Source organism: Streptomyces sp. NRRL S-350, from assembly GCF_000719705.1.
Lineage (GTDB): Bacteria > Actinomycetota > Actinomycetes > Streptomycetales > Streptomycetaceae > Kitasatospora.
The window spans coordinates 57,672-113,151 of sequence record NZ_JOHO01000023.1 but is presented as its reverse complement, the minus strand read 5'-3'; the positions used below and the strand labels follow the sequence as shown (position 1 = coordinate 113,151).

Annotated in this window: 56 protein-coding genes and 1 tRNA gene (2 of these 57 only partly in view); 39 read left to right on the top strand and 18 right to left on the bottom strand. The window is 73.8% G+C overall.

Translation table 11 applies throughout. The features are described from left to right. The 15 genes from IF30_RS49485 to IF30_RS0121785 all read left to right on the top strand — a co-directional run. Positions 1-77, top strand: the 3' end of a protein-coding gene (locus IF30_RS49485) for a hypothetical protein (protein ID WP_234322792.1). The gene continues 931 nt to the left of window position 1, outside the view; only the last 77 of its 1,008 coding nucleotides appear in the window; its start codon lies off the left edge, out of view; it ends in the stop codon at positions 75-77. After that, the gene (locus tag IF30_RS0121860) at positions 74-448 is read left to right on the top strand and encodes an RRQRL motif-containing zinc-binding protein (RefSeq protein WP_030241016.1); all 375 of its coding nucleotides are present in this window, start codon (positions 74-76) and stop codon (positions 446-448) included. Before IF30_RS49485 ends, IF30_RS0121860 begins: the two co-directional genes overlap by 4 nt. Positions 449-465: 17 nt before the next feature. Beyond that, positions 466-606 carry a hypothetical protein gene (locus IF30_RS48025; protein WP_158835339.1) on the top strand — a complete coding sequence of 47 codons (141 nt, stop codon included), beginning with the start codon at positions 466-468 and terminating at the stop codon, positions 604-606. A gap of 36 nt (positions 607-642) precedes the next feature. Then, positions 643-1,029: an RNase adapter RapZ gene (locus IF30_RS0121850; RefSeq protein WP_030241014.1), complete on the top strand. Its 387-nt coding sequence runs from the start codon at positions 643-645 to the stop codon at positions 1,027-1,029. A gap of 21 nt (positions 1,030-1,050) precedes the next feature. Then, on the top strand, positions 1,051-1,296 hold the full coding sequence (locus IF30_RS0121845; RefSeq protein WP_030241012.1) for a hypothetical protein: 246 nt from the start codon (positions 1,051-1,053) through the stop codon (positions 1,294-1,296). 91 nt (positions 1,297-1,387) lie between these two features. Continuing rightward, positions 1,388-3,076, top strand: coding sequence for a hypothetical protein (locus IF30_RS43790; RefSeq protein WP_051710777.1), 1,689 nt, complete (start codon positions 1,388-1,390; stop codon positions 3,074-3,076). A 97-nt stretch (positions 3,077-3,173) separates the two neighbouring features. Further along, positions 3,174-5,282: a hypothetical protein gene (locus IF30_RS0121835; protein WP_030241009.1), complete on the top strand. Its 2,109-nt coding sequence runs from the start codon at positions 3,174-3,176 to the stop codon at positions 5,280-5,282. Positions 5,283-5,515: 233 nt separating this feature from the next. Beyond that, positions 5,516-5,704: a hypothetical protein gene (locus IF30_RS0121825; RefSeq protein ID WP_030241008.1), complete on the top strand. Its 189-nt coding sequence runs from the start codon at positions 5,516-5,518 to the stop codon at positions 5,702-5,704. Between the two features lie 36 nt (positions 5,705-5,740). Continuing rightward, a complete protein-coding gene (locus tag IF30_RS0121820) occupies positions 5,741-6,172 on the top strand; it encodes a hypothetical protein (RefSeq protein ID WP_030241006.1) in 432 nt (143 codons plus the stop codon). Positions 6,173-6,174: 2 nt separating this feature from the next. Beyond that, a complete protein-coding gene (locus IF30_RS48020) occupies positions 6,175-6,318 on the top strand; it encodes a hypothetical protein (protein WP_158835336.1) in 144 nt (47 codons plus the stop codon). Continuing rightward, positions 6,315-7,076: a DNA methylase gene (locus IF30_RS0121810; RefSeq protein ID WP_324605647.1), complete on the top strand. Its 762-nt coding sequence runs from the start codon at positions 6,315-6,317 to the stop codon at positions 7,074-7,076. The genes IF30_RS48020 and IF30_RS0121810 overlap by 4 nt, the downstream gene beginning before the upstream one ends. A gap of 185 nt (positions 7,077-7,261) precedes the next feature. Next, positions 7,262-8,131, top strand: a complete 870-nt coding sequence (locus tag IF30_RS0121805; protein WP_030241003.1) for a bifunctional DNA primase/polymerase — start codon at positions 7,262-7,264, stop codon at positions 8,129-8,131. Between the two features lie 79 nt (positions 8,132-8,210). Further along, positions 8,211-9,476: a DUF3631 domain-containing protein gene (locus IF30_RS0121800; protein WP_030241001.1), complete on the top strand. Its 1,266-nt coding sequence runs from the start codon at positions 8,211-8,213 to the stop codon at positions 9,474-9,476. A 135-nt stretch (positions 9,477-9,611) separates the two neighbouring features. Next, on the top strand, positions 9,612-9,950 hold the full coding sequence (locus IF30_RS0121790) for a helix-turn-helix domain-containing protein (RefSeq protein ID WP_030240999.1): 339 nt from the start codon (positions 9,612-9,614) through the stop codon (positions 9,948-9,950). A gap of 62 nt (positions 9,951-10,012) precedes the next feature. Next, positions 10,013-11,575 (top strand): tyrosine-type recombinase/integrase, encoded by a 1,563-nt coding sequence (locus IF30_RS0121785; protein WP_051710774.1) that lies wholly within the window; start codon positions 10,013-10,015, stop codon positions 11,573-11,575. 15 nt (positions 11,576-11,590) lie between these two features. On the opposite strand, the gene IF30_RS0121780 is transcribed toward IF30_RS0121785, so the two are convergent. Together IF30_RS0121780 and IF30_RS0121775 are read right to left on the bottom strand one after the other, a co-directional pair. Further along, positions 11,591-11,664, bottom strand: a tRNA-Pro gene (locus tag IF30_RS0121780). A 100-nt stretch (positions 11,665-11,764) separates the two neighbouring features. Then, the gene (locus IF30_RS0121775; protein ID WP_030240993.1) at positions 11,765-12,709 is read right to left on the bottom strand and encodes a metallophosphoesterase; all 945 of its coding nucleotides are present in this window, start codon (positions 12,707-12,709) and stop codon (positions 11,765-11,767) included. 247 nt (positions 12,710-12,956) lie between these two features. On the opposite strand from IF30_RS0121775, the gene IF30_RS0121770 reads away from it, so the two are divergent. Further along, positions 12,957-13,409: a GatB/YqeY domain-containing protein gene (locus tag IF30_RS0121770; RefSeq protein ID WP_030240991.1), complete on the top strand. Its 453-nt coding sequence runs from the start codon at positions 12,957-12,959 to the stop codon at positions 13,407-13,409. A gap of 280 nt (positions 13,410-13,689) precedes the next feature. On the opposite strand, the gene IF30_RS0121765 is transcribed toward IF30_RS0121770, so the two are convergent. Then, the gene (locus IF30_RS0121765; protein WP_078891571.1) at positions 13,690-16,032 is read right to left on the bottom strand and encodes a transglycosylase domain-containing protein; all 2,343 of its coding nucleotides are present in this window, start codon (positions 16,030-16,032) and stop codon (positions 13,690-13,692) included. 424 nt (positions 16,033-16,456) lie between these two features. Here IF30_RS0121765 and IF30_RS0121760 point away from each other — a divergent pair, with 424 nt between their 5' ends. Further along, positions 16,457-16,780 (top strand): WhiB family transcriptional regulator, encoded by a 324-nt coding sequence (locus tag IF30_RS0121760; protein WP_030240986.1) that lies wholly within the window; start codon positions 16,457-16,459, stop codon positions 16,778-16,780. 177 nt (positions 16,781-16,957) lie between these two features. Here the strand turns inward: IF30_RS0121760 and IF30_RS0121755 are convergent, their stop codons facing one another. Beyond that, a complete protein-coding gene (locus IF30_RS0121755; protein WP_030240983.1) occupies positions 16,958-18,193 on the bottom strand; it encodes an ArsA family ATPase in 1,236 nt (411 codons plus the stop codon). Continuing rightward, positions 18,190-19,263: an ArsA-related P-loop ATPase gene (locus IF30_RS0121750; RefSeq protein WP_051710772.1), complete on the bottom strand. Its 1,074-nt coding sequence runs from the start codon at positions 19,261-19,263 to the stop codon at positions 18,190-18,192. Before IF30_RS0121750 ends, IF30_RS0121755 begins: the two co-directional genes overlap by 4 nt. A 212-nt stretch (positions 19,264-19,475) precedes the next feature. On the opposite strand from IF30_RS0121750, the gene IF30_RS48015 reads away from it, so the two are divergent. From IF30_RS48015 to IF30_RS0121725, 5 genes are all read left to right on the top strand, one after another. After that, complete coding sequence (locus IF30_RS48015; RefSeq protein WP_158835332.1) at positions 19,476-19,634, top strand: DUF4177 domain-containing protein; 159 nt, start codon at positions 19,476-19,478, stop codon at positions 19,632-19,634. After that, positions 19,631-20,098 (top strand): RidA family protein, encoded by a 468-nt coding sequence (locus tag IF30_RS0121740; RefSeq protein ID WP_030240978.1) that lies wholly within the window; start codon positions 19,631-19,633, stop codon positions 20,096-20,098. The genes IF30_RS48015 and IF30_RS0121740 overlap by 4 nt, the downstream gene beginning before the upstream one ends. A gap of 100 nt (positions 20,099-20,198) precedes the next feature. After that, on the top strand, positions 20,199-21,098 hold the full coding sequence (locus IF30_RS0121735) for an NUDIX hydrolase (protein WP_199807905.1): 900 nt from the start codon (positions 20,199-20,201) through the stop codon (positions 21,096-21,098). Positions 21,099-21,245: 147 nt separating this feature from the next. Beyond that, entirely contained in the window at positions 21,246-21,419 is a 174-nt protein-coding gene (locus tag IF30_RS48010) for a hypothetical protein (protein WP_158835329.1), read from the top strand. After that, on the top strand, positions 21,416-22,249 hold the full coding sequence (locus IF30_RS0121725) for an MBL fold metallo-hydrolase (protein ID WP_030240974.1): 834 nt from the start codon (positions 21,416-21,418) through the stop codon (positions 22,247-22,249). The genes IF30_RS48010 and IF30_RS0121725 overlap by 4 nt, the downstream gene beginning before the upstream one ends. A gap of 187 nt (positions 22,250-22,436) precedes the next feature. On the opposite strand, the gene IF30_RS0121720 is transcribed toward IF30_RS0121725, so the two are convergent. Together IF30_RS0121720 and IF30_RS0121715 are read right to left on the bottom strand one after the other, a co-directional pair. Beyond that, positions 22,437-23,111, bottom strand: a complete 675-nt coding sequence (locus IF30_RS0121720) for a Crp/Fnr family transcriptional regulator (RefSeq protein WP_030240972.1) — start codon at positions 23,109-23,111, stop codon at positions 22,437-22,439. Positions 23,112-23,263: 152 nt separating this feature from the next. Then, positions 23,264-24,310, bottom strand: a complete 1,047-nt coding sequence (locus tag IF30_RS0121715) for a winged helix-turn-helix domain-containing protein (RefSeq protein WP_063752729.1) — start codon at positions 24,308-24,310, stop codon at positions 23,264-23,266. Positions 24,311-24,422: 112 nt separating this feature from the next. On the opposite strand from IF30_RS0121715, the gene IF30_RS0121710 reads away from it, so the two are divergent. Continuing rightward, a complete protein-coding gene (locus IF30_RS0121710; RefSeq protein WP_030240968.1) occupies positions 24,423-25,247 on the top strand; it encodes an isocitrate lyase/PEP mutase family protein in 825 nt (274 codons plus the stop codon). Between the two features lie 135 nt (positions 25,248-25,382). On the opposite strand, the gene IF30_RS0121705 is transcribed toward IF30_RS0121710, so the two are convergent. After that, on the bottom strand, positions 25,383-26,018 hold the full coding sequence (locus IF30_RS0121705; protein WP_030240966.1) for an RraA family protein: 636 nt from the start codon (positions 26,016-26,018) through the stop codon (positions 25,383-25,385). Positions 26,019-26,181: 163 nt separating this feature from the next. Then, entirely contained in the window at positions 26,182-26,970 is a 789-nt protein-coding gene (locus tag IF30_RS0121700) for an alpha/beta fold hydrolase (RefSeq protein ID WP_030240964.1), read from the bottom strand. A gap of 190 nt (positions 26,971-27,160) precedes the next feature. On the opposite strand from IF30_RS0121700, the gene IF30_RS0121695 reads away from it, so the two are divergent. The 6 genes from IF30_RS0121695 (at position 27,161) to IF30_RS0121670 (ending at position 33,260) form a co-directional block, all read left to right on the top strand. Then, on the top strand, positions 27,161-28,753 hold the full coding sequence (locus tag IF30_RS0121695; protein WP_030240962.1) for an FUSC family protein: 1,593 nt from the start codon (positions 27,161-27,163) through the stop codon (positions 28,751-28,753). 41 nt (positions 28,754-28,794) lie between these two features. Beyond that, entirely contained in the window at positions 28,795-29,295 is a 501-nt protein-coding gene (locus tag IF30_RS46885; RefSeq protein ID WP_030240960.1) for a MarR family winged helix-turn-helix transcriptional regulator, read from the top strand. Between the two features lie 247 nt (positions 29,296-29,542). After that, the gene (gene nth / locus IF30_RS0121685) at positions 29,543-30,412 is read left to right on the top strand and encodes an endonuclease III (protein WP_063752727.1); all 870 of its coding nucleotides are present in this window, start codon (positions 29,543-29,545) and stop codon (positions 30,410-30,412) included. Then, positions 30,409-31,143 carry an NUDIX hydrolase gene (locus IF30_RS0121680; protein ID WP_051710768.1) on the top strand — a complete coding sequence of 245 codons (735 nt, stop codon included), beginning with the start codon at positions 30,409-30,411 and terminating at the stop codon, positions 31,141-31,143. The genes nth and IF30_RS0121680 overlap by 4 nt, the downstream gene beginning before the upstream one ends. Positions 31,144-31,189: 46 nt before the next feature. Further along, a complete protein-coding gene (locus IF30_RS0121675) occupies positions 31,190-32,374 on the top strand; it encodes a MarP family serine protease (protein WP_030240955.1) in 1,185 nt (394 codons plus the stop codon). A 187-nt stretch (positions 32,375-32,561) separates the two neighbouring features. Continuing rightward, a complete protein-coding gene (locus IF30_RS0121670) occupies positions 32,562-33,260 on the top strand; it encodes a metal-dependent hydrolase (RefSeq protein ID WP_030240954.1) in 699 nt (232 codons plus the stop codon). Between the two features lie 121 nt (positions 33,261-33,381). Here IF30_RS0121670 and IF30_RS46880 read toward each other — a convergent pair whose 3' ends face one another. From IF30_RS46880 to IF30_RS0121640, 6 genes are all read right to left on the bottom strand, one after another. After that, positions 33,382-33,591 carry a hypothetical protein gene (locus IF30_RS46880; RefSeq protein ID WP_158835326.1) on the bottom strand — a complete coding sequence of 70 codons (210 nt, stop codon included), beginning with the start codon at positions 33,589-33,591 and terminating at the stop codon, positions 33,382-33,384. 174 nt (positions 33,592-33,765) lie between these two features. Next, complete coding sequence (locus IF30_RS0121660) at positions 33,766-34,905, bottom strand: alpha/beta fold hydrolase (protein WP_234322791.1); 1,140 nt, start codon at positions 34,903-34,905, stop codon at positions 33,766-33,768. A gap of 247 nt (positions 34,906-35,152) precedes the next feature. After that, a complete protein-coding gene (locus tag IF30_RS0121655; RefSeq protein ID WP_030240951.1) occupies positions 35,153-35,629 on the bottom strand; it encodes a phage holin family protein in 477 nt (158 codons plus the stop codon). Between the two features lie 271 nt (positions 35,630-35,900). Further along, complete coding sequence (gene nhaA / locus IF30_RS0121650; RefSeq protein WP_234322790.1) at positions 35,901-37,403, bottom strand: Na+/H+ antiporter NhaA; 1,503 nt, start codon at positions 37,401-37,403, stop codon at positions 35,901-35,903. Between the two features lie 343 nt (positions 37,404-37,746). After that, positions 37,747-39,723: an acetate--CoA ligase gene (gene acs / locus IF30_RS0121645; protein WP_030240947.1), complete on the bottom strand. Its 1,977-nt coding sequence runs from the start codon at positions 39,721-39,723 to the stop codon at positions 37,747-37,749. A gap of 242 nt (positions 39,724-39,965) precedes the next feature. Beyond that, a complete protein-coding gene (locus tag IF30_RS0121640) occupies positions 39,966-42,425 on the bottom strand; it encodes a SulP family inorganic anion transporter (RefSeq protein WP_078891569.1) in 2,460 nt (819 codons plus the stop codon). Positions 42,426-42,896: 471 nt separating this feature from the next. On the opposite strand from IF30_RS0121640, the gene IF30_RS0121635 reads away from it, so the two are divergent. Next, on the top strand, positions 42,897-43,235 hold the full coding sequence (locus IF30_RS0121635) for a hypothetical protein (RefSeq protein WP_030240942.1): 339 nt from the start codon (positions 42,897-42,899) through the stop codon (positions 43,233-43,235). Positions 43,236-43,364: 129 nt separating this feature from the next. Here IF30_RS0121635 and IF30_RS0121630 read toward each other — a convergent pair whose 3' ends face one another. Further along, the gene (locus tag IF30_RS0121630; RefSeq protein ID WP_030240940.1) at positions 43,365-44,372 is read right to left on the bottom strand and encodes an ATP-binding protein; all 1,008 of its coding nucleotides are present in this window, start codon (positions 44,370-44,372) and stop codon (positions 43,365-43,367) included. Positions 44,373-44,593: 221 nt separating this feature from the next. Here IF30_RS0121630 and IF30_RS0121625 point away from each other — a divergent pair, with 221 nt between their 5' ends. Next, a complete protein-coding gene (locus IF30_RS0121625; protein ID WP_030240937.1) occupies positions 44,594-45,484 on the top strand; it encodes a hypothetical protein in 891 nt (296 codons plus the stop codon). A 456-nt stretch (positions 45,485-45,940) separates the two neighbouring features. Here the strand turns inward: IF30_RS0121625 and IF30_RS0121620 are convergent, their stop codons facing one another. Continuing rightward, positions 45,941-46,738: an HAD family hydrolase gene (locus IF30_RS0121620; RefSeq protein WP_030240935.1), complete on the bottom strand. Its 798-nt coding sequence runs from the start codon at positions 46,736-46,738 to the stop codon at positions 45,941-45,943. 828 nt (positions 46,739-47,566) lie between these two features. Here IF30_RS0121620 and ssd point away from each other — a divergent pair. The 8 genes from ssd (at position 47,567) to IF30_RS0121580 (ending at position 53,337) form a co-directional block, all read left to right on the top strand. Next, a complete protein-coding gene (gene ssd, locus IF30_RS0121615; protein ID WP_037900742.1) occupies positions 47,567-48,691 on the top strand; it encodes a septum site-determining protein Ssd in 1,125 nt (374 codons plus the stop codon). Further along, positions 48,691-50,094, top strand: a complete 1,404-nt coding sequence (locus IF30_RS0121610; protein ID WP_158835324.1) for a TadA family conjugal transfer-associated ATPase — start codon at positions 48,691-48,693, stop codon at positions 50,092-50,094. The genes ssd and IF30_RS0121610 overlap by 1 nt, the downstream gene beginning before the upstream one ends. Next, on the top strand, positions 50,091-50,243 hold the full coding sequence (locus IF30_RS48005; RefSeq protein ID WP_158835321.1) for a hypothetical protein: 153 nt from the start codon (positions 50,091-50,093) through the stop codon (positions 50,241-50,243). Before IF30_RS0121610 ends, IF30_RS48005 begins: the two co-directional genes overlap by 4 nt. A gap of 24 nt (positions 50,244-50,267) precedes the next feature. Further along, on the top strand, positions 50,268-51,314 hold the full coding sequence (locus IF30_RS0121600) for a type II secretion system F family protein (RefSeq protein WP_051710767.1): 1,047 nt from the start codon (positions 50,268-50,270) through the stop codon (positions 51,312-51,314). 20 nt (positions 51,315-51,334) lie between these two features. Then, positions 51,335-52,090 carry a type II secretion system F family protein gene (locus tag IF30_RS41770; protein ID WP_234322789.1) on the top strand — a complete coding sequence of 252 codons (756 nt, stop codon included), beginning with the start codon at positions 51,335-51,337 and terminating at the stop codon, positions 52,088-52,090. A gap of 41 nt (positions 52,091-52,131) precedes the next feature. Beyond that, positions 52,132-52,404, top strand: a complete 273-nt coding sequence (locus IF30_RS49480; protein WP_051710765.1) for a DUF4244 domain-containing protein — start codon at positions 52,132-52,134, stop codon at positions 52,402-52,404. A 100-nt stretch (positions 52,405-52,504) separates the two neighbouring features. Then, on the top strand, positions 52,505-52,849 hold the full coding sequence (locus IF30_RS0121585) for a TadE family type IV pilus minor pilin (RefSeq protein WP_037900739.1): 345 nt from the start codon (positions 52,505-52,507) through the stop codon (positions 52,847-52,849). Further along, positions 52,837-53,337: an Rv3654c family TadE-like protein gene (locus tag IF30_RS0121580; protein WP_051710763.1), complete on the top strand. Its 501-nt coding sequence runs from the start codon at positions 52,837-52,839 to the stop codon at positions 53,335-53,337. The genes IF30_RS0121585 and IF30_RS0121580 overlap by 13 nt, the downstream gene beginning before the upstream one ends. On the opposite strand, the gene IF30_RS0121575 is transcribed toward IF30_RS0121580, so the two are convergent. Continuing rightward, positions 53,332-55,480, bottom strand: the 3' portion of a protein-coding gene (locus IF30_RS0121575; RefSeq protein ID WP_051710761.1) for a DEAD/DEAH box helicase. It continues 299 nt past the right edge of the window; the window shows 2,149 of its 2,448 coding nt (coding positions 300-2,448); its start codon lies off the right edge, out of view — the gene reads right to left on this strand; it ends in the stop codon at positions 53,332-53,334. The genes IF30_RS0121580 and IF30_RS0121575 overlap by 6 nt on opposite strands.

Sequence of the window (55,480 nt, the reverse complement as noted above, 5' to 3'; positions counted from 1 at the left end):
CCCCGGCCTACGTCAACATCGTCTACAAGCGCCTCAACGAGCAGCAGGACGGCGACGCCGAGGCGGTGGCCGCATGAGCCGCCCCCGCCACTGGGACCCCGACGGCACCCGCCACGGCGGCACGCCCACCTACCCCTGGCGCATAGCGCCGCACGGCCTCTTCACCCGCCGTCAGCTCCGTGCCAAGGGGTTGCGCCCAGGCGGGCAGGACGTCGCCGCACAGATCATGTGGCGCTCCCGCTACGGCGGCACCCGCCCCGCCTACCTCTACCGCCTCACGCTGGCCAAGCCCATCCGCCCGATGACCCCCGCGAAGGCCGCCGCCCTCGCCAAGGCCAACGCTGCCCGTCGCACCTGCCCCGCCTGCGGCCAGGACGCCGGCTACGTCCTCCCCGCGCACCTCGGCACCTGCCTGACGTGCGCCGACACCACCGCCCTCGCGGCCTGAACCCGAAGGAGTCCGCCATGGACAGCTGCTACTTCTGCGGCGAGAGCACGCCGGACGTCGAGTGCGTCGCGGACCCGTTCTCGCTGGAGATCAACGGTGAGGAGTGGATCATCCCGCTCTGCAGCGAGTGCTACCAGCTGCGCTGCGACGAGATCTGATCCCCCATCCCATTCACCGCACACGGAGGCAGTGGCATGCCCCTGACCTGCATCGACGTCGTCTCGTTCGGCTACCTGCACGCCGCCCCGCCCGATGCGCACCTGACCCTCGACCTGCGTCGCCACTTCCGTGACCCGCACGTCGACCCGGCCCTGCGGCACCAGAGCGCCCGCGACCTGCCCGTCCGGCGGGCCGTGCTTGCCACTCCCGGCATTCGGGAGTTGATCACCGCCGCCGCGCTGCTGGCCGACGCCTACGACGCCGGTCCGAGCGGGGCCCCGCTGACCATCGCGGTCGGCTGTGCGGGCGGCAGGCACCGCGCCGCCACCGTCGCGAGCGTGCTCGCCGCCCGCCTCGGCAAGACCGGCATGACCGTCCACCTCACCCACCGCGACCTCGACAAGCCCGTGATCGACCGCTGACCACGAGAAAGGCAGCCGTACATGTCCGTTCCCACCGCCGTTCTCCACCCGGTGTCCGTCGAGCCCACGCACGCTTGGCTGATGACGCTGCAGCGCCCCGTCGGCAATGGCCTCGCCACGTTCACCTCGAACGGCACCTATACGGCGAAGCCGGGTGCCACCCGCGAGGACGCCTACCGGGACATCCGGGCCTGGCTCAACCAGCAGCGCCCGGAGATGGCCGACGCCTGCGTCCTGTTCTTCTCGCTGGAGCCGAACCGGCTCTGACCAGCCGAAACAACCCGGAACCGCCGCCTCGCCTGCAAGCTGTCGGCGGTTCCGGGCCCTCCGTCCTCCACAGAGAACCGGAGCGCTCATCATGTCCGAATCGGTCGCCTCGACGCTGGTCGAGGTCATGCCCGCACCCCAGAACCAGCCACCGCCCGAACCGAAGACCCCACCCCCGCCCGCCGCGCCGCCCTCGGGCGCAATGCCGGGTGTCCCGCTGGCGGTGGCCGTCGCCAACGCCCTCGGAACCGTCGGAGCCGGCGTTGCCTCCCTCGGCGGGCCCGCCGCCGTCGCCGTAGTCGGTGCCGCCGCAGGTGCCGCCGCCCTCGGGGGCCTGGCCCGCAAGGCCCGCACCCGCCACACCACCAGCCCCCGCCTCCCCGCCCACCGCGCGGGCGGCGCCCACCGCACGGCGGGCGGGGGTGGCCTCTTCACCCCGCCCGCCCGCGCCGCCACCCGCTCCGCCGGTCCCAACTACGGCTCGCAGCAGGGCCGTTCCGCGACCACCCCCGGCGCGGCGTCCCGCTCCGGCCCGAGCCCGGCCGGGCACCGGGCCGCTTCGGCCGTTTCCCCCCACCACACCGCAGCCCCGAAGGGAGCCGGCATGCCGCGAACGGCCGGAACCATGCCCCCCGCCGCTCACCACGGCACCCGCAGCCACACCGCCGGGTCCGGCAGCATCCCCGGGCAGGCCGGTCGACCCACCCCGGCCGGTCGGGGTGCCAGCCGGTACCGGCCGTCCGCCGCCGTCCACACCCTCGCCAAGGCAGCCTCCCGTCTGCCCGGCCTCCAGGACCGGGGCCCGGGCGGCCGGGTCGAGCAGCGGGCCGCGGCGCGCGACCAGCGTCTGGCCCGGGTCGCCGAGCGCACCGCCCGCCGCGTCGCCAAGGGCCAGGCCAAGGCCCTCCAAGCCGCCGGGATCGACCCGGCCACCGGCGCCGGGGCCCGCCCGAAGAGCCCCGCCGCCGGACGGGGTCAGATCACCCCGGTGCAGGCCAAGGCCCTGAAGCGCTCCGCCATGCGCCACCAGGCCCGGATGGGCGGCGCCGCGCTCGCGACCGGCCTCGTCGGCCTCGGCTCCACCCTGGTCGGCAACTGGCGCCACAAGGGCCGCGTGGCCGGCCACATGCGGAACGTCTGGCGGCGGATGGCCGAACGCGCCCGCGCCGTCCGCGACGCCCGGAACGCCGCGATCCTCGGCCGCGACGACCCCGCCGCCGACCCCGCCCCCGGAGTTGCGGGTGTGCCGGTCCCGGCCGAGACCGTCAACATCCCCGGCCGCCCCGCCCCGACCCCGGCCGCCACCGACGGCCCCGTCGAGTGGAGCCTCTTCGGCCGCCCGTGCCGCCCCGACACCACCCCCACCGTCGAACCGATCACCCTCGGCAAGCCCACCGTGAAGGAGAACCCCGTGACCACGCCCATCGACGGCACCGCCGCCACGTTCAGCCTCACCTCCGCCGCCGACGTCCTCCTCCAGGCCGCGACCACCTTCGACCCCGAGACCATGGTCGAGTTCGGGGCGTTCGCCGACGAGCTGCCCACCGCCTACGGCACCCTCCAGGAGGTTCTGCGGGTCCTCGCCGAGAAGGCGTCCGAGCAGCTGCCGCTGGACCCGGTCGTGGTCGAGGAGATCAGCCAGGGCTACCAGGCCATGGGCCGCGTCGTGCAGGCCCTGGAGGAGGTCGCGCCGACCTTCCGCCAGGCCCACGCCGAGGACCTGGAGCGCCATGAGAACCCGCGCAACGGCCTGGAGGCCGAGCGGAAGTGGAACGTCTGACCTGACCCTCCGTCGCCTCCCCAGCACCCACACCCCCAGCCGGGCCGTCCACACCCTGTGGACGGCCCGGCCCCCTTTCCGGCTGGAGACCGCCACCATGACCAAGAACACCAAGAACACCGTGCCGCGCCTGGACTGGAGCGCCGGGCACGGCCTGCTGACCGGCACCCTCAACGCCACCGCAGGCGCCCTGTCCACGACCGCGATCGGCCATGCCACCGGCATGCCCGCCGGATGGGCGCTCGCCGCCGGCGCCGCCGGAGCCCTCAGCACCATCGGCGCGGGCCTGCGCAAGCGCCTGACCGGGGCGACGCTCGCGTTCCGGGGCACGTGCTGGATGGCCGCCGGCGGCTGGTCGTCCTGGGCGCTCGCCCACGGCGGCCCGTGGCAGTGGCCCGAGCTGGGGTCGCTGGCCGTCGCCGGAATCGCCGCCGGCACCCTCGGCGCCGCGTTCGCCGCACACGAGGAGGTCGAGCAGGCCAAACGCGCGCACCTGCTGCTGATCGGCGGCCGCCGCCAGCTCGCCGCCGACTGGACCGACCGCATCCGCCGCGTCTGCTCGGTCGAGGTCACCGTCCTCGGCATCGAGCACTGGCCCTCCGGCGCCGGCTACACCCTCGAACTCGAACTCCCCGAGGGCGGCACCACCCGCCGCGCCATCGCCGACCGCGCCGAAGCCCTCGGCTCCGACCTCGACCTGCCCGACGGCTGCGGCCTGCAGGTCATGCCCGGCATCTCCCGGCGCCGCGTGCTCATCCAGGTCACCACCAAGGTCCTCACCGACCAACTCCTCTTCCCCGTCGAGGAGATCGAGGAGACCACCACCGTCAACAACCCCATCCCGGTCGCGCTGCTGTCCGACGGCGCCCGGGCCGAGATGGACCTGCGGCAGGCCTCCACGATCGTCACCGGCCCCACCGGCACCGGCAAGACCAACTGGCTCCACACCCTGATCGCCCGGCTGAACCAGACGAACGACGTGCTCGTGTGGGTGATCGACCTCAACGGCGGCTCCATCGGCCTGCCCTGGCTCAACGCCTGGCGCGACGCCCAGATCGGCCGCGAAGGCTCCCGCTGGGCGAACGCCGACATCCCTGTCCCGGGCGTGGACTGGGTCGCCTCCACCGTGGACGAGGCCAAGCGCATGCTCGCCGCCGCCGTGCGCATCGCCAAGTCCCGCAAGGTCGCCTACCAGGACGCGATGCGCGACGCCAACGACGACAAGCTCCCCGTCTCCCCCACCATCCCCGAGATCGTCATCATCACCGACGAGGGCGCCGAAGCCGCCGCCACCCGTGAGGCCCGCGCCGTCCTCGCCGGGATCTCCGAAGTCGTGCGCATCGCCCGCGCCATGGCGATCCGCGCGGTCCTGTCCGTCCTGCGCGTCACCCAGGACGTCATGCCCGACCCGCTCGTACGCAAGATGGCCTCCAACCGCCTCGCCACCGGCGCTCTCGAAGACTCCGAACTCGGGCACCTCTTCGGGTGGCGCGCACTGCGGGCCGAGGACTCGTTCTCCGGCCCGGGGTCGGTGCTGGTCGGCACCGAGGGCAAGCAGCCCGCCAAGGCCCGACAGCCGCGCATCACCCCCGACATGATCGAGGAGATCAGCGCGCTCACCTCCCACCGCCGCCCCGCCCTCGACGCCCCCTCCCTCGAAGCCGCGGGCGCCGACTACACCGACCGTTGGACCATGGACCGCTGCGGCCACCTCTGGGCCACCGCGCCCGTGACCGCCGGCGCCCCCGCCGCGACGAACGCCGCGTCCGGCCCCGCGCCCACCGCCCCGACCGCCGGCGCCGCTCCGGCCGGTGGATGGAAGGCCACCGCCGGATGGGACAAGCCCGTCGACCCGGACGACCTGGAGTCGATCTGGCTGCTGCCCGCCGCGCCCGAGCCCGGCCCCGCCCCAGCCGGCACCGACTGGGCCGACCCGTCCACCTGGTCCACCGGCCGCGAAGACAAGGCGCCGGAGCCCGGTGCCCGCGAGGCCGCGCTCATGCTCCTGATCAAGGCCGGGCCCGAGGGCACCGGCGCCAGCGCCATGGAGAAGATCCTCAAGCCCGAGTTCGGGACCACCCGGCCGACCATCGTCGGGTGGCTCAAGTCCTGGGCCGAGAGCGGCGAAGTGGCCCGCGTCGGCGAGGGCAGCAAGGCCCGTTACGTCCACCGCCAGTACCTGCCCGAGCCGCCCGCCGACGCCTGACGAACCGGCCTGTCTGTCGCCTGTCGCGCCCGCCGCGAAAGGGCGGTACGGCGCCGGCCGAAGACCTGTCATCCCCCCTCTGACCTGCGGGGCTACAGGCTACAGACAGGCGACAGGCAACAGGCGACAGACAGGCGCGCACTACAGGCACGCAACAGGCGCCACGGCCCGCCCGGACCCGCTTCGGGCGGGCCGCTCCGCACCCGCACAGCACCCATCGGAAGGGTCTCGCCGTGATCGTCTCGCTCAGCGTCACCGTCGTCTTCGCGATCCTCTCCGCCGTCCTCATCCGTGGACGGCGCGTCTCCCTGCCCACGGCCGTCGTGCTCTGGCTGAGCGGCTTCACGCTCGCCTCCACCGGCATGGCCGACCCCGTGAACAACTTCCTCGCCGCCGTCACCCGGATCGTCTCCGGCCACTGACCACCACCCCCGCAACAGCCCCGACAGGAGAGCACCGTGGACCACAACCCGTACCCGCAGCCCGCCCCGGTGCTCTACACCGCCGAGGGCCAACCCCTGTACGCCACCGCCCCCCTCACGAACGCGCCCGCCCTCTACCAGCCCGCCGCCCCGCAGCCCGCCCCCGTCTACGCCCACCCGCCGATCCCGCACCAGCCCACCGTCGTCATCCCGGCCTCCGCCCCGGCCGCGCCGCCCGCCCGCGACCCCTGGCCCGCCCGCCTCGCCGCCGGCGGCATCGGCCTCGGCGCCGCCGGACTCGGCATCGGCTACGCCCTCCAGGCCGTCGCCGCAGCCGGCAGCAGCCTCGGCGGACTCGCCGCCATCGGCGCCGGCGCCTACTGCCTCGCCAAAACCCGCGGCTCCGGCGGAGGAGGCGGGCAGGGCGCCGTGAACGTGAGCGTCAACGTCACCAACCGCAACCGCTGACCATGGAGATCCCCGTGTCCTACTGCGACGAGTGCGACGACTGGGGCTGCCCCGGTCACTACTGCGACGAATGCGGCGCCCTCGCCGAGTACGCCAATTCCCACCTCGCCCCGCTCGTCGCCGACCTGATCGGCGGTACCCGGTGAACGCGCCGGGCCTCTCCCTCGCCCTGCGCCCGGCGGCGGAGTGGCTGCCCGCGCGACCGTGGAACGGCATGACCGTGCTGGACGCCTACTGCAACATCGGCGGCGCCGGCATGGGGTTCTGGCTGGCCGGGTTCGACGTCGTCGGCGTCGACATCCTCGACCAGCCGAACTACCCCTTCCCGTTCCTGCAGGGCGACGCCGTCGAGACCATCGCCGCCCACGGCCACCGGTTCGACCTGATTTCCGCCGGGCCGCCCTGCCAGTTCGACTGCATGCTCACCGCCGGGACCAATGCCGCCCGCCGCGACCGGTACGCGGACCTGCTCGACCCCACCCGCGACGCGCTGGAGTCCACGGGCCGCCCGTACGTGATCGAGCAGCCGCCCGGTCGCGCCTCCCGCCGCATGCGGGTCGACCTCACGCTGTGCGGGGAGATGTTCGGCCTGCGGGTGCTCAGGCACCGCAACTTCGAGGCCGGCGGCGGGCTGCTGCTCGACCAGCAGCCGCACGTCCCGCACCGGGGTCTGACCATCGGCTACCGACACGGCCGCTATGTCAGCCCCGAACAGGGCCGGTACTTCCAGGTCTACGGCAGCGGCGGCGGCAAGGGCAGCGTGCCCGAGTGGCAGGACGCCATGGGCATCCACTGGACAACCGTGCGCCGCGAGATCGCCGAGGCCATCCCCCCGGCCTACACCGAACTGATCGGCCGACAGGCCGCCGCCCAGCTCAGCGCCACCGCCACCACGGCCGCGTAGGACCACCGCCGTGGCGACCGTCCTGGACTGGCGCGACGCCCACCACTACGACCGCACCGGCCCCCGCCCCTGCCACTGGTGCGGTCGCCCCACCCCGCTTCGCGACGAGCAGCGCAGACCCGCACACAAGGTCTGCGCCGAACAGCACGCCGCCGAGCAGCCCCCGCCGACGTCTGGAGACCGGCGTGAACCTCATCCTGCAACTCGCCCTCGAACTGGCCCGGCTGGGCCTTCCCGTCCTGCCGCTGCGGGCCGGGAAACGGCCGGTCGGCAACTGCCCGGCCTGTAAGGACAACGCCTGCGGCGGCCGGCCGAACATGAAGATCCCCGGGCCGTGCACCTGCCCGGCGCCCTGCCACGCGTGGGCCGCCGCCACCACCGACCCCGCCGTCCTGACCAGCCCGCCGTGGCTGCGAGCGTGGCGGGAGGCCGAAGCGGTGGCCTACCACCCGGGCGGCGCCGGCCTGACCGTGGTCGACCTCGACAACGCCGACGCCGTCACCTGGGCTCGCACCGCCCTGCCCCCGACGCTCACCGTGCCCAGCACCCGGGGCGAACACTTGGTCTACCGGGGCGCCATGGCCTCCGCCAACGGTGTCCGCCCCAGCGTGGACGTCAAGTCGACTATGGCGTACGCCCGTTGGCTCGGCTACGGCACCGGCACCATGGCTCCGCTGCCCGACGCCGTCCGCGCCCTGGTCGAGAAGGAAGAGACCACCCCGCCGCCGAGCCGGGCGCGGGTGGCCTCTTCGCCCCCGCCGACCTGGACCCGCACCGTGGGCAGCGGCTGCCGCCACACCGACCGCTACATCCACACCGGGCTGCAACGCGGCCTCGCCAAAATCGCGGACTGCCCGGAGAACGGCGCCGGATCGCAGGCCTTCGGCGTCGCCCGCTTCCTCGCCGCCCAGCACACCCGATGCCCCGGCCCCTGCGGCCTCGACACCATCGCCCGGCAGCTCATCGACGCCGCCGTCAACGTCGGCGTCCCGCACGACTACGCCACCCGCGCCGTCGACCGAGGCTTCACCGCCGCTGGCGCCCACGCCGCCTGACCTGCTCGAAGCGGGCCGCCCCTCTCACCAAAGACCGGCGGCCCGCTCCCATCCAGCCCATCGAACCGGAGAGGCCAGCATGACCGATCCCACCCCGCCCGTCACCACCACGACCGAGGACGGCGCCGCCCTGCTCGACGAGGTCGAGCGGCACCACCGCCGCTTCAACATCTTCCCCAGCGAACACGCCTATGTCGCCGTCACCCTGTGGGACGCCCACACCCACCTCATGGACTGCTTCGAGACCACCCCTCGCCTGGCGTTCCTTTCCCCGGAACCCGAGAGCGGCAAGACCCGCGCCCTGGAGATCGTCCAGACCCTCACCCCCAACCCGCTGGTCACCAACGACATCAGCCCCAGCGCCCTGTTCCGCTCCATCTCCGGCGGCGACGACGGACGGCCCACGATCCTGTGGGACGAGGTCGACACCGTCTTCGGGCCCAAGGCTGCCGGGAACGAGGACCTGCGCGGCCTCATCAACTCCGGCTACCGCCGCACCGGTGGCGTCACCCGCAGCGTCCGCGAGGGAGACAACCACAAGGTGGTCAAGTTCCCCGTTTACTCGGCGCTCGCCCTCGCCGGACTTGGCGACCTCCCCGACACGATCATGGGCCGGTCCGTCGTCATCCGCATGCGGCGCCGCGCCCCCAACGAGAAGGCCGAGTCGTTCCGCCAGCGGATCCACGAGCCCGAAGGGCATGTGCTGCGCGACCGCCTCGCCGCCTGGGCTGACACCGTTCGCGAGAAGGTCGAGGGCGCCTGGCCCGAAATGCCCGAGGGCGTCTCCGACCGCCCCGCCGACGTCTGGGAACCCCTGCTCGCCGTCGCCGACGCCGCCGGAGGGCACTGGCCCAAGCGGGCCCGTGCCGCCTGCGTCCACCTGGTCAAGAGCGCCAGGGCCGACGACAGCGGATCCCTCGGCATCCGCCTGCTGACCGACCTGCGGACCATCTTCGACGGGGCCGAACGCATGCTCAGCAGCACCCTCGTGGAAAAGCTCAACGACCTCGACGACGCCCCCTGGGCCGACCTCGACGGCCGCCCGTTCACCACCCGGACCCTGTCCCAGATGCTCGGCGGATACGTCACCGCCGCCGGCAAACCGATCCGCCCCCGCAACATCAAGACCGGCCCCCGGGTCGTCCTCAAGGGCTACTACGCCGAGGACCTCGCCGACGCGTGGCTGCGCTACTGCCCGCCCGTTCCCGAGGAATCCGCTACCGCCGCTACCGCCGCTACCGCGCAGGTCAGGGCCCTCTTCCCGGTAGCGGGAGAGGTAGCGGTAGCGGCTACCGACCCGACCCCCGCCACCGAAACCCAAGACGACCTCACCACCGTCGGCTAGCGCCACCTATCCGCTACCGCTACCACATCCGCTACCACCGCACCCCCTCTGACCAGGGCGGTAGCGGAGTAGCGGCGGTAGCGGCCCTCAGAGAAGAAGGGGCCGAGCCCCGCCAAGGTCATTCGGAGGTTCCGCATGCCCAAAGACCAGGGCGCACTTCCGCCGCTCTACCGTCCGGCCGACGTCGCCAAGGCGATCGGCATGTCCGAGTGGTGGGTGAAGGAGCAGGCTCGACGGGGGCGTATCCCCTTCACCAAGCCCGGGCGCGCCTACCGCTTCACGGCCGAGCAGTTCGCCGAGATCGTCCGCACGTACGAGGTGCGGCCGGCCGCTATGACCGTGCCGCAGACCCAGGTCGCGGCCGTCGCGGTCCTGAAGAAGTCTGACCGTGACTCGCAGCCGACCCGGCCCGCAGTCCGGCTCCGGGCGCGGATGCCGCGCAGGGCGGCGCTCCACCAGCAGGACGCTGCCTGACCACACCCGCACGCCCCGCCTGGCGACGTCGCCGGGCGGGGCCCTGCCACAGAGAGAGCACATTGGGATACGGCGAGAACCGGGGCGACTACTGGCGCGCCCGGTACAAGATCGCGCCCGGCAAGTACGGGACCGTCCTCGACGCCAACGGGAATGCGGTCCGCTTCAAGACCAAGCGCGCGGCCGAGAAAGCCGCCGGGGTCGCCGAGGAGGAGGTGGCCAAGCAGGCCGCTCAGCCGCCAGCCGCTCCGGAGCCGGAGCAGATGACGTTCGGGGAGTACGCAAGCGGCTGGTACGAGGACCAGGACCTTGCCGCGTCCACCATGCAGAACTACCGCCGCCACATCGAGGAGCACCTCCTCCCCGAGTTCGAGAACGCTCTGATCGGCGAGATCACCAAGGGCGAGATCGACGCCTGGGAGCGTAAGGAGCGCGAGCGCGGATACGCGGCCAGCAGCATCAAGACGTGGCGCGGAACCCTGCACCTGATCCTCGCGGACGCCGTGGACGAGGGGCTGCGGGACTCCAACCCGGCGACCCGCCGTCGCGGCCGGGGCAAGCGGGCCGGCCGTTCGCGAAACCGTGGCCCTGAGAAGGTCGTGACCGGCGCCCTCGGCGTCCTGCTGATCGCCGAGCGGGCGGCGCTGCTCTCGGGCCGCGAGGATGAGTTCGTCGCCGTCGTGCTCAAGGGGTACACCGGCATGCGGTGGGGCGAAATCGTGGGCCTGGAAACCGAGTTCGTCCGGTCGGCGGCGGTTCGGGTCGAGCACCAGCTGTACGAGCTGGACTCCGGGGAACTGCACCGGTGTCCGCCCAAGGACGACTCCTACCGCACGATCGACACGCCGGACTTCCTCTCCGTCCTGCTCGCCGGGCAGCTCGCGCGGGCGAGCCAGACGCCCTGCGAGTGCCACGGCCTGCGGTACCTCTTCAGCGGGCACGGTGCCGCCAACGGCGCGGCCCACCGGCCCGGCGCCAAGCTGGTCGATGTCGCGCGGGCGGCCGGCGTGTCCACCGGGACCGTGTCCAACGTGCTGAACCGCCCGGCGGCGGTGGCCGAGGGCACGCGGGTGCGGGTGGAGAAGGCCATGGCCGATCTCGGCTACGTCCGGTGGCAGGCGTCCGGGGAGAAGGCGGCGCACTGGCGCAGGAACGGGTTCGCCACGTGGCTGTTCCACCCGGCGGCCACCGGCTGGTACCCGAAGAAGGCTCCGGAGGACGCCCGCCCGGTGCCGGTGCTGGCTGACCCGTGGCCCGGTATCCCGGCCCGTGGCCGGGGCGCCACCGCCCGCGCTCAGGCCTGCTGGCTGCCGATCGCGCGTGGTCTCACGCCGCACGGGCTGCGGCACTCGCACAAGACGATGATGGACGAACTGCGGACGCCGCCGAAGCTCAAGGACGAGCGGATGGGGCACGAGGACGGTTCGGTCCAGGCCCGCTACTCCCACATCACGGCGGAGATGCGTCGGGACCTCATGGATGGGTTGACCCGGATGTGGCTCGCGTCACTCGAAGCCCGTCGGCGGATGTCACCCGGCTCGCCCGTGGCCGTTCTCGACGCCCTGCTGAGGAAGCCTCAGCGGAGCCAGTCAGGGCCGGCCTCCCTTGCGGGAGACCGGCCCTGAGCTGGTCTTACTGGGTCGGGGTGGCGGGATTTGAACCCACGGCCTCTTCGTCCCGAACGAAGCGCGCTACCAAGCTGCGCCACACCCCGGTCCTGCGGTTTGTTGCTCTGTCTCCGTCGCAACGAGTAGAACTCTACCGGACGCTCGCCGAGACACGAAATCCGGTTTCGGGCGGGCGTCCGGCGGGGGTCAGTGGGGGGTCGGGGTGAGGGTGAGGAGGGTGGCTTCGGGGGGGCAGGCGAAGCGGACGGGGGTGTAGCGGTTGGTGCCGCAGCCGGCGGAGACGTGGAGGTGGGAGCGGTGGCCGCCGGCGGTGTGGGTGGAGAGGCCCTTGACCCGGCGGGTGTCGATGTCGCAGTTGGTGACGAGTGCGCCGTAGAAGGGGATGCAGAGCTGTCCGCCGTGGGTGTGTCCGGCGAGGATGAGGGGGTAGCGGTCGGCGGTGAAGGCGTCGAGGACGCGCAGGTAGGGGGCGTGGACGACGGCGAGGGAGAGGTCGGCGTCGGGGGAGGGGCCGCCGGTCACCTCGCTGTAGCGGTCGCGGCGGATGTGGGGGTCGTCGAGGCCGGTGAATTCGACGTCGAGGCCGTTGACGGTGAGGCGGCCGCGGCTGTTGGTGAGGTTGAGCCAGCCGGCTGCGTCGAAGCCGTCGCGGAGCTTCTCCCACGGGTTGTGGACGGCGCCGGTGATGCCGCGGCGGGCGGTGCCGTCGGGGTTGTTCATGCCGTGGGCGCCGCTGCGCATGGCCTGGAGGTAGCGGGCGGGGTTCTTGCGGGCCGGGCCGTAGTAGTCGTTGGAGCCGAAGACGTAGACGCCGGGGAATTCCATGAGCGGCCCGAGTGCGTCGAGGGTGGCGGGGACGCCGAGGGGGTCGGAGAGGTTGTCGCCGGTGTTGACCACGAGGTCGGGGCGCAGGCCGGCCAGGCTCTTCAGCCAGCGCTGTTTCTTGCCCTGGCCGCTCACCATGTGGATGTCGGAGACCTGCAGGATCCGGAGGGGCCGGGCGCCGCGGGGGAGGACGGGGACCTCGACCCGGCGGAGGCGGAAGGCCCGGACCTCGTACCCGGCGGAGTAGGCGAGGCAGGCGGCGCCGGCGGCGGCGAAGCCGAGGGGAACGGAGTACAGCGGTCGCATCGGTCCATGCTCTCAGACGGTCGATCAGCTGGTGAACGTCCGGTGTCGGCGGGGGCGGGTGGCCGGGGCAGGGGTGGGGGTTGGTTGGGTGCTGTCGACGGGCGGATGGGCGGGCGGAGGAGCGGCCGGGGTGCTGCCAGGGGGGATCCGGCTCGGCACGGCATACTCGGTCGCCTGGACCGACCGCAGTGGATGCCCGGTGGAAACCTGGTTGAGACCGCCTACAGCCGAAGGATAGGAAGAGGAAATGACAAAGCTCAAGGAGCAGCTGCAGGAGGACCTCACGGCTGCCATCAGGGACCGGGACGAGCTGCGCGCGTCCACCATCCGGCTCACGCTTTCCGCCGTCACCAGCGAGGAGGTGGCGGGCAAGCAGAAGCGTGAGCTGTCCGACACCGACGTCCTGAAGGTGATCGGCCGCGAGGCGAAGAAGCGCCGGGAGGCGGCCGAGGCCTTCGACTCCGCGGGTCGTACCGACCAGGCGGCCCGGGAGCGGGCGGAGGGCGAGCTGCTCGCGACGTACCTGCCCAAGCAGCTCTCCGACGAGGAGCTGGCCGGGATCGTGGCGGCCGCGGTGGCCGAGAGCGGGGCGAGCGGCCCGCAGGCGATTGGCGCCGTGATGAAGCTGGTGAAGCCCCAGGTGGACGGACTGGCCGAGGGCGGCCGGGTTGCCGCCGCCGTGAAGGCCGCCCTGTCCTGAGCCGGGAGTGGCCCGCGGACACCCGCGGACACCCACGGCGGCTGCGGCCGGGCCGGAGCGGCCCGGTAGGGCCCGCTGACGGCCTTCCCGCCGCCGTCGGCCCGGCAGCACCCCCTGCACCCGGCACCTCCGCTGGCCAGGCACCTCCGCCGGCCCGGCACCCCCGGCACCCCCGGCGCCCCCGGCGCCCCCGCACCCCCCGCACCACGCCGAAGGGGCGTCCTCCGAACCGGAGGGCGCCCCTTCGTTCTGTTCCGCGGGCCGGGCCCGGGCGGCTGGGTCAGCCGTTGCCGTTGCCGCCGCCGTGCTTGCCGCCGTTCCCGGGGCCGCCGACGATGCCGGGCGGGAAGGTGAACCCGCCGCCGATCATTCCGCCGGCGTTGTTGTTCCCGCCGGGGTTGCCGGCCGGGGGCGGCGGGTTGCCGGCCGGCGGCTGGGGCTGGGCGTTCGGGTCGGCCGGCGGGGTGGCGCCGGCGGGGGGAGTGGCCGGCTGCGGGTCCGGGATGTTGGCGGTCTCGATCGGCTCCAGGGGCGTGCCCTTGAGCGCCTGGTTCATCGCCATCTGCCAGATCGGGCCGGGGCCGTCGGCGCCGAAGACCTCGTCGAAGTGCTTGCCGCCGATGTTGATGTTCTTCATCTTGACGCCGCCGGCGGGGCCGCCGAGCCAGACGGAGGTGGCCAGCGACGGGGTGTAGCCGCTGAACCAGGCGGCCTTCTTCTCGTCGGTGGTACCGGTCTTGCCGGCGATCTTGCGACCGTCGTCGAGGCCGAGCGCGGCCGCGGTGCCCTTCTCTGTCACGTTCAGCAGGACGGCGTTGAGCGAGTCTGCGGTCTGCTCGGAGAAGGCCTGGCTGCACTGGGACTGCGGGACGGGGATGTCCTTGCCGTCGACCGTGGAGATCTTGTTGATCGCGACGGGGGTGCAGTACTTGCCGCGTGCGGCGAAGGTCGCGTAGACGTTCGCCATGGTCAGCGGGGAGAGCTCCATGGTGCCCAGGACCATCGAGGGCACCTCCTTGAAGGGGTCGCCCTTCGCGGACTGGGTGATGCCCAGCTTGTTCGCCATCTGCTTCATCGCGCAGAGGCCGACCTGCTGCTCCATCTGCACGAAGTAGGTGTTGACCGACAGCGCCATGGCCTGCTTGAGCTGGTACGGACCGACCTCGCCGGCCGACTCGTTCTTCACCGTGGCCTTGCCCTCGCTGGGCGTCGGCACGTTCTTCCAGGTGCCCGAGCAGGTGGACATCTGCGGGTACTCGATCTTGTTCTCGGACGGGAACGCCTGGGTGTTCGACATGCCCGACTCGAGTGCGGCGGCGGCCAGGATCGGCTTGAAGGTCGAGCCGGTCTGGAAGCCGTTGCCGCCGCCCATCGCGGCGTCCACGTTGAGGTTGACGACGGTCTGGTTCTTGTTCGGGTCCAGGCCGTAGGGGCGGGTCTGGGCCATCGCCAGGATCTTGCCGGTGCCGGGTTCCATCATGGTCGCGGCCGCCGACACCGTGTCGGTCACGTTGACCTTCTTGGTGACGGCGTTCTGGGCCGCGGCCTGCTTGTCCGGGTCCAGCGTGGTGTAGATGTTCAGGCCGCCGGTGTCCCAGAGCTTCTTGCGTTCCTCGGCGCTCTTGCCGAAGGCCGGGTCCTGCTTGACCACGTGGCGGACGTAGTCGCAGAAGAAGCCCATGCCGGCCTGGGCGGTGATGCAGCCGTTCTGCGGGTCCTTGTACTTCAGGCCCAGCGGGGCGGCCTTGGCCTCCTTGGCCTGGTCCGCGGTGATGTGCTTGTTCTCGACCATCTTGTCGATCACGACGTTGCGGCGCTTGACCGTGTTCTCGGGGTAGCGCACCGGGTCGAAGGACGACGGGTTCTGCACCATGCCGGCCAGCGTGGCGGCCTCGGCGACGGTCAGGTCCTTGTTGCTCTTGCTGAAGTAGCGCTGGGAGGCCGCCTCGACCCCGTAGGCCTGGTGGCCGTAGAAGGTGATGTTGAGGTAGTTGGTGAGGATCTGGTCCTTGCTCAGGTCCTCCTCCAGCTTGATCGCGACCTTGAGCTCCTGGATCTTGCGGCCCAGGGTCTTGCGCTGGGCCTCCAGGACGGCCGCCTGGTCGTCGCCGGCCTTCTCGACGTTGACGTTCTTCACGTACTGCTGGGTCAGCGTGGAGGCGCCCTGGGAGGCGGTGCCGCTCTCGGCGTTCTTGCTGATCGCGCGCAGGACGCCCTTGAGGTCGACGGCACCGTGCTCGTAGAAGCGGGCGTCCTCGATGTCCACCTGGGCCTGTCGCATGAACGGCGACATCTGGTCGGCGGTGAGGACGGTGCGGTCGCGCTCGTAGACCTTGGCGATCAGGCCGCCCTTGGCGTCGAAGATCTGGGTGGCCTGGGTGAGCGGCGGCGTCTTGAAATCGTCGGGGATGTTCTCGAAGCTCTCCGCCGTGTCCTTGGCGGTCAGCCCGATGGCGCCGACCGCGGGCAGGGCGAGGCCTGCCAGCAGGACTCCGGAGAGCACGCTGACGCCCAGGAACTTCACGCCGTTGCCGACGTGCTCCAACGGTGATCCGCCGGTCCTGCCGCGCGGAGCTCCGGTGTTGCCTGGGGGCTGGGGGGCCTGGGGGCGCTTCGGTGCCATGAGGAGAACCCTACGTCCCGGAATCCCGCACATGGGGGCAGGTGTTCGCCTAGGCTTGTCACAAGCTTGCGACAGCTTCGGTGCGTCAACACCATTCACTCCAGTGGGTGGCGAGAGTTGCCCGAATTGCCCGTGGATGACCGGGTTTTGCGGGAGCGGGGGGCTGTCGTATCCGTGTGGATGGTTGCGCTGCGTGATGGTGCCTGTGGCGAGAGTGCATACTCCGTCGGTGGCAAGGTGTGCGACCTGCGATCACTCCAACGAGTGAGCTGACCGATACCCATAGTCCGATTGGGTCATTCGAGATTGAGCCCGAAGGGGCTGTTGCAAGCTGTCGTTCTTCCGTAACGTCCTCAACTGGCAACGGTGAACATGCCGTTGCCGCCGTGGGGGAGCCTCGAATACGGGAGAGGACGGCGCCGGGATGGGCTGGGTTGACGACTGGAGTGCGCAGGCCGCCTGCCGCACGAGTGATCCGGACGAACTGTTCGTCCAGGGGGCGGCGCAGAACCGCGCGAAGGCGGTGTGCAGCGGCTGCCCGGTCCGGACGGAGTGCCTCGCGGACGCCCTGGACAACCGGGTGGAGTTCGGGGTCTGGGGCGGGATGACGGAGCGCGAGCGCCGGGCGCTGCTGCGCCGCCGCCCGACGGTCATCTCGTGGCGGCGGCTGCTGGAGACGGCCCGCACCGAGTACGAGGAGTCCCTCGCGACCGGCGTGATACTGACGGACTACGCCCAGGCGGGCTGAGTCCGGTCGCACCGGCGTCCGGGTCGACCGGCACCGGGCGGGCGCGCCCCCACGCCGTCCCGTCCCGTCCGTGCCGAACCGTCCTGCCTGATGCCGCGACGCACGAGCGACGCCTCTTGCGCCGCCTCCTGTGCCGCCTCCGCGCCGTCCGTTGCGGCCCGGTGCGGCCGGTGCTGCCTACGCGGCCCCGCTGAGCCGGTCCCCGATGGCCCGCAGCCCGTCCAGGTCGTGCACGTCGCCCGGCAGCGCCGGGACCTCCGCGATCGGCACGTCCGGGTAGACCGAGACGAAGCGGTCGCGGGTGCGGCGCTCCCGCCCCATGATCTGCATCCGCTCGGCGTGCAGCCGCAGCAGCCCGGCGGCGAGCAGCTCCGCCTCGGGCGAGGAGTGCTCCGAGCCGTTCTCCTCCAGTGCCTCGGCCGCCGCCAGCGCCCGCTCCGCGGTGAGCTGCGGGGCGCCCGTGCCGTGCACCCGGTTGAGCACCAGCCCGGCCAGGGGCATCCGGTCGGCGGCGAGCCGGTCGACGAAGTACGCCGCCTCGCGCAGCGCGTCCCGCTCCGGCGCGGCCACCACCAGGAACGCCGTGCCGGGCGCCTTGAGCAGCTGGTACGTGCGGTCGGCCCGCTCGCGGAAGCCGCCGAACATGGAGTCCATCGCGCTGACGAAGGTCTGCACGTCGGTGAGCAGCTGGGCGCCGAAGATCTTGCCGAGGGTGCCGGTGAGCAGGCCCACCCCGGCGTTCAGGAAGCGCATCGCGCTGCGGCCGCCGACCTTGGCCGGGGCGGTCAGGATCCGGATCACCCGGCCGTCCAGGAAGGACCCGAGTCGGTTCGGAGCGTCCAGGAAGTCGAGTGCGGAGCGGGAGGGCGGGGTGTCCACGACGATCAGGTCCCACTCCTCGGCGGCGCGCAGCTGCCCGAGCTTCTCCATCGCCATGTACTCCTGCGTGCCCGCGAAGCCGGCCGACAGGGACTGGTAGAACGGGTTCTCCATGATCGCCTTGGCCCGTTCGGGTTCGGCGTGGGCCAGCACGACCTCGTCGAAGGTCCGCTTCATGTCCAGCATCATGGCCTGGAGCTCCCCGTCGCCGGTGACGTCCTTGACCACCCGGGGGGTGTTGTCGAGCTCGGTCAGGCCCATGGACTGGGCGAGCCGGCGGGCCGGATCGATCGTCAGGACCACGACCTTGCGGCCGCGTTCGGCGGCCCGCAGGCCGATCGCCGCAGCGGTGGTCGTCTTGCCGACGCCGCCGGAGCCGCAGCAGACGACGATCCTGGTCTTCGGGTCGTCGATCAGCTCGTCCACGGCGAGCCGCTTACCGGTGCTCCGTACGCCGCCGCTGCTCGGTCCCCTGCCGGTGCTCCGTACGCCGCCGCTGGCCGCCCCGCCAGTCCTCACGCCGTCCGTGGTCATGCCGCCCCCTGCCGCTTCAGTTCGCCCGCCAGTCGGTACAGCCCGCCGAGGTCCACGCCCTCGCCCAGCAGCGGCAGTTCGTACGTCGGCAGCCGCAGCTGCTGCAGGTCGGCGCGCTGCGCGCGCTCCAGCTCGACCCGCTCGGCGTGCTCCCTGGCCTGCTCAAGCAGCGGATCGAGCAGCGGCTCCACCGCGGCCCGGACCGTCTCCGGCTTGCGCGAGCGGCCCCCGAGCCCGGCTTCCCCGAGGGCGAGGGCGACCTCCTCGCGGTGGTTGCCGTCCACCGCGGTCACGGCCGCCGCGTCCAGCACCGGCGGTCGGACCATGTTGACGATCACCCCGCCCACCGGGAGCTTCGCCTGGCGCAGCTCCTCGATCCCGTCCACCGTCTCCTGCACCGGCATCTCCTCCAACAGGGTGACCAGGTGCACCGCGGTCTCCGGGGACTTCAGCACCCGCATCACGGCCTGTGCCTGGGTGTGTATCGGGCCGATCCGGGCCAGCCCGGCCACCTCGGCGTTGACGTTCAGGAACCTGGTGAGCCGTCCGGTCGGCGGGGCGTCCATCACCACCGCGTCGTAGCGGCGCCGCCCGTCCGGGTCCTTGCGCCGGGTCGCCTCGCAGGCCTTGCCGGTGAGCAGGACGTCCCGGACGCCGGGCGCGACGGTGGTGGCGAAGTCGACGAAGCCGACCTTCTGCAGCGCCTTGCCGGCCCGGCCGAGCTTGTAGAACATCTCCAGGTACTCCAGCAGCGCCTGCTCGGTGTCGATCGCCAGCGCGAAGACCTCGCCGGCGCCGGCCTCTCCGGCGGGCAGCCCCAACTGGGCGCGGGAGACCGAGGCGATCCGGCGCTCCTCGTACGGGAGGGCGGCGATCCCGAAGAGTTCGGCGATGCCCTGCCGGCCCTCGACCTCGATCAGCAGCACCCGTCCGCCGTCGGCGGCGAGCGCCAGCGCCAGCGCCGCGGCGAGCGTGGTCTTCCCGGTGCCGCCCTTGCCGCTGACCACGTGCAGTCGAACGCCCTCCCAGTCGGGGTCGCGCCGGTCCGCCTGGCCGGGGGTGCGTGCCACGCTCCGCCTCCGTCCGTCTCCGTCCTACGGGCGCCCCTCCTGTCGAGGGTGCGCCTCACCAGGGTGCCCTCTCGCGAGAGTAACCAGGGACCGCGCCGGATGCCCGGAGCACCGGGGGTTGCCAGGCCTGATCATGCCCTCTTTGTGCCCCACCTCACACGCCGGTCCGCGGACCGCGCGGATCGCCGCGGCGGCTCGTCTAGAGTCTGGCCATGACCAAGTGGGAATACATGACGGCGCCCCTGCTCGTGCACGCCACCAAGCAGATCCTGGACAACTTCGGCGAGGACGGCTGGGAGCTCGTCCAGGTCGTGCCCGGCCCGAACCCGGAGCAGCTGGTGGCCTACTTCAAGCGGGAGAAGAGCGCATGAGCCTCGTCGAGACGAAGCTCGCCGAGCTGGGCCTGACCCTGCCGCCGGTGGCCGCCCCGGTCGCCGCGTACGTGCCGGCCCTGCAGTCCGGCGAGTTCGTGTTCACCTCCGGCCAGCTCCCGGTGGTCGGCGGCAAGCTGCCGAGCACGGGCAAGGTCGGCGCCGAGGTGTCCCCGGAGGAGGCCAAGGAGCTCGCGCAGACCTGCGCGCTCAACGCCCTGGCCGCCGTGAAGTCCGTGATCGGCGACCTGGACCGGATCGAGCGGGTCGTCAAGGTCGTCGGCTTCGTCGCCTCCGCCCCCGACTTCACCGGCCAGCCGGCCGTCGTCAACGGGGCCAGCGAGTTGCTCGGCAAGGTGCTGGGCGCCGCCGGCGTGCACGCCCGCAGCGCCGTCGGCGTGGCGGTGCTGCCGCTGGACGCCCCGGTCGAGGTCGAGCTCCAGGTGCGCGTCAAGTCCGCCTGAGCGTGATCGCGGAGGCGGGGCCGGGCCTGTCCGGCCCCGCCTCCGCGCGCTAGGAAACCTGCCCTGTCCAACCGCGCCCCCGTGCGCTTAGCATCCGGGCATGGACCATCGAGCAACGACGCTCCCGATGCCGCCCGGCTGGCCCGCCCGGATCCGGGCGGTCGAATCCGGCGTGCTGACCCCGCCGGCGCCCAGGCCCGCCGCGACCGTCGTCCTGCTGCGCGACACCGCCGCCGGGCCGGAGGCCTACCTGCTGCGCCGACGCACCTCGATGGCCTTCGCCGCCGGGATGTACGCCTACCCGGGCGGCGGCGTCGACCCCCGGGACGCCGACGTCGAGCCGGGCTGGGCCGGACCGCCGCCCGAGGAGTGGGCGCGCCGGCTCGGCGTGGAAGAGCGGACGGCCCGGGCCGTGGTCTGCGCGGCGGTCCGCGAGACCTTCGAGGAGGCCGGCGTGCTGCTGGCCGGCCCGGACGAGCGGAGCGTCGCCGAGCCGCGCGACTGGTCCGCCGAGCGGGCCGCGCTGGAGGCCCACGAGCTGTCCTTCGCCGAGTTCCTCCGCGACCACGGCCTGGTGCTGCGCAGTGACCTGCTGGGCGGCTGGGCCCGCTGGATCACCCCGGAGTTCGAGGAGCGCCGGTACGACACCTGGTTCTTCGTGGCGGCCCTGCCGTCCGGCCAGCTCGCCGCCCTGGAGGTCGGCGAGGCCGACCGGGTCGCCTGGCTGAGCCCGGCCGCGGCGGTCCTGGGGTACGAGGAGGGCCGGTTCGGCATGCTGCCGCCGACCGTGACGGTGCTGCGCGAGCTGTCGCAGGTCAGGACCGCCGCGGAGGCGCTGGCCGTGGCCGCGGGCCGTTCGCTGCCGCCGGTCCTGGGCCGCGCGGAGGTCCGCGGCGACCGCATGACGGTGCGCTGGCCGGGGTACGACGAGCTGACCATCGACGGGGAGTTCCCGGAGGAACCGGGCCCCGGCCCATTCGCTGACCCACTCACCGCCTGACCGCGCCCGTCCGATCCGCTCACCGGTCGCCCGCCCGCCGACCGACCCCCACCGACTCACCCACCCACGGGCGACCGGCCCGCGGAAGTCCCACCACCGCAGAGACCCGTGGAAGTCCCACCACCGCAGAGAAAGGACCGACGCCCGATGACCCACAACGAGGTGGCTCGCCGGACGGCACCCGAGATGCCCGCCCGCCGCGTGATCCCCCGCACCCCGGCCTGTGACAGCCCGGTCCCGTTCGTCGAGGTGGCGCAGCGCGCCCTCGTACGGGCGCTGCCGCTGAGGGCCCTGCACCGTGACGGCGAGCGCGGCCGGTGAGCGGACTCCTGCCGGGCGACCCCGCCGCCGCCGTCGGCGGCGAGGCCACCCCTCGGGCGCTGTGCGTGCTGGCGCCGAACCCGTCGCCGATGACGCTGGACGGCACCAACACCTGGCTGCTCTCCGAGCCCGGCTCGGACCTCGCCGTGGTGGTCGACCCGGGACCGCTGCACGAAGGCCACCTGCGCCGGGTGATCGACTTCGCGGAGGAGCGGGGCAAGCGGATCGCGCTGACCCTGCTCACCCACGGCCACCCCGACCACTCGGAGGGTGCGGCCCGCTTCGCCGAGCTCACCCGCACCGAGGTGCGGGCCCTGGACCCGGCGCACCGGCTGGGCTCCGAGGGTCTGGTGGGCGGCCAGCGCCTGGACGTCGGCGGCCTGGACCTGCGGGTGGTGTCCACTCCCGGGCACACCTCGGACTCGCTGACCTTCCACCTGCCGGACGACGGCGCGATCCTCACCGGGGACACCGTGCTCGGCCGCGGCACCACGATGGTCGCGCACCCCGACGGCCGCCTGGGGGACTATCTGGACTCGCTGCGCAGACTGCACACGATGGCCTCCAAGCACGGCGTGCGGACCGTGCTGCCCGGCCACGGCCCGGTGCTCGCGGATGCGCTCGGCGCCGTCGACTACTACCTGGCCCACCGGGCCAACCGGCTCGCCCAGGTGGAGACGGCGGTCGAGGCGGGCTGCCGGACGGCCCACGAGGTGGTCGCGCGGGTCTACGCCGACGTGGACCGGTCGCTCTGGCCGGCCGCCGAGCTGTCCGTGCGGGCCCAGCTGGACTACCTGGAGGACCACGGGCTGATCCCGGGCCTCGACTGACCCGCCCGCACGCCGAAGGGGCCCCGCCCGCACGCCGGAGGGGCCCGCACCACGCCGGAGGGGCCCCGCCCGCATGCCGAAGGCACCCGCGCGCATGCCGAAGGGCCCGTCCGTACGGACGGGCCCTTCGGCATGGTGCGGGAGCTCGGGGCGCCGGCGCGAAAGCGGGCGCCGAGGCGAGCGGGCTTCAGCGCGAGCGCCGCGACAGCCGCTCGACGTCCATCAGGACCACCGCGCGCGCCTCCAGCTTCAGCCATCCGCGGCCGGCGAAGTCGGCGAGCGCCTTGTTGACCGTCTCGCGGGAGGCGCCGACCAGCTGGGCCAGCTCCTCCTGGGTGAGGTCGTGGGCGACGTGGATGCCCTCCTCGGACTGCACGCCGAAGCGGCGGGAGAGGTCCAGCAGGGCCTTGGCGACGCGGCCCGGCACGTCGGAGAAGACCAGGTCGGACATCACGTCGTTGGTCCGGCGCAGTCGGCGGGCGATGGCCCGCAGCAGTGCGATGGAGACTTCGGGGCGGGCGTGCAGCCAGGGCTGCAGGTCGCCGTGGCCCAGGCCGAGCAGCTTGACCTCGGTGAGCGCGCTGGCGGTGGCGGTGCGCGGGCCCGGGTCGAACAGCGACAGCTCGCCGATCATCTCGCTGGGGCCGAGGACGGCCAGCATGTTCTCGCGGCCGTCCGGCGAGGCGCGGTGCAGCTTGACCTTGCCCTCCGCGACGACGTACAGCCGGTCGCCGGGGTCGCCTTCGTGGAACAGCGACTCACCACGGGCGAGGGTGACCTCGGTCATGGAAGCGCGCAGCTCGCCGGCCTGTTCGTCGTCGAGTGCCGCGAAGAGTGCGGCGCGCCGCAGAACGTCGTCCACGTGCTTCCTCCTTCTCGGCCGTCCGGCGGGTAGGCCGTCCGGCGCAAGTTCCGTTCAGTGTTCTGCGTCACCAAGCATGGCGCATGTCGCTCCGATCATATGAGGAGGGGGTGTGCGGAGGTGTGCCGTGCGGGGCCATTCGTACCGGCGGGTCATCGGCCGGAGAGCCGGTCGGAAGGGTGAGGGGCGTCCTGCGCGCATGCCTGTCCGTCCTGGCCGAACAGGGAATCGCCCACCGCCGTACGGGCGTGGAGGACGGCGTGGCCCGCGCGGTGCGCGCTGGTCAGGCCCGCCGCGCGCAGGGCGGTGAGGTGCTGGGAGACCCCGGCCGGGGACAGCCCGGTGCGGTGGGCCAGTTCGGTCGTCGAGCCCGGGGAGTCCAGCTCGGACAGCAGCCGGGCGCGGGACCGGCCGAGGACGCCGGCCAGCGCCTCCGTCCGCCCCGCAGCCTCCGGCTGGCGCTCCCACAGGGCGGCCGTGCCGCGGGCCGGGTAGATCAGTTGCGGCGGGTCGGGTGGCAGCACCCGGGTGAGGACTCGGGGCCAGGCGAAGACCGAGGGCAGGAGCAGCAGCCCGGACCCGGCGTTCAGCCGGGTCACCGCGCAGTGCCGCTGCTCCAGCAGCAGCGCGGTGCCGTCCCAGCGGACGGTGTCGTGCAGCTCGCCCAGCATCCGCGCGGTGCCGTGCTCGGCGGCCTGCCGGGAGCGGTGGAAGACGTCGGCGGCGAGCAGGGCGCGGATCCGGGCCCAGTACGGGGCGAGGGCCAGTGCCCAGTACGCCTCGATGTCCGCGGCCAGTCGGGGCAGGTGCGCGGCCGGGTCACGGTGCAGCGGTGCCAGGGCGCCTGGCAGTCGGCCGCCGGCCTCGGCGGCCAGGATGTCGAGGTCGGCGCGGACCTGCCGGGCGCCGGTGGCAGTGATCGCGGCCAGCTCGTCGGTGAGCGTGGGGGAGAAGCCGGCCGGGGCGGGATTCAGGAAGTCCGGCAGGTGGCCGGTGGGCGGCACCAGCGCGGCCAGCCGTTCCATCGCCGGTCCGGCGGTGGCCAGCCGCTCGCGGACCTGGCCGGCCCAGCGCCGGTGCAGCGCGGAGACGGGGGAGCAGGCGACGGCGCGCAGGCTGGTCACCACCTCCTGCATCGGTGAGACGGCGAACCGGGTCAGCGCCAAGTCGCTTGCGGAGAAGTGCAGTTCGGTTCGCATGCAGGACCCCTCCGGGGAAGATTCAGCCTCAGCTTAATCACTGGTACCGGCGGGGGATCCCGACGCAGGATGCCTCCGTCCCCACCGATCCGTACGAAAGCCGGTGACACCCATGTCCACCCCCACCGAGACCCGCGCGCGGGCACTGCGGCTGCGCGAGCTGCTCGCGGGCGGCGTGCTCGTCCTGCCCAACGCCTGGGACGCGGGCAGCGCCGCCGTGATCGCCTCGGCGGGCGCGGAGGCGGTCGCCACCACCAGCGGCGGCGTCTCCTGGTCGCTCGGGCACGGCGACGGCCAGCGCCTCGACCGGGCGGCCGCGATCGAGGCGGCCCGCCGGATCGTGGCGGCGGTGGACCTGCCGGTCACCGTCGACGCCGAGGGCGGGTACGGGCCGCTGCCCGCCGACGTGGCCGCGACCGTGACGGGCCTGGTCGGGGTGGGCGCGGTCGGCGTCAACCTGGAGGACTCGACGGCCGTCGGCGGCCCGCTGTTCCCGGTGGCCGAACAGGCCGAGCGGCTGCGCGCGGCCCGGACGGCGGCGGCCGCGGCCGGGCTGCCCGAGCTGGTCGTCAACGCCCGCACCGACGTCTTCCTGTTCGGGCTGGGCGGTCTCGACGACGTGCTGGCGCGGGCCGAGGCCTACGCCGAGGCGGGCGCCGACGGCCTGTTCGTCCCCGGACTGCTGGACCTCGACGCCCTCGCCGAACTGTGCAAGCGCTCGGCACTGCCGGTGAACGCGATGGCCGCCCCGGGCGGGCCGACCGTCGCCGAACTCGCCGCCGCGGGGGTGCGGCGAGTCAGCCTCGGCACCGGCCTCGCCCAGCTCGCGTACACCGCGGCCCGCCGCGCCGCCGCCGAACTGCTCGGCGCCGGGACGCTGACGGAGCTCGACGGGGCGCTCGGCTTCGGCGAGCTGAACGGGCTGTACCGGGGTTGAGCGGGCGGCCCCGGGTCGAGCGGGCGGCCCCGGTGCTCAGCGGGCGGGAGCGGGGTTGAGCGGGCGGCCCCGGGTCGAGCGGGCGGCCCCGGGGTTGAGCGGGCGGTCCCGGGGCCGACCTCCCTGCGGGCCGGGTCAGTCCTGGAAGCCCAGCTCGGCGAGGCTCCGCTCGATCCGGGCCCGGTGCGCGGCCTCCCAGTCGTCCAGGGTCTCCGCGGCCTCCTTGGCCAGCTTCGCGCGGGCCGCCGCCAGCACCCGCTCCCGCTCGGCGGCGGGCACCACCACGACGCCCTCCTCGTCGGCCACCACGACGTCGCCGGGCGCCACCGCCACACCGCCGCAGCGCACTTCGGTGCCGTGCGCGCCCAGCGCCTCCTTCGCCCCGGGGATCGGGATCACCCCGCGGGCGACGACCGGGAAGCCCAGTTCCCGCACCTCGCCGAGGTCCCGGATCAGGCCGTCGGCGACGAACGCCGCCACACCCCGGCGCTGCGCCACGGCGCAGACGTTGCCGCCGGCCAGCGCGTAGTCCAGGTCGCCGGACTCCACCACGATCACCGAGCCGGGTTCGGCCCGGTAGATCGCCGCGTGCAGCATCAGGTTGTCGCCGGGCGGGCACCGCACGGTGAAGGCCGGGCCCGCCACCCGGGGCATCCCGGCCCAGAGCGGGCGCAGCCCGATGTCCATGACCCGGTCACGGCCCAGGATGTCGGCCAGGGTGGTGGTGGGGATGTCCTCGAACTCCGCGACGCCCTTGACGTCCTCGTCCATGCTTCCTCTTCCTCCGGTTTCCTCGGGCCGCCAACTCCTCGGGCCGTCGTTCCGTCGGACCGTCAGGTGCCTCGGGCCGCCGGGTTCCTCGGCCCGTCAAGCCACCGGAAGACTAGGACGCGGACGCGAACGGGTGTGCACGGGCTCCGGCTCCACCCCGTGCTCAGGCGTAGAACTTCACCAGCTCCGGCACCAGGACGTCGGCCGCCACGTCATGCGTCTGCTCGGCCAGCGTCCGGTACTCGGCGCCCGGCACGGCCGCCGCCACCGCCCGGGCCGGCGCCCGCAGCGACTCCGGGCTGGCGCCGCCGTCCAGCACCAGGGTGGGCACGGCGATCCGGGCCAGGACGTCGACCGGGACCTTCGCGCCGGTGCGCGCGCCCAGGGCCGCGGCGTCGTACGCCAGGGTCGGCGCGATCGCCTCCAACAGCGGCCACATCGGGGCGGAGCGCATCCCGTCCAGCATCTCGGCTGGCACCCCGACGAAGGTCATGAAGGCCGCGACGGCGTCCCCGCGCCGACCCTCGGCGATCGCGGCCTCCAACTCGTCGGCGTACTCGACGAAGCGGGCGCTCTGCTCCTCCTCGGTGCTGAACGGCGGCTCGTAGACGGCGAGCCGGGCGATGTCGACGCCCGCGGCGGCGGCCCGCAGGGCGAGCGCGGCGCCCGAGGAGATGCCGAAGACCACGGCCGAGCCGCCGGCCGCGGCGATGACGGCGGCCAGGTCCTCGATCTCGCGCTCCACGGCGAAGGGGGCGGTGTCGCCGCTGCCGCCGCGGCCGCGCCGGTCGTAGGCCCACACGGTGTGGTGGGCGGAGAGCTGCTCGGCGACGGCGATGCCCGGGTCGAAGGCGCGGTGGGTGGTCGCCCCGTCGACCAGGACGAGGGCCGGGCCGGAGCCGGTGACGGTGCAGGCGAGGGTGGTGCCGTCGGCGGAGACTGCGGTGCTCATGGGAGGTTCCTTAGCTCGTACGAGTCGGTCATGGGGGTAGACCGGCGTCCGCCGCGGAACTCATCGCTCTCCTCGAAGATTTCTTCGGGCGGCGTCCCACAGGCTCCCCGGGGAGCCCAGGAGCCCAGGAGCCCAGGGAGCCGACCGCCGGTATATGTTTCACGGGTAAATTACCTGCTAACCTTTTTCCATGCCCACCGCCGCCCACTTCCGCCAGGCACTCCGGGTCGGTCCCCCCGCAGACACCTGGCACAAACCCGCGCTCAGCGCCGTGGTCACCCTCGGCACCCTCGACCTCACCCTGCTCGCCCTGGGCCGGCTGGACCTCGCGCTCTACACCTCGGCCGGCGGCCTCGGCGCGCTCTACGGCCACGGCCTGCCCTATCGGGCCCGGGCCCGCACCCTGGCCGGCGTGCTGCTCGGCACCGTCCTCAGCACCGGCGCCGCCCTCACCGCCGCCGCGCTGACCCGCGACGCCGCCGTCCTGGTCGCCGTGGCGGCCGTGCTCGCCGCCCTGCACAAGCTGCTCTGCGACGCCGCCCGGATCGGCCCGCCCGGCGCCCTGATCATCACCTTCACCAGCGCAGCCTGCGCCTTCGTCCCGCAGCGCCCCGCCGAAGTGCCGCCGCACCTGGCGCTCGCCGTGCTCGGCGCCGCGCTGGCCTGGCTGGTCTGCCTGGCCCCCGCGCTGCCGCGCCCCTACGGCCCCGAACGGATCGCCACCGCCCGCGCCCTGGAGGCCGCCGCCCGGCTGCTGCGCCCAGAGGGCCCGCCGGACCCCGCCGCCCGTACCGCCCTGATCGGTGCGGTCGCCGCGGCGTGGCAGAGCCTCGCGCTCTCCTCCCCGGCCCGGCGGCGCGCCCTCGGCGACGCGCCCGAGCGGCTGCTGGTCCGTGCGGAGTCGGCGCTCGCCACGCCCGCCGACCGGGCCGCCGCCGACCGGTTCGCCGCGTGGGCCCGCGACCTGCGCCGGGGCCGTCCACTTCCGCTGCCCGACCTCACCGGGCCGGAGGACGCCGAACTGCGCGCCCACCGCCCCGGCCCCCGGCCCCGGCTGCGCGACGCGCTGCGGCCCGGCTCCACGCTGCTGCCGATCGCCCTGCGGGTCGCGGTCGGCTGCGCCGCCGCCGGGTGGCTCTCCCTGGCGTTCGGCGTCGGCCGTCCGTACTGGGCGGTGGTCACCGCGGCCTCGGTGTTCCAGGCCAACAGCACGCTCTCCTGGCAGCGCGCACTGCAGCGGGTCCTGGGCAACCTGCTCGGCCTGGCGGTCTTCACCGCCGTCCTGCCGATCGCGCACTCCGGCCCGGTCGCGCTGATCGTGGCCGGGCTGCTGTGCCAGTTCGGCGCGGAGGCGACGATCGCCCGCAGCTACTGGCTGGCGACCGTCTTCGTGACCCCGCTGGCGCTGCTGATGACCGAGTTCCCCGGTCTGCAGCCCGCCCGGGCCCTGGTCACCGACCGCTGGCTGGACACCTGCGTCGGCGCGCTGACCGGCCTCGCCGCCTGCCTGCTCGTGACCAACCGCCGCACCGCCACCCGGCTCACCCGTGCCCTGGCCGGAGCCGAGGCCGCCGCGGACGAAGCCCGGACGGCCACCGCCGGCGCCGAGGCCGCCGCGGCCCGCTCCCGCCTCGCCGCCGCCCTGCTGGAACTGCGCGAGGCCGCCGACACCGCCACCGGCGAGTGGCGCCGCCCCACCCTCCCGCACCAGCGGACCGCCGACACCGAGCGGCACGCGCACCACCAACTGGCGGCCCTGCTGGAGCGGCGCGGGGCCGTCTAGGATCGGACGGACCGCAGGCCGCAGAACCGGGAGCAGCACACGTGGAGGACGTCGTCGCAGGTGTGCTGCGCCAGTGGGAACGCGCCTACCCGGGCCTGGACACCGGCCCGATCGCCGTCCTCGGCCGGATCAACCGCTGCGCCGCGCTTCTCCAGCAGACCCCCGACCCGCTCACCCGGGCCGGCCTCACCCGCGCCGAGTTCGACATCCTCGGCGCCCTGCGCCGCGTCGACCGCGAACTGACCCCCACCCAGCTCGCCCGTGAGAGCTTCGCCTCCGGCGCCGCCGTCACCAAGCGGTTGCGGCTGCTGGAGGACCGCGGCCTGGTCAGCCGCCGCCCGGACGACCGTGACCGCAGGGTCGCCCACCTCGCACTCACCGACGCGGGCCGGAAGCTGGTGGACGGCCTGGTCCAGGAGCTCGTCGCCCACGACCGCGCCCTGCTCTCCGGCCTCACCCCTGACGAGCAGGAACGTCTCGCCGAGTCCCTCGCGGGCCTGCTCAACACCCTCGAGGGCACCGTCGGCCGCACCCTGGGCTGATCACCCCGGATCTGCCCGGCTCGTGCGCACGCCCGTGCGCACGCCCGTGCGCACGCCCGTGCGCACGCCCGTGGGCACGTCTGTGGGCATGCCCGGGGGTACGCCGGTGGGCATGCCCGGGGATCATCGACGCCCCCTGCCAGGCAAACCGTCGCACGGCCCCTCCACCGGGCAACAGGCCCTGGCCAAGCCCGATTCCGCGCTTGATCGCCCCCGGGCGGTGGCCCGATCGGCGTAGCCTTCGTGCATGGCAGAGAGCAAGGTCCGGAAAGCGGCGGCGCCGAAGGCCACGCCGGTTGTGAAGCCGAGGAAGCCCGAGTCGCACCTGGCGATGGTGCGGCGGGCGCGGAAGATCAACCGTGAGCTGGCGGAGCTGTATCCGTACGCGCATCCGGAGCTGGACTTCGAGAACCCCTTCCAACTGCTGGTGGCCACCGTGCTGTCGGCGCAGACGACGGATCTGCGGGTCAACCAGACGACCCCCGCGCTGTTCGCGAAGTACCCGACGCCCGAGGACATGGCGGCGGCGAACCCGGAGGAGCTGGAGGAGATCATCCGCCCGACCGGCTTCTTCCGGAACAAGGCGAAGTCGCTGATCGGCCTCTCGGTCGCGCTGCGCGACGGGTTCGGCGGCGAGGTCCCGGGCCGCCTGGCCGACCTGGTGACCCTGCCGGGCGTCGGCCGCAAGACCGCCAACGTCGTCCTCGGCAATGCTTTCGGTGTTCCGGGCATCACCGTCGACACGCACTTCGGCCGGCTGGCCCGTCGGTTCGGCTGGACCGCCGAGGAGGACCCGGTGAAGATCGAGGCGGCCGTCGCCGAGATCTTCCCGAAGTCGGAGTGGACGATGCTTTCGCACCGGGTGGTCTTCCACGGCCGCCGGATCTGCCACTCCCAGAAGCCCGCCTGCGGCGCCTGCCCGATCGCGCCGCTCTGCCCGTCCTACGGCGAGGGCGTGACGGATCCGGAGCGGGCGCGCAAGCTGCTCAAGTACGAGATGGGCGGCCGGCCCGGGCAACGGCTGAAGCCCCCGGCGGACTACCCCGGCGAGGCGGCGGCCCGCGCGGACGCCGCCGCCCACGACGGGCAGGTCGCGGACCTGGCGGTGGGCGAATGACCGCGCGCGGGATCGAGCGGGACGGCCTGCCCGGCTGGCTGGAGCCGGTCAGGGAAGCGGCCGAGCGGGTCCTGCCGGAGCAGCTGAGCCGCTTCCTGCCGCCGACCGGGGGCGGCCGGGCGGCGGCGGTGCTGATGCTGTTCGGCGAGGGCCCGGAGGGGCCGGACCTGCTGCTGATCGAGCGGGCCCGATCGCTGCGTTCGCACGCCGGCCAGCCGTCCTTCCCGGGCGGCGCGCTGGACCCGGAGGACGGCGATCCGGACGGCCCGGGCCCGATCGCGGCGGCGCTGCGCGAGGCCTGGGAGGAGACCGGCCTGGACCCGGCCGGGGTGCAGGTGTTCGCGGAGCTGCCTCGGCTGTACATCCCGGTGAGCCGCTTCGTGGTGACCCCGGTGCTCGGCTGGTGGCGCGTGGAGTCGCCGGTGCACCCGGTGGACCAGGGCGAGACGGGCGCGGTGTTCCGGGTGCCGGTCGCCGACCTGACCGACCCGGCGAACCGGGTGCGGCTGCGTCACCCGTCCGGGCACATCGGCCCGGCCTTCGCGGTCGCCGGGCGGCTGGTCTGGGGCTTCACCGCCGGGGTGATCGACCGGGTGCTGCACCACAGCGGCCTGGAGCTGCCGTGGGATCCGTCCCGGGTCGTCGACCTCTCGGACGACGCCCTGGCGCTGGTCCAGGGAGACCTCGAACACTCCCGCGCGCTCCCGGGCGGCGACGCCGCCGGCTTGTGACCGGCCGTCCGCACAGCCGGTCCGCGGGCCGTGGGAGGGTGTCGGAGTGAACGTCCTGGATGTGCTGCTGATCGCCGCTGCCGTGGGATTCGCCGTGTCGGGCTACCGGCAGGGCTTCGTGGTCGGTGTCCTGTCGCTGGTCGGCTTCCTCGGCGGCGGTCTGCTGGCCGTCGAGCTGCTGCCGTTGCTGCTCGACCACCTGAGCCCCGGCACCACGGCCTCGGTGGTGGCCGTCGTGGTGGTGATCGTCCTGGCGGCGATCGGCCAGGCGGTCACCGCGCACTTCGGCTGGAAGCTGCGCGGCCACATCGACCGCCGCCCGGCGCGGGTGCTGGACGCGTCCGGCGGCGCGGTGGTGAACGTCGTCTCGATGCTGCTGGTGGCCTGGCTGATCGGCTCGGCGCTGGCCGGGGCCTCGCTCCCGACGGTCTCCAAGCAGGTCCGCTCCTCGGCGATCCTCGGCGGGGTGCAGAACGCGCTGCCCGGCGACGCCCCGAACTGGTTCTCGGACTTCTCCAAGGTGCTCGCCCGCAACGGCTTCCCGCAGGTCTTCAACCCCTTCGAGCACGAGCCGATCACCCAGGTCGACACCCCGGACCCGGCCCTGGCCGCCAGCCCGGCGGTGGCGCGGGCCAAGCAGAGCCTGGTCAAGGTGGTCGGCACCGCGCCCTCCTGCGGCAAGACCCTGGAGGGCAGCGGCTTCGTCTTCGCCCCGCACCGGGTGATGACCAACGCCCACGTGGTCGGCGGGGTCAGCGAGCCGACCGTGCAGATCGGCGGCCTCGGCCAGTTGTACGACGCCACGGTGGTCCGCTACGACTGGCAGCGCGACATCGCCGTCCTGGACGTGCCCAAGCTGAACGCGCCCGCGCTGACCTTCGCGGGCGAGGCGAAGACCAACGACAGCGCGATCGTGGCCGGCTTCCCGGAGAACGGCGCCTTCAACGTCCAGCCCGCCCGCATCCGGGGCCGGATCCAGGCCAACGGACCGGACATCTACCACCGCGGCCAGGTGGTGCGCGACGTCTACTCGGTGCGCTCGGTGGTCCGCCAGGGCAACAGCGGCGGCCCGCTGCTCACCCCGGACGGCCAGGTGTACGGCGTGGTGTTCGCCAAGTCCCTGGACAGCGGCGACACCGGGTACGTGCTGACCGCGGCCGAGGTGCGCGAGGACGCCCAGCAGGGCAGCACCGCGGCGGCCCGGGTGGACACCCAGGGCTGCGCGCTCTGACCTGGCGGGGCTGCCGGGGTCTGCCAGGGGGCGGCGCTGCCGCCGGCCCGGGCCGGGGCGCGCCGACCTGGGAGTTCCGATGTCCGTCGAACCGTCAGCCCTCCCTGGTAGCCTCAGCCGCGCTCACCCGTTCGGCTCAACCGGGCGCCGTCCCGGCGTGGGCCTGACGGGAGGTCGTGGCAGTCCGATGATGGGTCATTCGCACGCGGTGAGCGGGGCGATGCTGTACGCGGCGTCGGCCCCCTTCCTGCCCCCGCTGCTGCTGCACACCACGCTGCAGCCGGCGGACATACTGATGGGCACGGTGCTGTGCGCGGGTGCGGCCCTGCTGCCGGACCTCGACCACCACGACGGCTCGATCGCCAACTTCCTCGGCCCGATCTCCAAGGCGCTCTGCCGCTTCGTGGCCTGGGCCTCCGGCGGTCACCGGCACGCCACCCACTCGCTGCTGTTCGTCGCCCTGATGGGCGGCGGCACCTGGGCGGGCGTCACCTACCTGGGCCGCAACTTCACGCTCGTGCTGACGTTCTTCCTGCTGGCGCTCGCGGTCCGCGCGCTGCGGCTCTGCCCGCCGAGCAACGGCCCGGAGGCGTGGATCACCGTGATCGGCCTGGCCGCGCTCGGCACGTTCGGGATGAACACCTGGATGCCCAACTCGCCCGGGTGGCTGCCGTACGCGGTGGCGCTGGGCACACTGGCGCACCTGCTGGGGGACTGCCTGACGAAGAAGGGTGCGCCGCTGCTCTGGCCGCACAAGGAGCGCTACGAGATCGTGCTGATCAAGCGCAGCGGCAACAGCGTCGAGACCAAGGTGCTGGTGCCGATCATGTCGGTGGCGACCTTCGTCCTGCTCTGGTTCACCGCGCTGGCGCCGATCACGAACTGACACGAACTGGGCGGGGTGCCGGGGCGGCGCTCCGAGCGGTGTTCCGAGTGGTGTCCCTGGCGGTGTCCCGGGGGCCGTCGGCCGGCCGCCCGGAACCGCCGGACCGACGCGGCGCGGGGCCTCAGGTCTCGCGCCGCAGTCGTGCGCCCACCCAGCGGGCGCGCCGCCCGAGGATGTGCGGAATGCCGAGCTGTCGCCGCTCCGCGTGCTGGCGGGGGTCGAGGCTGTCGAAGCCGAGGTCGTCCGCCCGGTCGGGGCGGTGGGCGGAGCGCTGCGGGCTGTTCTGGCGTCGGCCGCGGGGGGCGGCGCCGCGATCGGGCATCCAACTCATACCGGTATGGATGCCCCTGAGCCGGTCGGGGTAATCGCCCGGGGTTGTCGAATGTGGCCTATGCGTTTGTCATATGAGGGAAATCCCAAGGGAGTTGGGCCCGTGGATCCACCCCCACCCCCGGGCCCCGACCCTCTCCGCCTCCTGCGCCTCGTCGCCCGCGGTAGCCGTCCGTCACTCCTTGTGGCGGCCGACCCAGTCCAGCAGCTCGGTCGTGAACTCCTCCGGTGCCTCCTCGTGCGGGAAGTGCCCGACGTCGGGCAGCAGCCGCCAGCGGTAGGGCGCCGCCACGTACTCGCCGCCGCCGAGCGCGGTGCGGGACAGCAGCACCGGGTCCGCCGCGCCCTGGACGTGCAGGGTCGGCGCGGTGATCGGCTTCTTCATCCGGCGGGCGAACTGGATGCCGTCCGGCCGGGCCAGCGACCGCAGCAGCCAGCGGTACGGCTCGATCGAGCAGTGCGCGGTGCTGGGGATCTGGATCGCCTGCCGATAGGCGTGCACCGCCGCCTCGTCCAGGCCGTTCGGGCCGGTCCAGGAAGTCAGGTAGCGGCCCACCAGCTCGGCGTCCTCGGCCACCAGACGGCGTTCCGGTATCCACGGCCGCTGGAAGCCCAGCACGTGCTCGAAGGCGGCGAACTGGCGGCGGTCGGTCAGCAGCGCCCGCCGCAGATCCCGCGGATGCGCGGCGGAGACCACCGTCAGGCTCTGGATCACGGACGGGCGCATCACCGCCGCCACCCAGGCCAGGGTGCCGCCCGAGGCGTGCCCGACCAGGTGCGCCCGGCGCTCACCGAGCGAGCGGATCACCCCGGTGATGTCCAGCGCGAGGTTGCCCGGGTCGTACCCGCGGGGGGTGCGGTCGCTGCCGCCGATGCCCCGCAGGTCCAGCGCCACCGCGCGGTAGCCCGCCTCGGCGAGCGCGGTCAGCTGGTGGCGCCACGCCCACCAGTACTCGGGCCAGCCGTGCACCAGCAGTACCAGCGGGCCCGAGCCCAGCTCGGCGATGTGGAAGCGGGCGCCGTTGGCCGCGAGGTCGCGGTGCGTCCACGGGCCCGCCTGCCGGATGTTCCACGGCTCCCCGTCCGGGTCCGGCGCCGCTGCTGCCGCTGCGGCGTCGGAGCCCGCCTCGGCCGGCTGCCGGCGGGGTGCCAGGCCGGCGCCCTCCGCGGCGATGCCGGGGCCGGCGTCCGGACCGGAGCCGGGGCACGCCCCGGGACCGGTCTCGGGGCCGGAGTCGGGACCGGTGTCGGGACCGGTGTCGGGACCGGAATCGGCGGACGGCTGCCCGGGCACGGGCTTCTGGTCAAGCGGCATACCGAGAGCGTGTCACATCCGCGCACCCGACACGTGCCCGCACTCACTGTCGGCGGGTCAACGCGCCCCGACGGGACGCACCCCGTTGACGGGTTCCGGAGTCGGTCCGAGGTCGGGACCGAGAACGGTCCCGACGACGGCTTCGTTGCCGGCCGCCCTGACGACCGTGCTGCCGGCCGCGCTGCCGGCCGCGCTGACGGCCGCGTTGACGACCGTGCTGACGACAGCGTCGCCGGGCCGGGTCCGCTTACGGGATGCGGCCCAGGGCGCGGTCGATCTCCTCCTTGGTGGCCGGTCGCGGCCGGGCGTTCTTCAGCACGTCGGCGGTCTTCTGGGCGCCCTCGATGGTGCGGTGGGGCGGCTCGATCTTCTTGAACGAGCGGAACGCCAGCAGCCCGAGCACCGCCGCGAGCACCAGGTAGGCGCCGGCCACGATGAGGAAGGACCAGCCCAGCGACAGGCCCAGCGCGTGGATGCCGAACGCCGCCGCGGCGCTCAGCATCGGGATGGAGAAGAGCGCCACGACGCCGGCGACCGTCAGCGAGACACCGCCGGAGACGCCGCGCTTGACGTCCGCCCGGATCTCGGCCTTGGCGAGCGCGATCTCGTCGTGGACCAGCGCGGACAGGTCGGCGGTGGCCGCCGCGAACAGCTGCCCCACCGAACGCTCGCCCTCGTAGGGCGCCCGGCCGTTGCTGAACGGGTCTGCGGCTCCTGCGGGCATCAGCGGTTCTCCTCTGCGGCTGTGCGGCGTGACGCCGCCGCGGATGTGCGGTTCCGGGGCCGTGGGGGTTCCGGAGGCGTCAGTGGATTGTCGACAGCTCAGATCATGCCCCTACCCGTCAGTCGGACACCACTCCGGGGCCCCGCCGGAGGGACGTGTCCCGGCTCGGGACGGCCCCGGGTTCATGAACGGCGCGTGCCCGCAGCACTCGAAGCTCCGTTGCGGGACCAGCCCGAGGCACCGTCAGCCGGTCGCCCCGGGCTGCCTGGCGTCACCGGGGCTTACCGGGATTACCGAGGTTGCCGGGGTTACCGGAATGACCGGAACGTCCGGTGCCACCGGGACGTCCGGTGCCACCGGAAGGTCCGGCGTCACCGGAATGTCCGGTGCCATCGGAGCGGCCGGCGTCACCGGAGGCCTCGTCGGCCGGCGGCCGGGACGCTTCGGCGATCCTGGCCCGCCAGGCCGGGTCGTCCTGCTGGTAGACGTCGGGGATCCCGTCCCCGTCCAGGTCCCGGTCCTCCTCCTCGCAGAGCTCGCGGTAGTGCCGGTTGCGCAGCTTCAGCAGCAGCGTGGCGAGCGTGGCGCAGATCAGCGAGCCGACCAGGACGGCGGTCTTGGCGAGGTCGGCGAGCGCCGGGTCGTCGGGGAAGGCCAGCTCGCCGATGAGCAGCGAGACGGTGAAGCCGATGCCCGCGAGGACCGACACGGCGACCATGTCGGCCCATTTGAGCTGCGGGTTCAGCTCCGCCCGGGTGAACCGGGCGGTCAGCCAGGTACCGCCGAATATGCCCACCGACTTGCCGACGACCAGACCGATCACGATGCCGATGGGCGCGGCCTGGGTGAACACGTCGCGCAGCGCCGGGCCGGAGACGACCACCCCGGCGGAGAACAGTGCGAACACCGGGACGGCCAGACCGGCCGAGAGCGGGCGCACCAGGTGCTCGATGTGCTCGCCGGGGGAGTGCTGCTCGTCGCCCTCCCGGTGGCAGCGGAGCATCAGGCCCATCGCGACTCCCGCGACGGTGGCGTGGATGCCGCTCTCGTGCATCAGCGCCCAGGTGACCACGGCCAGCGGCACGAACAGGTACCAGCCGTGGACCCCGCGCCGGTGCAGGAACCAGAACAGCACCAGCCCGGCGAAGGCCAGCCCGAGCGCCCAGAACTTGATGCCGGAGCTGTAGAAGATCGCGATGATCAGGATGGCGATCAGGTCGTCGACGACGGCCAGGGTCAGCAGGAAGGCGCGCAGTGCCGAGGGCAGGTGGCTGCCGACCACGGCCAGCACGCCGAGTGCGAAGGCGATGTCGGTGGCGGTCGGGATCGCCCAGCCGCCGGGGTGCCCGCCGCTGCCGGAGTTCACCAGGGCGAACAGGATGGCCGGCAGTGCGACCCCGCAGACGGCGGCGACGACGGGTAGCGCCGCGGCGCTCGGGGTGCGCAGCTCGCCGGCGACGAACTCGCGCTTGAGCTCGATCCCGGCGACGAAGAAGAAGACCGTCAGTAGGCCGTCCTGGGCCCAGGTGGCCAGGGAGAGGTCGAGGTGCAGCGGGGCGGAGGGGCCGACGGTGTAGTCGAGCATGCTCTCGTACGCGTGGGGCCAGACGTTGGCCCAGACCAGCGCGACCACGGCGGCGATCAGCAGCAGGATGCCGCCGACCGTCTCGGTGCGCAGGGCGTCGGTGATGAAGGTGCGTTCGGGCAGTGACAGCCGGCCGAGGAACTGCCGGCGGCGGGTCGTCGGCTCGTGGACGGGCGGCTGGTCGGTCACGAGGGACCTCCTCAGGGGCTGGGAGCGGCAACGGATGCACGGGTGGTGCAGTTGCCGACCAGACTTCCCGGCGCGCCCAGTGACGCCCGGATTCCTGCCAGAGGCCCTTGATGCGTCCTTAGCAGTGTAACGGGACGATCAAGGGGCATTCGGATTGTCCTGTTGTCCTGCTTAACGGACGGAAGCCCTCCGGGCCACTCCTGCACCCCGGAGGAGCAGCAGCCCGGATTCCGGATGGTGCCGACCACCCCCACCCGGGTGAACCCGTTCCCGGTCCCGGCTGCAGACAGCTGTGCCCCGGACGGTGAGCACCGTCCGGGGCACAGCTGTCTGCTCGGTCGGCTCAGCTGGTGCCGGTGCCGGTGCCGGTGCCGTTCGCCGTCGGCGGCAGCTGGGCCTGGATCAGGCTCATCACCGAGCTGTCGGCCAGGGTGGTGGTGTCGCCGACCTCGCGGCCTTCGGCGATGTCGCGCAGCAGGCGGCGCATGATCTTGCCGGAACGGGTCTTCGGCAGCTCGCCGACCACCTTGACCTGCTTCGGCTTGGCGATCGGGCCGAGCGTGCGGCCGACGTGCGCCCGCAGTTCCTCGACCAGCTCGGGGCTCTCGGTGGCGCCGCCGCGCAGGATCACGAAGGCGACGATGGCCTGACCGGTGGTGGCGTCGGTCGCGCCGACCACCGCGGACTCGGCCACGGACGGGTGGCCGACCAGGGCCGACTCGACCTCGGTGGTGGAGATGTTGTGGCCCGAGACGAGCATGACGTCGTCCACCCGGCCGAGCAGCCAGATGTCGCCGTCCTCGTCCTTCTTGGCGCCGTCACCGGCGAAGTAGCGGCCCTCGAAGCGCGACCAGTAGGTGTCGACGTAGCGCTGGTCGTCGCCCCAGATGGTGCGGAGCATGGACGGCCACGGCTCGGTGAGCACCAGGTAGCCGCCGGAGCCGTTCGCGACCTCGTTGGCCTCGTCGTCCACCACGGTGGCCGCGATGCCGGGCAGGGCGCGCTGGGCCGAACCCGGCTTGGTCTCGGTGACGCCCGGCAGCGGGCTGATCATGATGGCGCCGGTCTCGGTCTGCCACCAGGTGTCCACGATCGGGGTCTTGCCGGCGCCGATGTGCTCGCGGTACCAGATCCAGGCCTCGGGGTTGATCGGCTCGCCGACGCTGCCCAGCACCCGCAGCGAGGACAGGTCGAACTTGGCGGGGATGTCGTCTCCCCACTTCATGAAGGTGCGGATCGCGGTCGGCGCGGTGTAGAGGATGGTCACGCCGTACTTCTGGACGATCTCCCAGAAGCGGCCCTGGTGCGGGGTGTCCGGGGTGCCCTCGTAGATGACCTGGGTGGCGCCGTTGGAGAGCGGCCCGTAGACGATGTACGAGTGGCCGGTGACCCAGCCGATGTCGGCGGTGCACCAGTAGACGTCGGTCTCCGGCTTGAGGTCGAAGACCGCGTGGTGGGTGTAGCTGGCCTGGGTGAGGTAGCCGCCCGAGGTGTGCAGGATGCCCTTGGGCTTCCCGGTGGTGCCCGACGTGTAGAGGATGAACAGCGGGTGCTCGGCGTCGTGCGCTTCGGGGGCGTGCTCGGTGGACTGGCGCGCGGTGATCTCGTGCCACCAGACGTCTCGGCCCTCGGTCCACGGGATGTCCTGCCCGGTGCGGCGGATCACCAGGACGTGGTCGACGCCGTCGACCTTGGTGAGCGCCTCGTCGATGGCCGGCTTGAGCGCCGAGGGCTTGCCGCGGCGGTAGCCGCCGTCGGCGGTGATGACCAGCTTGGCCTGGGCGTCCTGGATGCGGGAGGCGACGGCGTCGGCGGAGAAGCCGCCGAAGACCACCGAGTGGGTGGCGCCGATCCGGGCGCAGGCGAGGATCGCGACGACCGCCTCGGCGATCATCGGCAGGTAGACCGCGACCCGGTCGCCCTTGCGGACGCCCAGCTCCAGCAGCGCGTTGGCCGCCTGGGAGACCTCGTCCTTGAGCTGGGAGTAGGTGATCGAGCGGCTGTCGCCGGGCTCGCCCTCGAAGTGGATGGCGACCCGCTCGCCCAGGCCGGCCTCGACGTGGCGGTCGACGCAGTTGTACGCCACGTTGAGCTTGCCGTCGGCGAACCACTTGGCGAAGGGCGGGTTGGACCAGTCGAGCGTCTCGGTGGGCTCGACGGCCCAGCTGAGGCGCCGGGCCTGCTCGGCCCAGAAGCCCAGACGGTCCTCGGAGGCCTGCGCGTACGCGGCCGCGGTGACGGTGGCGGCCGCGGCGAGCTCCGTCGGCGGGGCGAAGCGCCGCTCCTCCTTGAGCAGGTTGGCCAGGCTCTCGTTGCTCAACGCGCACTCCTCATCGAGTCATGATCTGGGGCGATCCCGTGCGTGGGGATTGTCCCGTGTGTCCCAGCGCACAGCTCACCAGGCGAATGGGGCACTTGACAAGAGGCTCCTGTGAATTGGTGTAGACCTTTGATCGACGGCCGGACAGTTGCCCGCGCCGTGGGCCCGGCGGGAGCGGGAGACGGTACGAGGGCTGGTGGGCCCGTGCCCCGGCCCGCCCGGCGGGGACACGGACCCGGCTCTCAGGCGGCCAGCTGGGGGCCCTCCTCACTGCCTCCGACCGGCACCATGCCGTCCTCATTCACCCGGTCGGCCGATGCCGCGCCGGTCCGGGCTCCGACGCCGGTCCGACCGGCCGGCTCCGAACAGGATTCCGGGCGGGATTGGGAGCGGGATTCGGGGCGGACCTGGGAGTGAGGTTCCGGGTGGGCCTCCACCGGGCTGAACGTCCCACGGGCGCGGTCCAGGACGTAGGCCTGGGCGGTCGCGAAGTCGAAGTACATCCCGACCAGCCGCAGGCTGCCCTCCTCGACCCGGCGTTCCACCGCCGGGTTCGCCATCAGCTGGTCCAACTGCTGGACCACGTTGGTGATGCAGAGCTGCTCCACCGGATCCGCCGTCGGCCGGGCGGCGAACTCGGCGGGCGCCCGCCGGAGCCGGTCCAGCGAGCCGCGGCCGTTGCGCAGCCAGCGGGCCAGCGGGGTGGGCGGCCCGGGGCGCTCGTGCACGCCGTCCAGCAGGGCCTTCATCGCACCGCAGCCGGAGTGGCCGCAGACCGTGATCGAGCGCACCTCCAGCACCTCGACCGCGTACTGCACCGCGGCGGCCACCGAGTCGTCGGCCGCGCCGGGCTCGAAGGGGGCCGGCACCAGGTTGCCCACGTTGCGGACGGTGAAGAGGTCACCCGGGCCACTGCTGGTGATCATGCTGGTGACCATCCGCGAGTCGGCGCAGGCCAGGAAGAGCTGCGAGGGCGTCTGCCCCTCCCGCGCCAGCCGGGCGAGTTCGGGCCTGATCAGCGGGGCGGTGTGCAGCTGGAACCCCCGGACACCGTCCAGCAGCCGGTCGTGCGGGTCCTCCTGCTGCTCGATGCAGTGGTGGCCGACCCAGGGCGTCCAGGCCCGGCAGCGGTGCGGGCCCGGTGAACTGCCCGCGCGCACCGTGCCGTCCGGGTCGAGCACCTCGTCGTCCCGGCGCTTGGTCACCATCGCGACCCGGCCGCCCGCGTCCTGGTGGCCCGCGCGCCAGGTGTGCAGCGTCTCGTACGCGGCGTGGTCCAGGAACGATCCGTCGTGGACCACGGTGACCTCGGCCCCGGCCGGGATGTCGGCCAGCGCCCGGCTGAGCCGGGGGACGGCGGTGAAGGTGAGCGGGCCGTGCGTCCGGACGGTGACCGAGCCGTCGGGCCCGGTCTCGACGTCCACGTGCGCGCGGGTCAACCGGTAGAGGGCGAGCAGCACGGCTGTGCCGGCGCCGATCGCGACGCCCCACAGCACCCCGGCGGCCACCACGGCGACCACGGTGGTCAGGTAGACCGGGAACTCGCGGTGCCGGTGCACGTTGCGGATGTGTGCGGAGCTCACCATCTGCAGCCCGACCACCAGCACCAGCGCGGCGAGCGCGGCCAGCGGGATCCGGCGCAGTCCGCCGGTCAGCGCCAGCGCGGCGGCCAGCACCCAGACGCCGTGCAGCACCGAGGACCACCTGGTCCGCGCGCCTGCCTGCACGTTGGCGGTGCTGCGCACGGCGCCGCCGGCGATCGGCAGGCCACCGATCAGGCCGCTCACCAGGTTGGCCAGGCCCTGCCCGCGCAGTTCCCGGTCGAGGTCGCCAGTGCGGCGGGCCATCCGGTCGATCGCGACGGCGGACAGCAGCGACTCCACGCTGGCGACGGCCGTGACGGTGAGGACGGCCGCGATCAGGCCGAGCACCGGACCGTGCGGCAGGGCGGGCACGAACGCCTGCGGCTGCCAGGCGGGCAGCTCGATATGGGCGAGCCGCAGGTCCAGGACGAGGGCCAGGGTGGTGGACAGGGCGATGGCGGCCAGCGGGCCCGGCACCTTGGTCAGCAGGGCGGCCAACTCGCCCGCACGGCCGGTGAGCCGGCGGAGCCGGGGCCAGCCCAGCAGGACGGCCACGGTCACCGCGCCGACCAGCAGCGCGTGCGGGTGCGGACCCGCCAACTGCCCTGGCAATGCCAGGAGGTTGGCGATCGCGGAGCTCTGCGGCGAGCCGCCGAGCACGACGTGCAGCTGCGCGATGGCGATGGTGAGCCCGACCCCGGCCAGCATGCCGTGCACGATCGCAGGCGAGACGGCGAGCGCCGTCCGGGCCACCCGGCGTGCGCCGAGGAGGAGTTGGAGCAGGCCGGCGGCGAGGGTGATGGCGCAGGTGGCCTGCCAGCCGTACTGCGTGATCAGTCCGGCGGTGATCACGGTCAGCGCTGCCGAAGGACCGCTGACCATGAGCGTGGTGCCGCCGAACAGGCCGACCACGATGCCGCCCACGGCCGCGGCGGCGAGGCCGGCGGTGAGCGGGGCGCCGGTGGCGAGCGCGATGCCGAGGGAGAACGGTACGGCGATCAGGAAGACCACGAGCGAGGCGGAGAGGTCCTGCGCCCAGCGGATCCGGGCGCCGGGGCCCGGTGGTGCGTGGTCGGTGGTGTCGGAGGCGATGGGGGCGCTGGAGATGTCGAGGGTCATTGTCTTCCCGTCTGTCCGGGGGAACGAACGCAGTCAGGTCCGGCGGTGAGTCCGGGGTGGGGCTCCGGGCGGATCGGCTGTCGTGGGCCGCGACGGTGTGGCGGGATGGCGTGGCGCGGCGGGGAGTGCGGGTGTCACCGGCCGGCGTTGACCATCGGGCCCGCCAGGGGCCTGGGCGAGGTGCGGGATGTCTCGCCGAGGACCGTCGGGACGGACCATCAAGACTCGGTAAACCGAGGGTAATGAAAGCTTTGCACAGCGTGGCCGCGGGAGGGAAGCGGAAAACCTCCTGATTCACCCCAATGGGTGGTGGTCGAACCGAAGGGAATCTGCTGGTGGCAGGCGGTGTGGTGACGGGCGGGCGAGTGGTCGGCGACCCGTGCGCGGCGAACGGTGTCCCCTGACAGGCGGTCTTGATCGATCGACGAGTGGTCTCGACCGCCCTCGGAATCTGCCACCTGATCTCGACCGGTGGCCGGGGGCCGGGCGGCTCGCCGGCTGCTGGCCGAGCTGGAGCACGAATTCCTGCCGGTGCTGCGGCTGCCCACCACCGTTGGAGGCCGCGACCGGGCACTGGCCCGGTACTGGCTACGGGATCTGCTGGACGGCCGCCTCGATCCGTTGGCGGCGGCTGCGCGGATCGAGGCCGAGCTGCGCCTCGCTGACGACCACGGTTCGCCGCTGTGGCCGGTCCGCCGATGGCTGTTCCACGCGGAGGGCGAACAGGAGCACTGCGGCGGGCTGACGCCGGAACTGGTGGCCGAACTGTACGACCTGGCCGCCCGGCTGCTGGCCGGTCCGCTGTTCTGACGGCCGGGTTCCGACGGTGCTGCTGCCCGCCCCGGCGCCGGGAGGTCGAGATCGCCCGTTGTAGGACGAACGGGCCGCGGCCTCCCGCAGTGGCGGGGGCGGCAGCCCGTTCGGGCGTGGCGGGGGATGTCAGGCGTGGGCGCCCGCCGTGGCCGGCCGCTCGCCGACCTCCGCGAACTCGCCCGGCACGTAACCCTCGTCCACCTGGGTCGTGAGGTCGATGCCGACCTTGGCGTTGGCCCAACTCTCCGCGTTGCGGCGGTGGAAGAGCACGGCCTGCTCCGTGTAGCGGCGCGCGTCCCGCCGTCCGTACGCCGCCTCGGCCTCGGCCCGGAGTTCCTCCAGCACGGCCCGGTTGGCCGGCTCCAGGGACTTCAGCGGAGGCTCCGCGCCCTGCTCCAGGCGGCGCACCCAGTCCGACTGGCCGAAGGTGGTGAGCAGGTCGTCGCCGACCTCGCGGCGCAGGAACGCCAGGTCGTCCGGGCCGTGCACCTTGTTGCCGACCACTCGCAGCTGCACGCCGAAGTCGCGGGCGTAGTCCCGGTACTGGCGGTAGACGGACACCCCCTTGCGGGTCGGCTCGGCCACCAGGAAGGTGAGGTCGAAGCGGGTGAACAGGCCGGAGGCGAAGGAGTCGGAGCCCGCCGTCATGTCGGTGACCAGGTACTCGTCGGGGCCGTCCAGCAGGTGGTTGAGCAGGAGTTCCACCGCGCCGACCTTGGAGTGGTAGCAGGCCACCCCGAGGTCCTCCTCGGTGAAGGCGCCGGTGGCCAGCAGCCGGACCGAGCCCTCGTCCAGTGCGATCGGGCGGGCGCAGGCGGCGTAGACCGGGTTCTCCTCGACGATCCGCAGCAGCCGCGAACCCCGGCCGGGCGGCGTGGTCTTGATCATCTCCTCGGCCGAGCGGATCAGCGGGTTGCTGCCGCGGAGGTACTCCTTGATCTCCGGCAGGTGCGCGCCGAGCGAGGGCAGCTCGGCGGCCTGTGCGTCCGTCAGACCCAGTGCCGGGCCGAGGTGTTGGTTGATGTCGGCGTCCACGGCGATCACGGGCCGACCGGCGGCGGCCAGGTGGCGGATGAACAGGGCGGACAGCGTGGTCTTCCCGCTGCCGCCCTTGCCGACGAAGGCGATCTTCATCTGGGGACTCCGGCTCTCGCTCAGGGCCCTCGGTCCGGGCCGCCTGCCAGGGGGTGCGCCCGGTGGGGAGCGCCCCGAGTTGGAAATAGTTATCGTCTCCGATAGTGGCCATGCTAGCCCTGGTTTGGGTTCTGTCGGCGGAGGGAAGTGAGGATTGCCTCTAACGGGTGATGCGGGGTTGCTGTTCCGGGAGGGGCCGCCCGTTCATTACTCTCGGGTAGGTGAGCACTGGAACAGATCCCCTCGCCCCGCTGGCCCAGCTCCCCGGGGTGCCCGACGCGGTCGCCGAGGTGCGCAAGGCCGTCGACCGGCTCTACGGCCACCGGGTGATGCGCCGCCGCGCCGCCGAGGTCACGTCCGAGTCCGCCCTGCGCGGCGCCCGCGCGTCGGCCGCCCTGGCCGGGGCCGACTGGCCGCTGGAGGAGGTCCGCCGCCGCACCGACTTCGGCGCGGACGCCGAGGCCCGCGCGGTCGGCGCGGCCCTTCGGGTCGCCGCCGAGGCCGGCCAGCTGCTCAGTATCTGGCGGCACTCGCCGCTCCAGGTGCTGGCCCGACTGCACCTGCTCGCCGTCGGCGACGGCGACCCGGCCGCCGGGCGGCCGCGCCAGGCGGGGGAGGGCGTCGAGGAACTGTTCCCGCAGGAGCTGCAGCCGGTGGAGAGCGTCGAGGTCGAGGCCGTGGACGGGCCGCTGCCCGTGCTGCCGCCCGCCCCCGGCGCGGAGGAGGTCGCTGCCCGGCTCGACCAGCTCTCCCGGCTGCTGGTGGCGCGCGCGGAGGGCCAGGGCGTGGGCACGCCGGCCCTCGTCGTGGCCGCGGTGGTGCACGGCGAGCTGCTCGCGCTGCGGCCCTTCGGCGCGTACAACGGGGTGATCGCGCGGGCCGCCCAGCGGATCGTGCTGATCGCCGAGGGGCTCGACCCCAAGGCGATCTGCCCGGCCGAGGTCGGCCTGGCGGAGCTCGGTACCGCTGCCTACCGCCGGGCCCTCGCGGGCTACCTGGCGGGCACCCCCGAGGGGATGGCGGCCTGGGTCGCGCACTGCGGCCGGGCGCTGCGGCTCGGCGTGCGGGAGAGCACGGCGGTCTGCGAGGCGATGCAGCGCGGAATGGCCTGAGCGGCCGGCCCGGACGCGGAAGGGCCCCGGACGCGCGGAGGCGCCCGACGCGAGAGCGCCCGGAGCGAGAGGGCCCGGAGCGAGAGGGCCCGACGCGAGAGGGCCCCGCGAAGGGGCCCGTGCGCACAGAGATGCGGCGGCACCTGATCCTGCCGGGTGCCGCCGCTGGTGCAGATACCGGGTGACCATGCATGCACCGGAAGTGCCGATCAGACGGGGATCCTGCCCGTTCGTCTGGTCCGGCGGCCCGACAGCGGGTCGGCTGCATGTGGGTGCCCGGATATCTGTACGTGCGGTCCGTGGGGCCTGAACTGCGTTGTCGGTTTGACCTCTTCGGTCCTGACCGGGTCTCGCGGGCCGTGCTTCCTTTGTATCGCGTTTCGGGCGAAAGGGGAACCCGAAAAGAGAAGCCTGTTCCGATTGACCTTTTTGTCCAGGGCGAGCCGCCCCGGTTCCTCAGGCGTCGGGGCGCCGTCGACGGGCCAGGTACCAGATCACCCCGCCGGTCACGAGGGCCGCCCCGACCGCCACCGCGGTCAGCACCGAGCCGCTCGGGGCGGAGAACTCGGGCAGCCGCCGCCGCAGTTCCACCGGCTTGTCGAAGACCAGCACCGGCCACTCCCGGGTCTGGGCCTCCTTGCGCAGCGCGCGGTCGGGATTGACGGCCGAGGGGTGCCCGACCGCCTCCAGCAGGGGCAGGTCGGTGGAGGAGTCGCTATAGGCGTAGGACGCGGCCAGGTCGTAGCCCTCGGCCGCGGCCAACTCCCGGATGGCGGCGGCCTTGTTCTCGGCGTAGGCGTAGTACTCGATCTCGCCGGTGTAGCAGCCGTCCTCGACCTTCAGCCGGGTGGCGATCACGTGGTCCGCGCCGAGCAGTGCGCCGATCGGCTCGACCACCTCGGAGCCGGAGCTGCTGACGATCACCACGTCCCGGCCGGCCGCGTGGTGCTGCTCGATCAGCGACGCGGCTTCGTCGTAGATGATCGGGTCGATCAGGTTGTGCAGGGTTTCGGCGACGATCTCGCGGACCTGCTGGACGTTCCAGCCGCGGGTGAGGGAGGAGAGGTACTCGCGCATCTTCTCCATCTGGTCGTGGTCCGCACCGCCGACCAGGAAGACGAACTGGGCGTACGCACTGCGCAGTACGGCCCGACGGTTGATCAGGCCGCCCTGGTAGAACGGGCGGCTGAAGGCCAGTGCGCTCGACTTCGCGATGATGGTCTTGTCGAGGTCGAAGAAGGCGGCCGTGCGCAGCCCGCCCGACCGGGGGCGGCCGGGTGCGCGGAGCTCTTCGGGCCCGGTGGGGTCGCCCTGGGACTCGTCGGCGTGGTCGTCGGCGTTCTCGGTGGTGTCCACGGGAACCGAGGATAGAGGGAGCCGGAAAACACCCCGCCATTCGGTGTACTCGCGGGCGTGCGGGTTTGTGTTTCTGGCCGCTCGGGTACACCATGGAAGTCACGGATCGTTCGCGACCGTGCTAACCCGGTCCGGCTCCTCCCCCCCGAGTCGGGCTGTGGATAGACGACCCCCGCTCTCCCCCCCGGCGGGGGTCGTCGCACGTCCAGGGCCATTTTCGGGGCTTGAAGCCCCTTCGCGACGCATGGCGCGCGAGTCCTGTCGGCGGTGTACGGGGGGTGTCGACAGCCTGGCTCCCACACCCCTTTTCGTCACTCTGTGTAGCCGTTCGCTCATGGTGGCCGGTCCGCCGACGGCTGGTTCCGGGCGGTGGCGCGGGAGGCGCCTCGCGGAGGTGTCGCAAGCTGGCGGGGCCCTGCGGAAGATCGGCTGAACGGGGCGCGGAGGGGGTTCGGTTCATCTCAGGAACCCCCATTCGTCAATTCCTTGCCGATTAGCCCCCCGCCCGGGTGAACGTTTTCATCCACAGCCCCCGAGTTATCCACAGGCAATCGGAACGTGGATGACGGAATCCGGATCTCCCCCCACCGTGATGGTCGGCGGCGGTCGCCGGGCAGGGCCTCATCCCCTTCCTCTTCGGAGGTCTGCCGGGCGGCCGTCCGCCGCAACCGTCCGACGTGCGCCCCGGCCACCCCCGGTGGCCGGCGGCGCGGAGGGGAGACCACCATGTCGACGCCGATCGCCGACCACGTCACCGCCGAGGGCCCCGGGAACGCCGGGCCGCTCGTCGTCACCGAGGACGACGGGCTGGCCGAGCACCTGCTGCGGCTCTGCGCGGCGGCGGGCACCGAGCCGCGGCTGGTCCGGGGCGCTCCGCCGACGCGGGAACTCTGGGAGGCGTCCTCGCTGGTCCTGGTCGGGGACGACCAGGCCGCCCGCTGCTCCGGACTGGGCCGACGCGCCGGGGTGCTGCTGCTCGGGCTGGACCTGGACGACCCCGGAGTCTGGGTCAGGGCCGTCCAACTCGGTGCCGAGCACGTGCTGTTCCTGCCCGACGCGGAGGCCTGGCTGCTCGACCGGATCGCCGACTCGGCCGAGGGCGGCGGCCCCCCGGCGGTCACCGTCGCGGTGCTCGGCGGCCGGGGCGGGGCCGGGGCCTCGACGCTGGCTTGCGCACTGGCGGTCACGGCCGCGCGAGCGGGTCGGCGGACCATGCTCATCGACGGCGATCCGCTGGGCGGCGGCCTCGACATCCTGCTCGGCGGCGAGATGGCCCGAGGACTGCGCTGGCCCGATCTGGCCGGCTCCCGCGGGCGGGTCAGCGGGGCCGAGCTGGCCCGGGCGCTGCCGGCGCTCAAACGGCTCTCCGCGCTGTCCTGCCTCTCATGGGACCGCGGCGACACCTTGACGGTGCCGCCCGAGGCCATGCGCAGCGTGCTGGCCGCCTCCCGGCGCCGCGGCGGGCTGGTGGTGGTCGACGTGCCCCGGCACCTCGACGCGGCGGCCGGGCAGGCACTGGAGCAGTCCGACCTGGCACTGCTGGTGGTACCGGCCGAACTGCGGGCGGTGGCCGCCGCCGACCGGGTCGCCGCGGCGGCCCGGATGCGGCTTGGGGACGTCCGGGCCGTGGTGCGGCCGGTGCGGGCCGGCGGCCTCCCGGCCCAACGGATCGCCCGCGGGCTGCGGTTGCCGCTGGTGGGAGAGCTGGAGCCGGAGCCGGGCCTGGCCCAGGACGTCGAGAGGGGCGTCCCGCCCGGGACTCGGGAGGACGGCCCGCTCGCGCGGTTCAGCGCGACCTTCCTGAACGAGGTACTGCCGCCGGTGTCGGCGGTCGGAGGAGGTGTGTACTGATGGTCCGTCTGCGTAGAACAGGCCTTCGGGCCGGGGCCGCCGGTCCGGGTGCCGGTGCGCGGGAGCACCGGCTGCTCAGGAGCGTGCCGCCGCCCGGCGGGCCGCCGGACGCCGAGCACGGGCCGTGCCCGTACGGCCGCACGGCCCGCGAGCAGCGCACGGCGGCCCTGGTGGACGCGGTCCGGCTGCGGCTGGCCGAATCGGGGGCACCCCCGACGGCGGGATCGGTCGCGGCCGCGCTGCGGGCCACCCGTCCGCCGCTCGGCGGGGACGAGGTCCTGGACACCGTGCGCTCGGTGCGCGCCGAACTGGTGGGTGCGGGCCCGCTGGACCGGCTGCTGGCGGCGCCTGATGTCACGGACGTCCTGGTGAACGGTCCGGAGGAGGTGTGGGTCGACCGTGGCGGCGGCCTGCACCGGGCCACCGGGGTCCGCTTCGCCGACGCCGAGGCCGTCCGGCGGCTCGCCCACCGGCTGGCCACCGCGGCCGGGCGGCGGTTGGACGACGCCCGCCCCTGGGTGGACGCCCGACTGCCTGACGGCACCCGGCTGCACGCCGTGCTGCCGCCGATCGCCGCCGACTGCACCCATGTCTCGTTGCGGGTCTGGCGCCCGCGGCCGTTCACGCTCGACGACTTGGTGGCGGGCGGGGCGTTGCCGCCGGAAGGCGCCGACCTACTGGCCGGCATCGTGCGGGCGCGGCTGTCGCTGCTCGTCTCCGGCGGGACGGGCTCGGGGAAGACGACGCTGCTCGCGGCGCTGCTCGGCCTGGTCGGGCCGGACGAGCGGATCGTGGTCGCCGAGGACTCCGCCGAGCTGAGGCCGGCCCACCCGCACGTGGTCCGGCTGCAGAGCCGCCCGCCCAACCAGGAGGGGCTGGGCGAGTTCACCCTCCGGGATCTCGTCCGCCAGGCGCTGCGGATGCGCCCGGACCGGCTGGTGATCGGGGAGGTCCGCGGGGCCGAGGTGTCGGACCTGCTGGCCGCGCTGAACACGGGGCACGAGGGCGGCTGCGGCACCGTCCACGCGAACACAGCGGCGGACGTGCCGGTCCGGTTGGAGGCGTTGGGCTCGCTCGCCGGGCTCGACCGGCCGGCCCTGCACAGCCAACTGCGGGCCGCACTCGACGTGGTGGTGCACCTGGTCCGGGATCCGGGCTCGGGGCGGCGCCGGGTGGCGGAGGTCCACACGCTGGCCGGGGACCGTGACGGGCTGGCGGTGACCGTGCCGGCGGTGGCCTTCACCGCGGCGGGCGGCCTGGTGCGCGGTGCGGGCTGGGAGCGGCTGGTCGGGCTGCTGGCGGCGCGCGGCGTGGTGCTCCGGGAGACACCCGGGGCGGAGCTCGCGCCCGGGGCCGGGGCAGCGGCGACGGAGCCGGCGGGGGCGGGGGCGGGAGCGCCATGACGGCGGCTACGACGGCGACGGTGGTGACGGCCGCCGCGTTGGCGGGCCCGGCGGTACGGGCGGTGGAGCTTGCCTTCGTCCTGCTGCTCGGCGGGTGCGCCGCTGGTGCCCTGGCACTGCTCGGAGCCTGGAGCAGGAACGAGCGATGAGGAACGGCGACGGAGGTCGATGACATGACGCAGAGTCAGTTCGCGCTCTACTGGGTGATGGCGCTGTGCCTTGCCGCAGTCGCCGCGTGGCGCGCGGTGCAGGAGCAGTTGCCGGGAGGGCGGCGATCCAGGCTGGTGCTCGCGGGCAGCGGACCTCCCGTCCGAGGGGTGGCCCCGGAGAAGGCGGCGGGGCGGGTCCGGATCCGGCTGCCGGGAGCCTGGCCTCCCGAACTGCTCCTCCTTCCCGCCGGGTTGGCCGCCGGGCACCTCGCCGGTTCACCGGTGCCGGTGCTCGCCGCCGCCCTGGCCGTCCTGCCGGTGCGCAGGTGGCGGTTGCGGCGACGCCTGGGGGCGGAGGCCGGCCGGCGGTCCGCCGCCGTGGTGGAGCTCTGCGCCGGGCTGGCGGCGGAGTTGCGCAGCGGGGCCACGCCGGAGCAGGCGCTGCACCTGGTCACGGCGCGGCTGGCGGCTGACCCGGCCGGGCTGCGCAGGCTCGGCGAGGAGCCGGTGGCGCGGCTCGCGGCCGGCCGCTACGGCGGGAACGTGCCCGCCGCGTTCCAGCTGCTGGCCGAACTGCCGGGCGGGAGCGGGGCCGCGGCCATCGCGGCCTGCTGGCGGATCGCCGCCGACAGCGGGGCGGCCCTGGCCGCCGCGCTGGACCGGGTCGCCGAGGCGCTGGGTGGCGAACGGGCGTTGGCCGAGGAGATCGCCGGCGAACTGGCCGGGCCGCGGGCGACGATCGCCGTCCTGACCGCGCTGCCGGGCGCCGGGCTGCTCCTCGGCGCGGCGCTCGGAGCCCGCCCGCTGGACGTCCTGCTCCATACCCCCGCCGGATTGGGCTGCCTCGTGGCGGGGGCGGTCCTCGAGGGTCTGGGTGTGCTTTGGACGGCGCGCATCGTCCGCTCGGCGGCCCGGGGTGCGCTGGAGGCCCCCATGCGGCGCGGAAGGCGCCGCCGAGCGGACGAACGGTCGGCGCCCTCGCTCCGGACGGGCGCTCCGGACTGCGGGTTGTCGCGGGTGCGGGGGAGGGCCCTCGGGCGGAGGGCGTGGGCCAAGGCGGTGGCGGAGTGATGCGGGGAGTCGCGTGGGCGGTGGCCGTGCTCCCGCTCCTGGCAGCCGTCGCGGCGCGGGCGCCCGCGCTGGTGCGCGGCCGGGTGAGACGGCGGCGGGCGTTCGCCGGGCCTGGTCGGGTCGGCGAGCGGAAGCGGGCGGGGCCCCTGGCGCCGGGCGCCGAGCGGCGCCGCCGGCTGGCCCTGGCCGCTTGTGCCGGGTGCGGGATGGCGCTGCTGGTCGGCGGTGGCACCGGACTGGTCGTCGGGGTGCTGGTGGCGGTGGGTGCCCACCGGTGGTCGGCCGGGGTGCGAACGCCTGAGGCCCGTTCGGCGGCCCGCGAGGAGGAGTTGCTCACCCGGCAACTTCCCTTGAGCGCAGAGCTGTTGGCGGCCTGTCTCGGTTCGGCGGCGCTGCCCTCCGAGGCGGTGTCGGCGGTCGGCCGGAGCGTTGGCGCGCCGATGGGCCCCCGGCTGGTGGCGATCGGGGCCGAACTGTCCCTCGGCGCACCCCCGGAGCTCTGCTGGGGGCGGTTGGCCGAGCAGCACCCGGTGCTGGCGCCGCTGGCCCGCTGCCTGGTGCGGACGAGCCTCGGCGGAGCCCCCGCCGCCGAGCCGCTGATCGGGCTGGCCCAGGGGCAGCGGACGGCGGCCGCCCGGGCGGCCCACACCAGGGTCCGCCGGGCCGCGGTGCTCGCCACCGCGCCCCTGGGGCTCTGCTTCCTCCCGGCCTTCGTGCTGATCGGAGTGGTGCCGGTCGTCATCGGCCTCACCAGTGGCTTTGCTCAAGCGATGTGACCAGACCTCGGCAAACGGACATCGAGAGACAGGAGAGATCAATGACTGCAGTGATCGCGATCAGGCTCGGCAACCGCCGCCCGCTCCGGCGGTTGCTCGGAGCGTGGCGGCGGAAGAGCCGTTGGGCGGCCCGTCGGATGCGTGGGGTGGCCCGGCACCGCGGCCGGTCGGACGCCGGGATGACCACCGCCGAGTACGCCGTCGGAACGCTGGGCGCGTGCGCCCTCGCGGCCGGCCTGTACAAGGTGGTGACCAGCGATGCCATCACGGGGGCGCTGGCCGACATGCTCCAACGGGCGCTCCATGCGGCGTAGGGCCGTGTGCCGAGCCGCTGGGGCGAGTCGGGAGGGTCGGGCGAGGTCGTGGCGGCCGGGACGGCGCGGGGACGGCGGCTTCGTCACCGCGGAGACGGCGGTGGTCCTGCCGGCGCTCGTGCTGCTCGCGGTGATGCTGGTCTGGGGAGTGCTCGCGGCGGCCGCCCAGATCCGCTGCGTGGACGCGGCCCGGGTCGGCGCCAGGGCGGCCGCCCGCGGCGAGGCGGACGCCGCTGAACTCGCCCGCGCGGCGGCCCCGGTGGGCGCGCAGGTGCGGGTGGCGATGGCAGCCGACACGGTGCGGGTCGACGTGGACGCGCCCTGCGCGGCACCGGGCAGCCTCGGCGGGCTGTTGACCGTCCGGGTCGGCGCGGGGGCCGTGGCAGCGCGGGAGGACGTGCTCGTGGGCGTGACGGGAGGAGGTGGCGGCCCATGGCCGTCCTGACCGGGCCGAGGACATCGGTCGAGCGGGCGGTCCGGGCCCGTGCGGGACGGGTGGCCGCGGCGGGAGGCCGGGGCGCGGACGCCGGGTCGGCGACGGTCTGGCTGCTCGCCCTGGCGATGCTGGGCACGGCGGTGTTCGCCGCGACGATCGCGGTCGGCTCGGTGGTCACCGCCAGGCACCGGGCGGAGTCGGCGGCAGACCTCGCGGCCCTGGCGGCTGCCGACCGGCTGTTGCTTGATCCGGACGGCGGCTGCGCCTGGGCCGCCGGCATCGCCACTGCTCAGGGCGCCGGACTGGTCTCCTGCGCGGTCGACCGGTCGGCGGACGCCGTCGAGGTGGTGGCCGAGGTCAAGGTCAGCGGGCTCCCGGTGCGCCTGCCGGTCGGTCCGGCGCGGGCGAGGGCCCGGGCGGGACCGGTGCGGGCCCCGGTCGGCGCCGCCGAAGACGGCCCCGGAGGTCCCCCGAGCGGTGCGGGGGCGGCCTCATGAACCCTCCGGCGCCTCACCGGCCTCCGGCGCTCCACCCTCCGATGCTCCACCTTCCGGCGCCCCACCGGCCTCAGGCCAGGCGTCCTCCGGCCCAACGGCCCTGGGCCCGGTGTCCGCTGCCGTGCTCGCCGGGGCCCCGGCGAGCAGGACGTCCAGGATCCGAACGGCGGCCGCCTTGTCCAGCGGATCGTTCCCGTTGCCGCACTTGGGCGACTGGACGCAGGACGGGCAACCACGTTCGCACTCGCAGGAAGCGATCGCCGAGCGGGTGGCCGTCAGCCACTCGACCGCCCGGTGGAACCCGCGTTCGGCGAAGCCGGCCCCGCCCGGGTGGCCGTCGTAGACGAACACGGTCGGCAGGCCGGTGTCCGGGTGCAGCGGGACGGAGACGCCGCCGATGTCCCAGCGGTCGCAGGTGGCGAACAGCGGCAGCAGGCCGATCGAGGCGTGTTCGGCGGCGTGGGCGGCGCCGGGCAGTTGGTCGGCCGGGATGTCCGCGTCGAGCAGCTGATCCTCGGTGACGGTCCACCAGACCGCCCGGGTGCGCAGCGTCCGGGGCGGCAGGTCGAGTTTGCTCTCGCCCATGATCTCCCCGGTGGAGATCCGCTTCCGGAGGTAGCCGACCACCTGGTTGACCACCTCCACCGAGCCGAAGTTGAGACGGCCCTCGCCCCATTCCACGGTGGTGTCGGTGCCGAGGACGGAGATGGAGGTGATGTCGCGGGCGGCCGTGGTGTAGGGCGGATCGGCCGGCTCCACCAGGGCGACCGAGTCCTCCAGGTCGAACTCCCGGACCAGGTAGGTGCGGCCCTGGTGGAGGTGGACGGCCCCGGTGTGGACGGTGGTGTGGGAGGCCGCGGCGTCCACTGTGCCGAGCAGTCGGCCGGTGTCGGCCTCGACGATCTGCACCGGGCTGCCGCCGCTGCCGCGCAGGTCCACGGCGTCGGCCGCGCGCTCGCGGCGGGTCCAGTACCAGGAGCCGTCGCTTCGCCGACGCAGCAGGCCGCGCCGTTCCAGGACCGGCAGCAGCGGAGCCGTGGAGGGCCCGAACAGTTCCAGGTCGGCTTCGGTGAGCGGGAGTTCGGCGGCGGCCGCGCACAGGTGCGGGGCGAGCACGTGCGGGTTGTCCGGGTCGAGCACGGTGGCCTCGACGGGCGCCGCGAACAGGGCCTCCGGGTGGTGCACCAGGTAGGTGTCCAGAGGGTCGTCCCGGGCGATCAGGACGGCCAGCGCGCCCTGGGCCTCGCGGCCCGCCCGCCCGGCCTGCTGCCAGAGCGAGGCCCGGGTGCCGGGGTAGCCGGCCATCAGGACGGCGTCGAGGCCGGAGATGTCGACGCCGAGTTCGAGGGCGGAAGTGGAGGCGAGGCCGAGCAGCCGGCCGCTGTGCAGGGCGCGCTCCAGGGCCCGGCGCTCGTCGGCGAGGTAGCCGCCGCGGTAGGCGGCCACCCGCTCGGCGAGCGGGCGTCCGAGCTGGTCCTGGGCCTGCAGGGCGACGAGTTCGGCGGCGCGCCGGGAGCGGACGAAGACGACGGTGCGGGTCTGGCGTTCGACCAGGTCGGTGAGCAGGTGCGCCGCCTCGGCGGTGGCAGTGCGGCGGACGGGCGCGCCCTGCTCACCGACGTTCTCGGTCAGTGGCGGCTCCCAGAGGCCGAAGACCATCGGCCCGCGCGGGGACGCGTCCTCGGTGACGGCCACCGCGGGCAGCCCGGTGAGCCGCCGGGCGGTCGCGGCCGGGTCGGCGGTGGTGGCGGAGGCGAGCAGGAAGGTCGGCGAGGAACCGTAACGGGCGCAGACCCGGCGCAGTCGGCGCAGCACCTGGGCGACGTGCGAGCCGAAGACGCCCCGGTAGCTGTGGCACTCGTCGACGACCACGTAGCGCAGTGCCTTGAGGAAGGAGGCCCAGCGGGCATGGCCGGGCAGGATGCCCCGGTGCAGCATGTCCGGGTTGGTGAGCACGTAGGAGGCGTACTGGCGGACCCACTCGCGCTCCTCGGGCGGGGTGTCGCCGTCGTACAGGGCGGCGCGGACCCTCGGCGGGGCGAGTTCGGCGGCCCGGCGGCGTTGGTCGGCCGCGAGCGCCTTGGTCGGCGCCAGGTAGAGCGCGGTGGCGCCGCGGCCGTTCCGGGCCTCGGTGCCGGTCAGC

Bases quoted from the DNA above. Each gene is read 5' to 3' on its own strand.
- IF30_RS0121860 (WP_030241016.1), top strand. From the start codon at position 74: ATGAGCCGCCCCCGCCACTGGGACCCCGACGGCACCCGCCACGGCGGC.
- IF30_RS48025 (WP_158835339.1), top strand. From the start codon at position 466: ATGGACAGCTGCTACTTCTGCGGCGAGAGCACGCCGGACGTCGAGTGC.
- IF30_RS0121850 (WP_030241014.1), top strand. From the start codon at position 643: ATGCCCCTGACCTGCATCGACGTCGTCTCGTTCGGCTACCTGCACGCC.
- IF30_RS0121845 (WP_030241012.1), top strand. From the start codon at position 1,051: ATGTCCGTTCCCACCGCCGTTCTCCACCCGGTGTCCGTCGAGCCCACG.
- IF30_RS43790 (WP_051710777.1), top strand. From the start codon at position 1,388: ATGTCCGAATCGGTCGCCTCGACGCTGGTCGAGGTCATGCCCGCACCC.
- IF30_RS0121835 (WP_030241009.1), top strand. From the start codon at position 3,174: ATGACCAAGAACACCAAGAACACCGTGCCGCGCCTGGACTGGAGCGCC.
- IF30_RS48020 (WP_158835336.1), top strand. From the start codon at position 6,175: ATGGAGATCCCCGTGTCCTACTGCGACGAGTGCGACGACTGGGGCTGC.
- IF30_RS0121800 (WP_030241001.1), top strand. From the start codon at position 8,211: ATGACCGATCCCACCCCGCCCGTCACCACCACGACCGAGGACGGCGCC.
- IF30_RS0121790 (WP_030240999.1), top strand. From the start codon at position 9,612: ATGCCCAAAGACCAGGGCGCACTTCCGCCGCTCTACCGTCCGGCCGAC.
- IF30_RS0121775 (WP_030240993.1), bottom strand. From the start codon at position 12,709: ATGCGACCGCTGTACTCCGTTCCCCTCGGCTTCGCCGCCGCCGGCGCC.
- IF30_RS0121770 (WP_030240991.1), top strand. From the start codon at position 12,957: ATGACAAAGCTCAAGGAGCAGCTGCAGGAGGACCTCACGGCTGCCATC.
- IF30_RS0121765 (WP_078891571.1), bottom strand. From the start codon at position 16,032: ATGGCACCGAAGCGCCCCCAGGCCCCCCAGCCCCCAGGCAACACCGGA.
- IF30_RS0121760 (WP_030240986.1), top strand. From the start codon at position 16,457: ATGGGCTGGGTTGACGACTGGAGTGCGCAGGCCGCCTGCCGCACGAGT.
- IF30_RS0121755 (WP_030240983.1), bottom strand. From the start codon at position 18,193: ATGACCACGGACGGCGTGAGGACTGGCGGGGCGGCCAGCGGCGGCGTA.
- IF30_RS48015 (WP_158835332.1), top strand. From the start codon at position 19,476: ATGACCAAGTGGGAATACATGACGGCGCCCCTGCTCGTGCACGCCACC.
- IF30_RS0121740 (WP_030240978.1), top strand. From the start codon at position 19,631: ATGAGCCTCGTCGAGACGAAGCTCGCCGAGCTGGGCCTGACCCTGCCG.
- IF30_RS0121735 (WP_199807905.1), top strand. From the start codon at position 20,199: ATGGACCATCGAGCAACGACGCTCCCGATGCCGCCCGGCTGGCCCGCC.
- IF30_RS48010 (WP_158835329.1), top strand. From the start codon at position 21,246: ATGACCCACAACGAGGTGGCTCGCCGGACGGCACCCGAGATGCCCGCC.
- IF30_RS0121715 (WP_063752729.1), bottom strand. From the start codon at position 24,310: ATGCGAACCGAACTGCACTTCTCCGCAAGCGACTTGGCGCTGACCCGG.
- IF30_RS0121710 (WP_030240968.1), top strand. From the start codon at position 24,423: ATGTCCACCCCCACCGAGACCCGCGCGCGGGCACTGCGGCTGCGCGAG.
- IF30_RS0121705 (WP_030240966.1), bottom strand. From the start codon at position 26,018: ATGGACGAGGACGTCAAGGGCGTCGCGGAGTTCGAGGACATCCCCACC.
- IF30_RS0121700 (WP_030240964.1), bottom strand. From the start codon at position 26,970: ATGAGCACCGCAGTCTCCGCCGACGGCACCACCCTCGCCTGCACCGTC.
- IF30_RS0121695 (WP_030240962.1), top strand. From the start codon at position 27,161: ATGCCCACCGCCGCCCACTTCCGCCAGGCACTCCGGGTCGGTCCCCCC.
- nth (WP_063752727.1), top strand. From the start codon at position 29,543: ATGGCAGAGAGCAAGGTCCGGAAAGCGGCGGCGCCGAAGGCCACGCCG.
- IF30_RS0121680 (WP_051710768.1), top strand. From the start codon at position 30,409: ATGACCGCGCGCGGGATCGAGCGGGACGGCCTGCCCGGCTGGCTGGAG.
- IF30_RS0121670 (WP_030240954.1), top strand. From the start codon at position 32,562: ATGATGGGTCATTCGCACGCGGTGAGCGGGGCGATGCTGTACGCGGCG.
- IF30_RS46880 (WP_158835326.1), bottom strand. From the start codon at position 33,591: ATGAGTTGGATGCCCGATCGCGGCGCCGCCCCCCGCGGCCGACGCCAG.
- IF30_RS0121660 (WP_234322791.1), bottom strand. From the start codon at position 34,905: ATGCCGCTTGACCAGAAGCCCGTGCCCGGGCAGCCGTCCGCCGATTCC.
- IF30_RS0121655 (WP_030240951.1), bottom strand. From the start codon at position 35,629: ATGCCCGCAGGAGCCGCAGACCCGTTCAGCAACGGCCGGGCGCCCTAC.
- IF30_RS0121640 (WP_078891569.1), bottom strand. From the start codon at position 42,425: ATGACCCTCGACATCTCCAGCGCCCCCATCGCCTCCGACACCACCGAC.
- IF30_RS0121630 (WP_030240940.1), bottom strand. From the start codon at position 44,372: ATGAAGATCGCCTTCGTCGGCAAGGGCGGCAGCGGGAAGACCACGCTG.
- ssd (WP_037900742.1), top strand. From the start codon at position 47,567: ATGTCGACGCCGATCGCCGACCACGTCACCGCCGAGGGCCCCGGGAAC.
- IF30_RS0121610 (WP_158835324.1), top strand. From the start codon at position 48,691: ATGGTCCGTCTGCGTAGAACAGGCCTTCGGGCCGGGGCCGCCGGTCCG.
- IF30_RS48005 (WP_158835321.1), top strand. From the start codon at position 50,091: ATGACGGCGGCTACGACGGCGACGGTGGTGACGGCCGCCGCGTTGGCG.
- IF30_RS0121600 (WP_051710767.1), top strand. From the start codon at position 50,268: ATGACGCAGAGTCAGTTCGCGCTCTACTGGGTGATGGCGCTGTGCCTT.
- IF30_RS49480 (WP_051710765.1), top strand. From the start codon at position 52,132: ATGACTGCAGTGATCGCGATCAGGCTCGGCAACCGCCGCCCGCTCCGG.
- IF30_RS0121580 (WP_051710763.1), top strand. From the start codon at position 52,837: ATGGCCGTCCTGACCGGGCCGAGGACATCGGTCGAGCGGGCGGTCCGG.